This is a genomic window from Variovorax atrisoli, from assembly GCF_014195185.1.
Classification (GTDB): domain Bacteria; phylum Pseudomonadota; class Gammaproteobacteria; order Burkholderiales; family Burkholderiaceae_C; genus Variovorax; species Variovorax atrisoli.
The window spans coordinates 275,697-333,367 of record NZ_JACIBG010000009.1; the positions used below are offsets into that span (position 1 = coordinate 275,697).

Annotated in this window: 48 protein-coding genes and 1 tRNA gene (2 of these 49 cut by a window edge); 32 read left to right on the plus strand and 17 right to left on the minus strand. The window is 68.1% G+C overall.

Translation table 11 applies throughout. From position 1 onward, the window contains the following. Both FHY06_RS28545 and FHY06_RS28550 read right to left on the minus strand, forming a co-directional pair. Positions 1-225: the 5' portion of a hypothetical protein gene (locus tag FHY06_RS28545; RefSeq protein WP_184607103.1), read on the minus strand. Its footprint begins 108 nt before the window's first position; only the first 225 of its 333 coding nucleotides appear in the window; it begins with the start codon at positions 223-225; its stop codon lies beyond the left edge, outside the window. A 426-nt stretch (positions 226-651) separates the two neighbouring features. After that, complete coding sequence (locus FHY06_RS28550) at positions 652-903, minus strand: hypothetical protein (RefSeq protein ID WP_184607104.1); 252 nt, start codon at positions 901-903, stop codon at positions 652-654. 273 nt (positions 904-1,176) lie between these two features. Here FHY06_RS28550 and FHY06_RS28555 point away from each other — a divergent pair, with 273 nt between their 5' ends. Continuing rightward, the gene (locus FHY06_RS28555) at positions 1,177-1,395 is read left to right on the plus strand and encodes a hypothetical protein (RefSeq protein WP_184607105.1); all 219 of its coding nucleotides are present in this window, start codon (positions 1,177-1,179) and stop codon (positions 1,393-1,395) included. A 73-nt stretch (positions 1,396-1,468) separates the two neighbouring features. Here the strand turns inward: FHY06_RS28555 and FHY06_RS28560 are convergent, their stop codons facing one another. Continuing rightward, complete coding sequence (locus FHY06_RS28560) at positions 1,469-1,789, minus strand: hypothetical protein (RefSeq protein ID WP_184607106.1); 321 nt, start codon at positions 1,787-1,789, stop codon at positions 1,469-1,471. A gap of 213 nt (positions 1,790-2,002) precedes the next feature. Then, positions 2,003-2,077, minus strand: a tRNA-Arg gene (locus FHY06_RS28565). A gap of 252 nt (positions 2,078-2,329) precedes the next feature. Here FHY06_RS28565 and FHY06_RS28570 point away from each other — a divergent pair. The 4 genes from FHY06_RS28570 (at position 2,330) to FHY06_RS28585 (ending at position 6,412) form a co-directional block, all read left to right on the plus strand. Continuing rightward, positions 2,330-3,361 carry a Bug family tripartite tricarboxylate transporter substrate binding protein gene (locus tag FHY06_RS28570; RefSeq protein ID WP_184607107.1) on the plus strand — a complete coding sequence of 344 codons (1,032 nt, stop codon included), beginning with the start codon at positions 2,330-2,332 and terminating at the stop codon, positions 3,359-3,361. A gap of 115 nt (positions 3,362-3,476) precedes the next feature. Then, a complete protein-coding gene (locus FHY06_RS28575; RefSeq protein WP_184607108.1) occupies positions 3,477-3,998 on the plus strand; it encodes a tripartite tricarboxylate transporter TctB family protein in 522 nt (173 codons plus the stop codon). 25 nt (positions 3,999-4,023) lie between these two features. Continuing rightward, positions 4,024-5,556 (plus strand): tripartite tricarboxylate transporter permease, encoded by a 1,533-nt coding sequence (locus FHY06_RS28580; protein WP_019656246.1) that lies wholly within the window; start codon positions 4,024-4,026, stop codon positions 5,554-5,556. Positions 5,557-5,575: 19 nt separating this feature from the next. Continuing rightward, entirely contained in the window at positions 5,576-6,412 is an 837-nt protein-coding gene (locus tag FHY06_RS28585; RefSeq protein ID WP_184607109.1) for a cytidylate kinase family protein, read from the plus strand. A gap of 225 nt (positions 6,413-6,637) precedes the next feature. Here the strand turns inward: FHY06_RS28585 and FHY06_RS28590 are convergent, their stop codons facing one another. Continuing rightward, positions 6,638-7,246, minus strand: a complete 609-nt coding sequence (locus FHY06_RS28590) for a Crp/Fnr family transcriptional regulator (protein ID WP_019656244.1) — start codon at positions 7,244-7,246, stop codon at positions 6,638-6,640. Positions 7,247-7,397: 151 nt separating this feature from the next. Between FHY06_RS28590 and oxc the strand changes: the two genes are divergently transcribed. From oxc to FHY06_RS28645, 11 genes are all read left to right on the plus strand, one after another. Further along, complete coding sequence (oxc, locus tag FHY06_RS28595) at positions 7,398-9,227, plus strand: oxalyl-CoA decarboxylase (RefSeq protein WP_019656243.1); 1,830 nt, start codon at positions 7,398-7,400, stop codon at positions 9,225-9,227. 33 nt (positions 9,228-9,260) lie between these two features. Further along, the gene (gene frc / locus FHY06_RS28600) at positions 9,261-10,532 is read left to right on the plus strand and encodes a formyl-CoA transferase (RefSeq protein WP_019656242.1); all 1,272 of its coding nucleotides are present in this window, start codon (positions 9,261-9,263) and stop codon (positions 10,530-10,532) included. Between the two features lie 154 nt (positions 10,533-10,686). After that, positions 10,687-11,133, plus strand: coding sequence for a PAS domain-containing protein (locus FHY06_RS28605; RefSeq protein WP_126184826.1), 447 nt, complete (start codon positions 10,687-10,689; stop codon positions 11,131-11,133). Continuing rightward, positions 11,130-12,377 (plus strand): formyl-CoA transferase, encoded by a 1,248-nt coding sequence (frc, locus tag FHY06_RS28610; RefSeq protein WP_019656240.1) that lies wholly within the window; start codon positions 11,130-11,132, stop codon positions 12,375-12,377. Before FHY06_RS28605 ends, frc (FHY06_RS28610) begins: the two co-directional genes overlap by 4 nt. Positions 12,378-12,614: 237 nt before the next feature. Then, positions 12,615-12,932, plus strand: a complete 318-nt coding sequence (locus tag FHY06_RS28615; protein WP_184607110.1) for an HAD family hydrolase — start codon at positions 12,615-12,617, stop codon at positions 12,930-12,932. Positions 12,933-12,967: 35 nt separating this feature from the next. After that, entirely contained in the window at positions 12,968-14,146 is a 1,179-nt protein-coding gene (gene sucC / locus FHY06_RS28620; RefSeq protein ID WP_184607111.1) for an ADP-forming succinate--CoA ligase subunit beta, read from the plus strand. Between the two features lie 34 nt (positions 14,147-14,180). Continuing rightward, entirely contained in the window at positions 14,181-15,080 is a 900-nt protein-coding gene (gene sucD, locus FHY06_RS28625; protein ID WP_019656237.1) for a succinate--CoA ligase subunit alpha, read from the plus strand. Between the two features lie 45 nt (positions 15,081-15,125). Then, positions 15,126-15,911, plus strand: coding sequence for a fumarylacetoacetate hydrolase family protein (locus FHY06_RS28630; protein ID WP_184607112.1), 786 nt, complete (start codon positions 15,126-15,128; stop codon positions 15,909-15,911). A gap of 49 nt (positions 15,912-15,960) precedes the next feature. Then, positions 15,961-16,974: a 2-dehydropantoate 2-reductase gene (locus FHY06_RS28635; protein ID WP_184607113.1), complete on the plus strand. Its 1,014-nt coding sequence runs from the start codon at positions 15,961-15,963 to the stop codon at positions 16,972-16,974. A 154-nt stretch (positions 16,975-17,128) separates the two neighbouring features. Next, positions 17,129-18,547, plus strand: a complete 1,419-nt coding sequence (gene pyk, locus FHY06_RS28640; RefSeq protein ID WP_184607114.1) for a pyruvate kinase — start codon at positions 17,129-17,131, stop codon at positions 18,545-18,547. A gap of 21 nt (positions 18,548-18,568) precedes the next feature. Further along, positions 18,569-19,516 (plus strand): LysR family transcriptional regulator, encoded by a 948-nt coding sequence (locus tag FHY06_RS28645; protein WP_019656233.1) that lies wholly within the window; start codon positions 18,569-18,571, stop codon positions 19,514-19,516. 49 nt (positions 19,517-19,565) lie between these two features. Here the strand turns inward: FHY06_RS28645 and FHY06_RS28650 are convergent, their stop codons facing one another. Beyond that, positions 19,566-19,730: a hypothetical protein gene (locus FHY06_RS28650; RefSeq protein ID WP_019656232.1), complete on the minus strand. Its 165-nt coding sequence runs from the start codon at positions 19,728-19,730 to the stop codon at positions 19,566-19,568. A 699-nt stretch (positions 19,731-20,429) separates the two neighbouring features. On the opposite strand from FHY06_RS28650, the gene oxlT reads away from it, so the two are divergent. The 7 genes from oxlT to FHY06_RS28685 all read left to right on the plus strand — a co-directional run bounded on the left by oxlT (position 20,430) and on the right by FHY06_RS28685 (position 28,844). Further along, positions 20,430-21,710, plus strand: coding sequence for an oxalate/formate MFS antiporter (gene oxlT, locus FHY06_RS28655; protein WP_409327474.1), 1,281 nt, complete (start codon positions 20,430-20,432; stop codon positions 21,708-21,710). A 127-nt stretch (positions 21,711-21,837) separates the two neighbouring features. After that, on the plus strand, positions 21,838-22,326 hold the full coding sequence (locus FHY06_RS35105; protein WP_132800851.1) for a gamma carbonic anhydrase family protein: 489 nt from the start codon (positions 21,838-21,840) through the stop codon (positions 22,324-22,326). 262 nt (positions 22,327-22,588) lie between these two features. Then, complete coding sequence (locus FHY06_RS28665) at positions 22,589-23,089, plus strand: formate dehydrogenase subunit gamma (RefSeq protein WP_126184640.1); 501 nt, start codon at positions 22,589-22,591, stop codon at positions 23,087-23,089. Further along, entirely contained in the window at positions 23,086-24,645 is a 1,560-nt protein-coding gene (locus FHY06_RS28670; RefSeq protein WP_184607116.1) for a formate dehydrogenase beta subunit, read from the plus strand. The genes FHY06_RS28665 and FHY06_RS28670 overlap by 4 nt, the downstream gene beginning before the upstream one ends. Before the next feature lie 188 nt (positions 24,646-24,833). Beyond that, positions 24,834-27,704: a formate dehydrogenase subunit alpha gene (gene fdhF / locus FHY06_RS28675; protein WP_019656227.1), complete on the plus strand. Its 2,871-nt coding sequence runs from the start codon at positions 24,834-24,836 to the stop codon at positions 27,702-27,704. A gap of 19 nt (positions 27,705-27,723) precedes the next feature. After that, positions 27,724-28,548, plus strand: a complete 825-nt coding sequence (gene fdhD / locus FHY06_RS28680; RefSeq protein WP_184607141.1) for a formate dehydrogenase accessory sulfurtransferase FdhD — start codon at positions 27,724-27,726, stop codon at positions 28,546-28,548. Positions 28,549-28,595: 47 nt separating this feature from the next. After that, positions 28,596-28,844 (plus strand): formate dehydrogenase subunit delta, encoded by a 249-nt coding sequence (locus FHY06_RS28685; protein ID WP_019656225.1) that lies wholly within the window; start codon positions 28,596-28,598, stop codon positions 28,842-28,844. Here FHY06_RS28685 and FHY06_RS28690 read toward each other — a convergent pair. The 7 genes from FHY06_RS28690 to FHY06_RS28720 form a co-directional block, all read right to left on the minus strand. Beyond that, positions 28,789-29,103: a hypothetical protein gene (locus FHY06_RS28690; RefSeq protein WP_019656224.1), complete on the minus strand. Its 315-nt coding sequence runs from the start codon at positions 29,101-29,103 to the stop codon at positions 28,789-28,791. The two genes, FHY06_RS28685 and FHY06_RS28690, sit on opposite strands and share 56 nt — an antisense overlap. A gap of 227 nt (positions 29,104-29,330) precedes the next feature. After that, entirely contained in the window at positions 29,331-33,395 is a 4,065-nt protein-coding gene (locus tag FHY06_RS28695) for a translocation/assembly module TamB domain-containing protein (protein WP_184607117.1), read from the minus strand. A 15-nt stretch (positions 33,396-33,410) separates the two neighbouring features. After that, positions 33,411-35,363, minus strand: a complete 1,953-nt coding sequence (locus FHY06_RS28700; RefSeq protein ID WP_184607118.1) for an autotransporter assembly complex protein TamA — start codon at positions 35,361-35,363, stop codon at positions 33,411-33,413. Between the two features lie 63 nt (positions 35,364-35,426). Further along, complete coding sequence (locus FHY06_RS28705; RefSeq protein ID WP_019656221.1) at positions 35,427-36,614, minus strand: vWA domain-containing protein; 1,188 nt, start codon at positions 36,612-36,614, stop codon at positions 35,427-35,429. Positions 36,615-36,658: 44 nt separating this feature from the next. Then, positions 36,659-37,246: a GNAT family N-acetyltransferase gene (locus FHY06_RS28710; protein ID WP_184607119.1), complete on the minus strand. Its 588-nt coding sequence runs from the start codon at positions 37,244-37,246 to the stop codon at positions 36,659-36,661. Between the two features lie 28 nt (positions 37,247-37,274). Continuing rightward, positions 37,275-37,520 carry a hypothetical protein gene (locus tag FHY06_RS28715; RefSeq protein WP_019656219.1) on the minus strand — a complete coding sequence of 82 codons (246 nt, stop codon included), beginning with the start codon at positions 37,518-37,520 and terminating at the stop codon, positions 37,275-37,277. 3 nt (positions 37,521-37,523) lie between these two features. Continuing rightward, positions 37,524-38,378, minus strand: a complete 855-nt coding sequence (locus tag FHY06_RS28720) for an AAA family ATPase (RefSeq protein ID WP_019656218.1) — start codon at positions 38,376-38,378, stop codon at positions 37,524-37,526. A 169-nt stretch (positions 38,379-38,547) separates the two neighbouring features. Between FHY06_RS28720 and FHY06_RS28725 the strand changes: the two genes are divergently transcribed. Further along, positions 38,548-39,240, plus strand: coding sequence for a c-type cytochrome (locus FHY06_RS28725; RefSeq protein WP_184607120.1), 693 nt, complete (start codon positions 38,548-38,550; stop codon positions 39,238-39,240). Positions 39,241-39,325: 85 nt separating this feature from the next. On the opposite strand, the gene pcaG is transcribed toward FHY06_RS28725, so the two are convergent. Beyond that, complete coding sequence (gene pcaG / locus FHY06_RS28730) at positions 39,326-39,934, minus strand: protocatechuate 3,4-dioxygenase subunit alpha (protein WP_184607121.1); 609 nt, start codon at positions 39,932-39,934, stop codon at positions 39,326-39,328. 17 nt (positions 39,935-39,951) lie between these two features. Then, complete coding sequence (gene pcaH, locus FHY06_RS28735; RefSeq protein ID WP_019656215.1) at positions 39,952-40,677, minus strand: protocatechuate 3,4-dioxygenase subunit beta; 726 nt, start codon at positions 40,675-40,677, stop codon at positions 39,952-39,954. A 103-nt stretch (positions 40,678-40,780) separates the two neighbouring features. On the opposite strand from pcaH, the gene FHY06_RS28740 reads away from it, so the two are divergent. Then, positions 40,781-41,773 carry a LysR substrate-binding domain-containing protein gene (locus FHY06_RS28740; protein WP_145761528.1) on the plus strand — a complete coding sequence of 331 codons (993 nt, stop codon included), beginning with the start codon at positions 40,781-40,783 and terminating at the stop codon, positions 41,771-41,773. Positions 41,774-41,822: 49 nt separating this feature from the next. Here the strand turns inward: FHY06_RS28740 and FHY06_RS28745 are convergent, their stop codons facing one another. Beyond that, positions 41,823-42,257 (minus strand): DUF1841 family protein, encoded by a 435-nt coding sequence (locus tag FHY06_RS28745; protein ID WP_019656213.1) that lies wholly within the window; start codon positions 42,255-42,257, stop codon positions 41,823-41,825. 300 nt (positions 42,258-42,557) lie between these two features. Here FHY06_RS28745 and FHY06_RS28750 point away from each other — a divergent pair, with 300 nt between their 5' ends. The 7 genes from FHY06_RS28750 to FHY06_RS28780 all read left to right on the plus strand — a co-directional run bounded on the left by FHY06_RS28750 (position 42,558) and on the right by FHY06_RS28780 (position 56,803). After that, the gene (locus FHY06_RS28750; protein ID WP_260310744.1) at positions 42,558-47,795 is read left to right on the plus strand and encodes a hypothetical protein; all 5,238 of its coding nucleotides are present in this window, start codon (positions 42,558-42,560) and stop codon (positions 47,793-47,795) included. 108 nt (positions 47,796-47,903) lie between these two features. Next, a complete protein-coding gene (gene pal / locus FHY06_RS28755) occupies positions 47,904-48,407 on the plus strand; it encodes a peptidoglycan-associated lipoprotein Pal (RefSeq protein ID WP_019656211.1) in 504 nt (167 codons plus the stop codon). A gap of 109 nt (positions 48,408-48,516) precedes the next feature. Further along, complete coding sequence (locus tag FHY06_RS28760) at positions 48,517-51,597, plus strand: glutamate ligase domain-containing protein (RefSeq protein ID WP_019656210.1); 3,081 nt, start codon at positions 48,517-48,519, stop codon at positions 51,595-51,597. Then, positions 51,594-51,887 (plus strand): hypothetical protein, encoded by a 294-nt coding sequence (locus FHY06_RS28765; protein ID WP_184607122.1) that lies wholly within the window; start codon positions 51,594-51,596, stop codon positions 51,885-51,887. Before FHY06_RS28760 ends, FHY06_RS28765 begins: the two co-directional genes overlap by 4 nt. Before the next feature lie 102 nt (positions 51,888-51,989). Beyond that, positions 51,990-53,816 carry a peptidase domain-containing ABC transporter gene (locus FHY06_RS28770; RefSeq protein ID WP_126184631.1) on the plus strand — a complete coding sequence of 609 codons (1,827 nt, stop codon included), beginning with the start codon at positions 51,990-51,992 and terminating at the stop codon, positions 53,814-53,816. A 63-nt stretch (positions 53,817-53,879) separates the two neighbouring features. Then, complete coding sequence (locus tag FHY06_RS28775; RefSeq protein WP_019656207.1) at positions 53,880-55,196, plus strand: HlyD family type I secretion periplasmic adaptor subunit; 1,317 nt, start codon at positions 53,880-53,882, stop codon at positions 55,194-55,196. After that, positions 55,193-56,803, plus strand: coding sequence for a TolC family protein (locus FHY06_RS28780; protein WP_184607123.1), 1,611 nt, complete (start codon positions 55,193-55,195; stop codon positions 56,801-56,803). The genes FHY06_RS28775 and FHY06_RS28780 overlap by 4 nt, the downstream gene beginning before the upstream one ends. 254 nt (positions 56,804-57,057) lie before the next feature. Here FHY06_RS28780 and FHY06_RS28785 read toward each other — a convergent pair whose 3' ends face one another. Continuing rightward, positions 57,058-57,671, minus strand: partial view of a sigma 54-interacting transcriptional regulator gene (locus FHY06_RS28785; RefSeq protein ID WP_126184629.1) — the final stretch only. It continues 820 nt past the right edge of the window; only the last 614 of its 1,434 coding nucleotides appear in the window; the start codon falls outside the window, past its right edge; its stop codon occupies positions 57,058-57,060.

Below are 57,671 nucleotides of genomic sequence, written 5' to 3' on the forward strand. Positions count from 1 at the left end.
ACTGCGCACAAGGCTCAGCTCCGCTCGTGAGAGCCGCTTCCCTCCGTGTTGCAACTCCTTCTCGTACGCGGCGTAACTATCGACCATCGCGTCCACGCTGACGAAGAATCGTTCAAGGGTCGTAAGGTAAAGATGCGCCGAAAACATCATGTCTTTCACTGTCGGAGGTGCCCCGGCCACTCTCACCGAGAGCAACTGGCCGGCTGAAGTCGTCAGGCCATTCATAGCAAAAAGTATCGAGCGGCCCTGAGGCAGCCTGGTCGGACATCGCCGCAAAAGACGTGAAGCAGGGAGAGCGCTTGTGCAGCGAGGACAGTGAACTCGCGCAAGCTCACTGACGCGAGATGCCGCGTCTGTACTGCATCTTGAAATTAGAATTAAAGCATTAAACGGGGGTGGCAGTCTGCCTTCTGAAAGGCTCGGATGAATCGAACAGAGTTTTTGGCAGCTACGGTCAGCATGGCACGCGCCGGCATCGGGTTTAATCCGGCCGCCGCGCTGGATTGCCTTGCGGCGATGGTTGCTGAGGAAGATCCAACCAACCCTCTTTACGAATCTCGTGCGGAGAGGTTGTTGCGTGTGGCGGCTTGCATCTGGTCATTGAGACACGACAAATATCTGGGGTCCTCGTCGCATGCAGCCCCTGGCGAGCTAAGTTGATCTCCTAGCGTCGAGTTGCTGCTTGGAAGGTAGATGCCCAATCTCGTTGGCAAACCATCGATAGATGTTGGTTTGATTCTTCCCTGCGTAACTCGTCCGAACGAACAGGAAGCCTTGCTGAACATTGCCCAGGGCATCGACAGGTATTCCGGCCTTTCGTAGCGCAACGAATTCGGCGCCCGGCTCGATGCCAGCTGGCAGCTTCAGAGTCAAGGTTGCGCTATGGACGATCCTTTTGGCCATGAGAGGTCTCCCCTTCCTACAAGGCGCAGTGGACTTGCTGTGCCCGATTTCCGGAATCCCCTATTCATAGGAGGCTGGACCTCGGTGCTGTCTGTCGCGACGGGCTTTGCGCTGAGGCTACTCTGAATTGGCTGTGCGGACAAAACCCCGATATGCAGAAGGTCGGCCTCGCTCAATCGTGCCTGTAGGTCGTTGCCTACGATCAACGGGCAGTGCTTGCCCGAAAATCAATCACGGGAGCGCACGCACCAACAACGATTCCGAGGAACTGCAATGCCCATGGATTTTCTGCGTCGCATCAAGGATGCATCTTTTCCGTTGGCTGTTCGTGAGCAAGCCGACATCGATTGCGCGGCCGTTCTGGTCGCTGCCGATCTCATCGAAGCGAATCTCCCAGAGCCAGGAGACCGCCCGAACCGGCAAGCCGTGATTTTGCGCATCACGCCGCAGGGGCGAGTAGCGCTCGCTAGATTGCTGCGCCAGCGTGCGTGAAACGGCCGCCCGAAGAAGGACGGCATGCGATCTGCGCGGACACGGCTTCATAGCCGCTGCACATGATGGAGCCTCAGTCGGGCATGTCGTCGTCGTTCACATCGAACCCCGACGATGACTGCGGGTTGTGGCGGGCGAGGGCGGCGTAGGCCTCCTCCTCGTGGATCACGCACCACCAAGTTTGCCGCACGTGGTTCGGCTTGCTCTTGAGGGCGCGAAACGTAATCTCAAAGCCAGTGAGCATGATGCCGCCGTCCTTGATTGCCAAGATGCGCGCGTAGTGCAGAGGTTCGAGCCACTCTTTCTCTCGATCCTTCAGGCTCAACAGGCGTGCGTCCCACGACCGGCCATAGTGCGCAGGATCGGCCTTCCTGAAGTCGAGCCAGCCCAGCACTCCGGCCTCACCTTCGACGTGTGAGCGAGGGAGCCAATTGCCATTGAGACGAAGGCGGACGACATGAGAGAGCACTGTATAAGCATACAGTAGTTGGGTCGAAAATCTACGTCCGAAAACGGCTGAAATGCAGCGACTTCATCGTCCGAAAGCCACTGTTTGTCCCGCGATTGTCCCGGTCAAAAAAAAAGCCATTGAATATCAATGGCTTGCTGGTGCCTTCGACAGGAATCGAACCTGTATCTGAGTCTTAGGAGGACCCCGTTCTATCCATTGAACTACGAAGACCGGATGGGGATGCACGAGGCGAAAGCCGTGGTGCGCCCGCGATTTTATAGGGTTCGCGATGCCGGTTCCCGCCGACCCCGCGCGCGACCCCGCCCGCATCGCCATCGCGGGCTAACCCCGATACGAAATCTTCGAAAAGTTGACCGCGATCAAGCCGGCTCGAATCGGCGGCGCGCACCATCGTGCCCGTTCGCATCTCTGCTCAGATTCAAGAACAAAAAAGAGCGAAATCACTACACAGGAGACAACCTGATGAAGAAGATCGCCTCGAATGTTCTGAGCCGCGCGACTGCCGTTCTTGCCACCACTGCCGCCGCGGCGGCGCTGGCCACCGGTGCCGCGCCCGCCTTCGCATGGGAACCCACCAAGCCGGTGGAGTTCGTGATTCCCGCCGGCACCGGCGGGGGCGCCGACCAGATGGGCCGGCTGCTGCAGGGCATCATCATCAAGTACAAGCTGATGAAGGAGCCGCTGATCGTCGTCAACAAGTCCGGCGGCGCGGGCGCCGAGGGCTTCCTCGCGGTCAAGGAGGCGAAGGGCGATCCGCACAAGATCGTGATCTCGCTGTCGAACCTGTTCACCACGCCCATGGCCACGGGCGTGCCCTTCAACTGGAAGGACATGACGCCGGTCGCGATGCTGGCGCTCGACCAGTTCGTGCTGTGGACCAACGCCTCCGACCCCTACAAGAGCGCGGGCGAGTACATCACCGCGGTGAAGGCCGCGGGGCCGAACAAGTTCAAGATGGCCGGCACCGGCTCGAAGCAGGAAGACCAGATCATCACCGTGGCGCTGGAGAAGGCCACCGGCACCAAGTTCATCTACGTGCCCTTCAAGGGCGGCGGCGAGGTGGCGGTGCAGCTGGTGGGCGGGCACGTGCAGTCGACGGTGAACAACCCGATCGAGGCGGTGGCGCAATGGCGCGCGGGCAAGCTGCGCGCGCTGTGCGTGTTCGACGACGAGCGCATGCCCTTCAAGGCCAAGGTCACCGACACGCAGTCGTGGAACGACATCCCCACCTGCAAGGAAGCGGGCGTGCCCACCAGGTACACGATGCTGCGCGGCATCTTCATGCCGCCCGGCGTCACGCCCGACCAGCTCGCCTTCTACAAGGAGCTGATGACCAAGGTCGCGGCCACGCCGGACTGGAAGGAATACATGGAGAAGGGCGCCTTCAACCCGACCTTCATGACCGGCGATGCCTTCGCGAAGTGGCTCACCGAGGCCGAGGCCGCGCACCGCACGCTGATGTCCGACGCGGGCTTCCTCGCGAGCAACAAGTAGGTCGGCGCGGGCCGGCGACGACTGCCGCGCACGGCGGCATCGGGCCCGTGCGCCGGGAGTGCGCGCCGATTTCCTTCCTTTCTTTCTTCTTCCACACAACCACGATGGGGGCTCCATGGAGCACGAACAATCATCCGAGGGCCCGGCTCGCACGGGCATCTCCACCCACCTCGTAGAAGCGGCGGTGGCCGTCGCGCTGCTGGCCGTCGGCCTGGTGGTGGTGTTCGAGGCGCGCAAGCTAGGCGCCGGCTGGACCACCGACGGCCCGGGCGCCGGCTACTTCCCGTTCTTCATCGGCGTGATCATCACGATCTCGGGCGCGGGCATCCTCTACCAGTCGCTGCTGGGCAAGAGCCGCAACACCGCGGTCTTCGTCGACTCCGTACAGCTCAGGCGCGTGCTCTCGGTGCTGGTGCCGGCGACGGTCTACGTGCTGGCGATCGCCATCGTCGGCATCTACGTGGCGTCGGCGATCTACATCGCGCTTTTCATGATGGTGCTGGGCAAGTACGCGTGGTTCAAGAGCGTGTTCGCCGCGCTGGGCGTGAACACGCTCTTCTTCTGCATGTTCGAGGTCTGGTTCAAGGTGCCGCTCTTCAAGGGCGCGCTCGATCCGCTTCGATTCCTCGGCTACTGAACCCGACCCAAGGAGCACAAGCGAAATGGAAGAACTCAGTGCCCTGATGCAGGGCTTCTATGTGATCCTCTCGCCGATGAACATCGGCCTGATGTTCCTCGGCATCATCCTCGGCGTGCTGATCGGCGTGCTGCCGGGGCTCGGCGGCGCCAACGGCGTGGCGATCCTCCTGCCGCTCACCTTCACGATGTCGCCGACCTCGGCCATCATCATGCTGTCGTGCATCTACTGGGGTGCGCTCTTCGGCGGGGCCATCACCTCCATCCTGTTCAACATCCCGGGCGAGCCGTGGTCGGTGGCCACCACCTTCGACGGCTATCCGATGGCGCAGAACGGGCACGCCGGCGCCGCGCTCACCACCGCCTTCACATCGTCCTTCGTGGGCGCCTTCCTCGCGGTGGTGATGATCACCTTCCTCGCGCCGCTGGTCGCGAAGTTCGCGCTCAAGTTCGGCTCGCCCGAGTTCTTCGCGGTGTACCTGCTGACCTTCTGCAGCTTCGTGGGCATGGGCAAGGGCTCGCCCTTCAAGATCCTCGCGTCGATGGCGCTGGGCTTCGCGCTCGCCAGCGTGGGCATGGACACGGTCACGGGCCAGCTGCGCCTGACCTTCGGCCAGCCCGAGCTGATGCGCGGCTTCGACTTCCTGATCGCGGTGATCGGCCTCTTCGGCATCGGCGAGATCCTGCTGTCGATGGAAGAGGGCCTGAAGTTCTCGGGCAAGAGCGCGAAGATCGATCCCAAGGTGGTGTGGCAGACATGGAAGCAGCTGCCCAAGTACTGGCTGACCTCGATCCGCAGCTCGCTCATCGGCATCTGGATGGGCATCACGCCCGGCGGCGCCACGCCGGCCTCGTTCATGGCCTACGGCCTGGCCAAGAAGATGTCGAAGAAGGGTGCGAAGTTCGGCACCGGCGAGGCCGAAGGCGTGGTCGCGCCCGAGACCGCCGCGCATGCGGCCGGCACCAGCGCGCTGCTGCCGATGCTCGCGCTGGGCATTCCGGGCTCGCCCACCGCTGCGGTGCTGCTGGGCGGCCTGCTGATCTGGGGCCTGCAGCCCGGGCCGCTGCTGTTCGTCGAGCAGAAGGACTTCGTCTGGGGCCTCATCGCGAGCATGTACCTCGGCAACATCGTCGGGCTGATCGTGGTGCTGAGCACCGTGCCGCTGTTCGCATCGATCCTGCGCATTCCGTTCTCGATCATCGCGCCGGTGATCATCGTGATCTGCGCGATCGGCGCCTACACCGTGCACAACGCGATGCTCGACATCTGGTTCATGCTTGGCTTCGGCGTGCTGGGCTACCTGTTCAAGAAGCTCGACTTTCCGCTGGCGCCCCTGGTGCTGGCGCTCGTGCTCGGGGACAAGGCCGAAGACTCCTTCCGCCAGGCCATGCTGGTGTCGCAGGGCGACGTGATGGTGATGTTCTCGAACCCGCTGGTGGGCACCATCACCACGCTCGCGCTGGTGCTGCTGTTCTGGCCGCTGATCTCCAGGGCGCTCGCCTTCGTGAAGAAGCCGAAGAAGCCCGACGAGTTCGCGGTCGAGCGGCCGGTGGATTGATGACCAAGGAGGCCAGCACATGCCAGTGATCGCACTGACCCAGGAGATGGGCTCCCTCGCGAAGGATGTTTCGCTTCAGCTCGCCGAGACGCTGGGCCTCGCCGTGATGCGCCACGAGGTCATCGAGCACGTGGCGGAACGGATGCAGGTTTCCACCAGCCTCATCGGCAGGCTGCGCAGCGGCAAGGCTGGGTTGGTGGAGCGCCTGACCACCGACAGGCGCAGCGTGGCGCTCTACACCGCGCAGGAGCTCTTCGCGCTGGCCGAGCGCGGCAACGTGGTGCTGCGCGGCTGGGGCGCCACCTGCCTGCTGCGGCCGGTGCCGCACGTGGTGTGCGTGCGCATCACGCGCTCGATGAAGAATCGCGTCGAGTGGCTGATGGCCGATCTCGAGACCGACGACGCCGAGTTCGCCGAAGCCGAGATCCGCCGCAGCGACCAGGCGCACGCCGCGCGAATGCACGCGCAGTTCGGCGTGACCTGGGGCGACCCGGTGCTCTACGACCTGGTGCTCAACACCGACCGGCTCTCGGTGGAGAGCTGCGTGGAACAGATCAGGCTGATGGCGAGCCGTCCCGAGTTCGCCGAAACGCCGGCCTCGCGCACGAAGCTCTCCAACATGGCGCTCGAGGCCCGCGTGCGCGCCGCGCTCAAGGAGCATGAGGCCACGCGCGACATCAACGTGACCATCACCGCGAACCAGGGCGAGCTGCTGCTGCGCGGGATCGTGCTGGACTCCGAGGAGCGATCGCAGGCCGAGGCTGTGGCGGCGGAGGTCCGGGGCGTGAGCGGCGTGCACAACCAGCTGAGGCTGATGGCGAGTACGCGGCGGTTTGCGTCGGCGAAGCAGACCTGAGCTCCGGGCTCCGGATTCGGTCTTGCTCCCTCTCCCGCAAGCGGGAGAGGGGACCAATACCGATCGACAGCGCGATGCTTCGGCGCACCGGACCTGGGCTTTGCTCCTTCCCCCTCTGGGGGAAGGTCGGGATGGGGGCACTGGGCGGTAGATACGCCGACAGCCCTTGAAGCGCCCCGTGCCCCCACCCCAGCCCTCCCCCAGAGGGGGAGGGAGCAAGACGGCTCAGATCTTCCCGCGCTTCCTCAACCGGCTGAGCGTCTCCGCCGACAGGTTCAGATAGGAAGCCAGCTCCTTGCTGGGAATCCGATCCACCAGTTCCGGATGCTTGCGCAGGAACCGGTGCACGCGCCCCGCCGCATCGAGCAGGTGCAGCGTGATCGTGTGGGCCATGATCTCGCTCATGCCGCGCATCACGAGGAACTCGAACAGTTCCTTCGTCTGCGGGTGCTTGTTCAGGAAGGCGATCCACTCCTTCAGCGGCAGGCTCGCCACGCGCGCCTTGGTCACGCAGACGATGCCGTAGGGCGTGGGCGTGCCCAGGCGCAGCGCGGCGTAGCTCGTCTCCATGTCGTTCTCGTCGGCGAAGCGAAGGATCATCTCCTTGCCCTCCGGGTTGCTCACCACCCGCTTGAGGATGCCGTCGAGGATGAAGTACTGCTCCATCTCCCGCACGCCCTGGTGCAGCAGGAACTCGCCCTTGTTGCCGTCGACGATGACCAGGTGCGCCTCGAGTTCGGTGCGGTCGGCTTCGTTCAGGTCCTTGAGAAGCACGTTCTGCCGCAGCTGGGCGCGAATGATGTTCTTCTCCGGATGGTTTTCCAACGTCGTCATGGTCACCGTCTTGCTCGAGTTCGCTGCCGGCGCCGCTCATCGGGGGCTGCGCCGTTTTCGGGAAAGTTGACCGAGGTCAACGGCCGAAAGTTTGGCCCGAATCATAGTCGCGGCTCGGACCTCGGCCATTCACCCATGCAGAAGGAGAGACATGTCTTCAGTCAGAACAGAGAAAGAGGCGACCACCACGCTGAGCGAAGCCCTCAAGCCCGCGAAAACCCGTGAAGCCGACGGCGACGCGGTGGTGCGCGCGCTCAAGAGCGTGACGGAAGACAGCGCGCCCGCGGGCGAGACCATCGACGGCTTCCACCTGGTCATCGATGCCCTCAAGCTCAACGGAATCGACACCATCTTCGGCCTGCCCGGCATCCCGATCACCGACCTCACGCGCATGGCCCAGGCCGAAGGCCTGCGCGTGATCTCCTTCCGCCACGAGCAGCACGCCGGCAACGCCGCCGCAGCAGCCGGCTTCCTCACGCAGAAGCCCGGCATCTGCCTGACGGTGTCGGCGCCCGGCTTCCTCAACGGCTTGACCGCGCTGGCGAACGCCACCACCAACTGCTTCCCGATGATCCTCATCAGCGGCTCCAGCGAGCGCGAGATCGTCGACCTGCAGCAGGGCGACTACGAGGAGATGGACCAGCTGGCCATCGCCAAGCCGCTGTGCAAGGCCGCCTTCCGCGTGCTGCATGCTCAGGACATCGGCGTGGGCATCGCGCGCGCCATCCGCGCCGCGCTGTCGGGCCGCCCGGGCGGCGTGTACCTCGACCTGCCGGCCAAGCTGTTCGCGCAGACCATGGACGCGGCTGCCGGCAAGGCCTCGCTCATCAAGGTGGTCGATGCCGCGCCGCGCCAGATCCCGGCGGCCGACGCGGTGCAGCGCGCGCTCGACATCCTCAAGGGCGCCAGGCGCCCGCTGATCCTGCTGGGCAAGGGCGCCGCCTACGCGCAGGCCGACGCCGACATCCGCGCGCTCGTCGAGAAGACGGGTATTCCCTACCTGCCGATGTCCATGGCCAAGGGCCTGCTGCCCGACACGCACGCGCAGTCGGCAGCCGCCGCGCGCTCCTACGTGCTGCAGGAGGCCGACGTGGTGGTGCTGATCGGTGCGCGCCTGAACTGGCTGCTCTCGCACGGCAAGGGCAAGACCTGGGCGCAGGAGAAGGGCGCAAAGCGCTTCATCCAGATCGACATCGCGCCGACCGAGATCGACAGCAACGTCGCCATCGAGGCGCCGGTGATCGGCGACATCGGCTCCTGCGTGGCCGCGCTGCTGGCCGGCATCGACGCCAAGTGGGCCAGGCCGCCGGCCGAGTGGACCGGCGCCATCGCCGAGCGCAAGGACAAGAACCTGTCGAAGATGGCCGCCACGCTGGCCGCGCGGCCCTCGCCGATGAACTTCCACAGCGCGCTGAGCGTGATCCGCGACCAGGTGAAGGCGCGGCCCGACGCCATCGTCGTCAACGAGGGCGCCAACACGCTCGACTTCGCGCGCAGCATCGTCGACATGTACGAGCCGCGCAAGCGCCTGGACGTGGGCACCTGGGGGATCATGGGCATCGGCATGGGCTTCTCCGTGGCCGCTGCCGTGGTCACGGGCAAGCCGGTGATCGCCATCGAGGGCGACAGCGCCTTCGGCTTCAGCGGCATGGAGGTGGAGACCATCTGCCGCTACAACCTGCCGGTCTGCGTGATCGTCTTCAACAACAACGGCGTCTACCGCGGCACCGACGTGAACCCCAGCGGCACGCCCGACGTGGCGCCCACGGTGTTCGTCAAGAACGCGCGCTACGACAAGCTGATGGAAGCCTTCGGCGGCGTCGGCGTGCACGCCACCACCGCCGACGAGCTGCAGAAGGCCCTGGCCGAGGCCGTCGCCTCGGGCCGCCCGACCCTCATCAACGCCGTGATCGACGAGACGGCGGGCACCGAGAGCGGCCGCATCACCAGCCTGAACCCCGCCACGGCGAAGAAGAAGTAACCCGCGTTCCGTTTCATTCAAGGAGATATCCCAATGAGCAACAAGCCCCTCAACGGCATCAAGATCATCGACTTCACGCACGTGCAGGCCGGTCCCGCGTGCACCCAGCTGCTGGCCTGGTTCGGCGCCGACGTGATCAAGGTGGAGCGTCCGGGCGCGGGCGACGTCACGCGCTCGCAGCTGCGCGACATCCCGGAGGTCGACGCGCTGTACTTCACCATGCTCAACAGCAACAAGCGCTCGATCACGCTGGACACCAAGAAGCCCGAGGGCAAGGCCGTGCTGGAGAAGCTGATCCGTGAATCCGACGTGCTAGTGGAGAACTTCGGCCCCGGTGCGCTCGACCGCATGGGCTTCACCTGGGAACGCATCCAGGAGTTGAACCCCAAGATGATCGTCGCCTCGGTCAAGGGCTTCAGCGAAGGCCACCATTACGAGGACCTGAAGGTGTACGAGAACGTGGCGCAGTGCGCCGGCGGCGCCGCGTCCACCACCGGCTGGTGGAAGGGCGGCAACTCCGTGCCGACGATCTCGGCCGCGGCGCTGGGCGACTCCAACACCGGCATGCACCTGGCCATCGGCATCCTGACGGCGATCATCGGGCGCGAGCAGACCGGCAAGGGCCAGAAGGTGGCCTGCTCGATGCAGGACGCGGTGCTCAACCTGTGCCGCGTGAAGATGCGCGACCAGCAGCGCCTGGACAACGTGGGCTACCTCGAGGAGTACCCGCAGTACCCGCACGAGATGAGCGCGTTCGAGGACAAGGTCGTGCCGCGCGGGGGCAACGCCGGCGGCGGCGGCCAGCCGGGCTGGATCCTGAAGTGCAAGGGCTGGCAGACCGACCCCAACGCCTACATCTACTTCACGGTGCAGGGCCACGCCTGGGAGCCGATCTGCGAGGCGCTGGGCAAGCCCGAGTGGAAGACCGACCCCGACTACATGACGGCCAAGGCCCGCCAGCCGCACATCGAGCAGATATTCGCCACCATCGAGGACTTCATCAAGGACAAGACCAAGTTCGAGGCGGTGGACATCTTCCGCAAGTACGACATTCCCTGCGCCCCGGTGCTGTCGATGAAGGAACTGCTGCACGACGAGTCGCTGCGCAGGAGCGGCTCGATCGTCGAAGTGCCGCACAAGGAGCGCGGCAGCTACTGGACCATCGGCAGCCCGATCAAGTTCTCCGATCTCAAGCCCGAGGTCACCGCCTCGCCCCTGCTGGGCGAGCACACCGACGAGGTGCTGGCGGAACTGGGCTACAGCAAGGACCAGATCGAAAACCTGCACGCGGCCAAGGCAGTGTAGGAGGCTCACCCCCAGGCTTGCCCACTTCGTGTGGCAGCGCCAACCCCCTTGCAGGGGGCGACACCTGCGGCCCGGCCAAGCCGGTTCCGCGGTGTCCCTGGAAGGGATGCGACTGCGGTGGAGCCTGGATTTGAACGAAGCGCCGGAGGCACTCATGCAAGCGAATGTCGATTTCAAGCAGCTCGTCGAAGGCGCCGGCGATGCGATCATGGTGTGCGACGCGATGGGCGCGATCACGCTGTGGAACCGCGCGGCCGAACGCATCTTCGGCTTCGGCGAGGCCGAGGCCCTCGGCCAGTCGCTCGACCTGATCATTCCCCAGAGGCAGCGCCAGAGGCACTGGGAGGGCTATCACAAGACGATGGAAACCGGCGTCACCAGATACGGCGCCGACCTGCTGCGCGTGCCGGCCCTGCACAAGGACGGGCGCACGCTGTCGATCGCCTTCACGGTGTCGATGCTGTTCTCCGCCGATCGCGAGGTCACCGGCATCGTCGCCATCGTGCGCGACGAGACCGCCCGCTTCGCCGAGGAGCGCAAACTTCGCGCACGTCTGGTAGAAGTCGAAGCCACCACGATCAGAGAAGGAGACAGTCGATGAGCCAAGCACTCGAGGGCGTCCGTATCCTCGATTTCACCCACGTCCAGTCCGGTCCCACCTGCACGCAGCTGCTGGCCTGGTTCGGCGCCGACGTGATCAAGGTCGAGCGGGCCGGGGAAGGCGACGCCACGCGCAGCCAGCTGCGCGACATTCCGGGCGCGGACAGCCTCTACTTCACGATGCTGAACCACAACAAGCGCTCGATCACGCTGGACACCAAGAACCCCAAGGGCAAGGAGGTTCTCGACAGCCTGATCAAGACCTGCGACGTGCTGGTCGAGAACTTCGCGCCCGGCGCGCTCGACCGCATGGGCATCACCTGGGCCCACATCCAGAAGCTCAACCCGCGCATGATCGTGGCTTCGGTCAAGGGCTTCGGCCCCGGCAAGTACGAGCACTGCAAGGTCTACGAGAACGTGGCCCAGTGCGCGGGCGGCGCGGCCTCCACCACCGGCTTCGAGGACGGCCCGCCGCTGGTCACCGGCGCGCAGATCGGCGACAGCGGAACCGGCCTGCACCTGGCGCTCGGCATCCTGGCGGCGCTCTTCCAGCGCAACAGCACCGGGCGCGGCCAGCAGGTGCTCGCGCCGATGCAGGACGCGGTGCTCAACCTGTGCCGCGTGAAGATGCGCGACCAGCAGCGGCTGGAGCGCACCGGCACCATGCACGAGTACCCGCAGTACCCCGACGGCAAGTTCGGCGACGCCGTGCCGCGCGCAGGCAACGCATCGGGCGGCGGCCAGCCGGGCTCCATCCTGAAGTGCAAGGGCTGGGAGACCGACCCGAACGCCTACATCTACTTCATCACGCAGGCGGCCGTGTGGCCCGCGGTGTGCAAGGTCATCGGCGAGGAAAGCTGGATCACCGACGAGGCCTACGCCACGCCGGCGGCCAGACTGCTGCACCTGAAGCCGATCTTCGCGCGCATCGAGCAGTGGACCATGACCAAGACCAAGTTCGAGGCCATGGACATCCTCAACGAGTACGACATCCCGTGCGGGCCGATCCTCTCGATGAAGGAGATCGCGGCGGACGAATCGCTGCGAGAGACCGGCACCATCGTCGAGGTCGACCACCCGGTGCGCGGGAAGTACCTGACGGTGGGCAATCCCATCAAGATGTCCGACAGCCCGACGGTGGTGAAGCGTTCGCCATTGCTCGGCGAACACACCGAGGAAGTGCTGAGGCAGCTCGGCTACAGCGCGGACGACCTTGAGACCCTGCGGGCCGAGCGCGTGATCTGAGGCGCGGCGCAGGCCCGCCTTCCCTTTCATCTTCGAGTCTTTGCGACAGCGCCGCCCGCGGGCGGCGTGGAGGATTGCTGCGCCTTCCAATTCGCGCGTTCGCCATCCATAACTCATGGCGAATGGTTTTTATAAATTGATTTAATTTTTATTTATCGTCCATCGATCCTACATTTTGAACTCGCCGGAATTTCTCGATCAATTCAACCTGTTCGGCATTCATTCAAGGAGAAGATCATGGAAAACCATTCGCCCGCCCAATACTGGCGCGACGAAATCGAGCGCAATGCCTACAACGCCGCATTCTTCGAGCTGGGGCTGCGCTGGCACTGGGACGGCGAGACCTACGACCGCCTGATGGGCCTGGGCCAGGACGCGAACGAGCGCATCGGCCATTACCTGAAGACCCACCAGCCGCACCTGCTGAAGGCCTACGACGCCGAATTCCTGGCGCTCGCCATCGAGCAGAAGAAGGAAATTCACAAGAAGCGGGAAATGGCTTCGTCGAGCTATTTCAATTGGGCCGAAAGCCACGGCGTCGAGCTCGGCGCCTGAATTTCTCCAATTCAGCTGAATAACGCCTTCCGACCATGAACATTCACGAATTCCAGGGCAAGGAAGTGCTGCGCCAATACGGCGTGGCGACTCCTCGCGGATTCGTCTGCCGCTCGCCCGACGAGGCGGCCGATGCCGCCGCCCGCATCGGCGGGCGCGCCTGGGTGGTCAAGGCCCAGATCCATGCGGGCGGCCGCGGCAAGGGCGGCGGCGTGAAGCCGGCCTGGTCGGTGGACGAGGTGCGGCGCCATGCCGGCCAGTTGCTGGGCATGACGCTGAGGACGCCGCAGACCGGCCCCGAGGGCCGCGTCGTGAAGCAGCTGCTGGTGGAGGAAAGCGTGGAGATCGACAAGGAGCTGTATCTCGGCTTCGTGGTCGACCGCAATTCGCAGCGCGTGGCGCTCATGGCCTCCAGCGAAGGCTGCATGGACATCGAGGAGGTGGCCGCGCGCTCGCCCGAGAAGATCCACCGGCTCTTCATCGACCCCCTCGCCGGCCTTGGCGTGGCCGATGCCGATGGCATCGCGCGGCGCATCGGCATCGCCGACCGCTCGGTGGCGCAGGCGCGCATGCTGATGCAGAAGCTCTGGCAGGCCTTCGACGGCAGCGACGCATCGCTGGCGGAAATCAACCCGCTGGTGCTCACCCGCGACGGCCGCGTGATCGCGCTGGACGCCAGGTTCGACTTCGACGACAACGCGCTCTTCCGCCAGCCCGGCATCGCCGCGATGCGCGACCTCGACGAGGAAGACCCGGTAGAGATCGAGGCGTCGAGTGCCGGCCTCTCGTACATCGCGCTCGACGGCGACATCGGCTGCCTCGTCAACGGCGCCGGCCTGGCGATGGCGACCATGGACGCGATCAAGCTCTACGGCGGCGAGCCCGCCAACTTTCTCGACGTGGGCGGCTGCGCGACGGCCGACAAGGTGGCCGACGCCGTGCGGCTGATGCTGCGCAACCCCAGGCTCAAGGCCGTGCTGGTCAACATCTTCGGCGGCATCATGAAGTGCGACGTGATCGCGCACGGCGTGGTCGACGCGGTGCGCGAGACCGGTCTCAGGGTGCCGCTGGTCGTGCGCATGAAGGGCACCAACGAGGACCTGGGCCGGACCATCCTCGCGCAGTCGGGGCTGTCGATCATCAACGCCGACGACATGGCCGAGGCTGCGCAGCGCGCCGTCGGCGCGGCCGGCAACTGGGAGCGCCGGCGGTGAAGCGCCCATTCCCCAAACCGATGGAGGCCGCGCCATGTCCATCCTGATCGACAGGCACACCCGCGTCATCACGCAGGGCATCACCGGCAGGACGGGCCAGTTCCACACGCAGGCCTGCCTCGAATACGGCAACGGCAGGCACTGTTTCGTGGCCGGGGTCAATCCGCTGAAGGGCGGCCAGTCGATGGCCGGCATCCCGATCTTCGGTACGGTGAAGGAGGCCAAGGCGCAGACCGGCGCGACCGTCTCCGTGATCTACGTGCCGCCGGCCTTCGCCGCAGCCGCCATCGACGAGGCGGTGGATGCGGAGCTCGACCTCGTCATCTGCATCACCGAAGGCATCCCGGTGCGCGACATGATCCGCACGCGCCACCGCATGCAGGGCCGCAAGACGCTGCTGCTGGGGCCCAACTGCCCGGGGCTCATCACGCCCGGCGAGATCAAGATCGGCATCATGCCCGGCCACATCCACCAGCGCGGGCGCATCGGCGTGGTCTCGCGCTCGGGCACGCTGACCTACGAGGCCGCGAGCCAGCTCGCGAGCTTCGGCATCGGGCAGTCGACGGTGGTGGGCATCGGCGGCGATCCGGTGGGCGGGCTGCGGCACATCGACGTGCTGAAGATGTTCAACGACGACCCGCGCACCGACGCCGTGATCATGGTCGGCGAGATCGGCGGCGATGCCGAGGAGCAGTGCGCCCGCTGGATCCGCGACCACATGACCAAGCCCGTGGTCGGCTTCATCGCGGGCGCCAGCGCACCGCCCGGCAAACGCATGGGCCATGCGGGCGCCATCGTCTCGGGCGGCCGCGGCACCGCGCAGGAGAAGCTCGCGGTGATGAAGGAATGCGGCATCCACGTCACGCGCAATCCGGCGGAGATGGGAAAGCTGCTCGCCTCGCTCGTGGTGCCCGACTACCTGCCGTTCGACTGACCGCGGCGAACCCGAATCCTCGACATCCAGAAAGACGACAACAACATGGAACAGCAGCAGCAACAGACGAAGAAATGGGTCCGCTTCGAGCACGCCGGCGGCATCGCCTTCGGCACGCTCGAAGGCGATGCGGTGCACGAGCGGCAGGGCGACATGTTCGCCAGCTCCGAGCCCACGGGCCGCGTGTTCGCGCTTGCGGGGCTGCAGCTGCTCACGCCCACCGAACCCACCAAGGTGATCGCGCTGTGGAACAACTTCCATGCGCTCGGCGCCAAGCTGAACCTGCCGGTGCCTGCCGAGCCGCTGTACCTGCTGAAGACGCCCAACTCCTACCTTGCGCCCGGCAGGCCCATCCGCAAGCCGCTGTGCGACGGCAAGGTGGTGTTCGAGGGCGAACTCGGCATCGTCATCGGCAAGACCGCCACCGCCGTTTCGGAAGCCGATGCGCTCGACCATGTGTTCGGCTACACCTGTGCCAACGACGTGACGGTGGCCGACATCCTCCATCGAGACGCCTCCTTCGTGCAGTGGGTGCGCGCCAAGGGCTTCGACACCTTCTGCCCCATGGGCCCGGTGGTGGCCACCGGGCTCGACCCCGCCACGCTCACCGTGACCACGCTGCTCAACGGCGAGGTGCGCCAGGACTACCCCATCAGCGACATGCGCTTCTCCGTGCAGCAGCTCGTGAGCCTCATCTCGCAGGACATGACGCTGCACCGCGGCGACGTGATCCTCTGCGGCACCTCGGTCGGCGTCGGCTCCATGAAGCCCGGCAGCCTCGTGGAGATCGAGATCGGCGGCATCGGAAAGCTCGGCAACCGCTTCGGCTGAACGCAGCCGAAGGGTCGCGCAAGAAATTCAACTCTTGGGGATCGACGATATGAAGATTGCAATCATCGGCGCAGGCGCCATCGGCGGGCTGGTTGGCGCGAAGCTCGCGCTGGCCGGCGAGGACCTCACGTTCATCGTGCGCGGCGCCAACCTCGACGCCATATCGCGCAACGGCATCAAGCTGGTCTCGGCCGAGGGCGAGGAGCAGGTGGCGCGCAACGTGAAGGCTACCGACCGCTACGACGAGGCGGGCCCGCAGGACATCGTCGTGCTCGCGATGAAGGCCCACCAGGTCGAGGCCGTGGCGAACGACGTACCCAGGCTCTTCGGGCCCGACACCGTGGTCGTGACCATGCAGAACGGCATTCCGTACTGGTACTTCCACAAGCACGGCGGCACGCTCGAAGGCACGCCGGTGCGCAGCGTCGATCCTTCTGGCACCGTCGCGGCGAAGATCCCGGCCCAGCGCGTGATCGGCTGCGTGGTCTACCCCGCGTCGGAGCTCGTCGCGCCGGGCGTGGTGCGGCACATCGAGGGCGACCGCTTCCCGGTGGGCGAGCTCGACGGCTCGGCGAGCGAGCGCGTGAATCGCGTCTCGGCCTGCTTCACCGGTGCGGGCTTCAAGGCGCCGGTACTCGACAACATCCGCGCCGAGATCTGGCTCAAGCTGTGGGGCAACCTGACCTTCAACCCGATCAGCAGCCTCTCGCATTCCACGCTCGTCGACATCTGCCAGTACCCGCCTTCGCGCGAGCTGGCCGCCGCGATGATGCGCGAGGCCCAGGCCGTCGCGCACAAGCTCGGCATCGAGTTCCGCGTGACGCTCGAAAAGCGCATCGCCGGCGCGGAGAAGGTCGGCAAGCACAAGACCTCGATGCTGCAGGACGTGGAAGCGGGCCGCGCGCCAGAGATCGACGCGCTGGTCGGCGCGGTGGTCGAACTGGCCCGGCTCACCGAGACGCCGACGCCGCACATCGACACCGTCTACAGCCTCGTGAAGCTGCTCGCGCGCACGATGGAAGACCAGCGCGGTCGCGTCAAGCTGCACGAGCTGGCGGCATGAGCGCCAGGTCTTTCTCCCTCTCCCCTCGGGGAGGGGGCAGGGGTGAGGGGGAGGGCCTTCGCATCGGCCCTGTCTCGACCACTGTCGCCGGTCCTCACCCCAGTCCTCTCCGCAGCGGAAGAGGGAGCAAGGCCCCAGGTTCCGAGGTGGTTCGATGAGACGCACGCGCAGCGCGAAGATCGTCGCCACCCTCGGTCCTGCCACCAGCGACGAGCAGGCCATCCGTGCGCTGTTCGGCCGGGGCGTGGACGTGTTCCGGCTCAACCTGAGCCACGGCACGCAGCACGACCATGCACGGCGCATCGAGACCATCCGCCGCCTCGAGAAAGAACACGGCAGGCCCATCGGCATTCTGCTCGACCTGCAGGGGCCCAAGCTGAGGCTGGGCAGCTTCGAGGGCGGGCGGGCGCACCTCGATGCGGGCACGCGCTTCCGGCTCGACATGGACGAGGCCGCAGGCAACGCACGCCGCGCGCCGCTGCCGCATCCGGAAATCTTCGCGGCGCTGCAGGACGGCACCGAGCTGCTGCTCGACGACGGCAAGCTGCGCCTGCGCGTGGACAGCCACGGCAACGACTTCGCCGAGACCACGGTGCTGGTCGGAGGACCCGTCTCCGACCGCAAGGGGGTCAACGTACCGAGCGTGCTGCTGCCGATCTCGCCGCTCACGCCGAAGGACCGCGAAGACCTGGCCTTCGGCCTGTCGATGGGCGTGGACTGGGTCGCGCTCTCCTTCGTGCAGCGGCCCGAGGACATCGAGGAGGCGCGCGCCATCGTCGGCGCGCGTGCCTGGATCATGGCCAAGCTGGAGAAGCCCGCCGCCATCGAGCACCTGGATGCGATCGTGTCGTTGTGCGACGGCATCATGGTGGCGCGCGGCGACCTCGGCGTGGAGCTGCCGCCCGAGCAGGTGCCGGAGCTCCAGCGGCTGATCGTGCGCGCCTGCCGCAGGCGCGGAAAGCCGGTGGTGGTGGCCACGCAGATGCTCGAATCGATGATCGCCTCGCCGGTGCCCACGCGTGCGGAGGTGTCGGACGTGGCGACCGCCGTGTACGACGGCGTCGACGCGGTGATGCTCTCGGCCGAGTCGGCCTCGGGCAGGTACCCGCTGGAGGCGGTGGCGATGATGGACCGCATCGTCGAGCGGGTGGAGGCCGATCCGTCCTACCGCGCGGGCATCGACGCCACGCACGACGCGGCGCTGTCGACCACGGCCGATGCCGTGTGCGCATCGATGCGCCAGGTGGCGTCGCTGCTCGCGCCGGCCGCCACCGTGACCTATACCTCGTCGGGCTTCACGAGCCTGCGCGCGGCGCGCGAGCGCCCGGCCGTGCCCATCCTGAGCCTCACGCCCGACCTGGCCGCCGCGCGGCGCATGGCGATGGTGTGGGGTGTGCATGCGGTGCTCGTCGACGACGTGCGCGACGTGGCGGAGATGATCGAGTGCGCCTGCCGAACGGCACGCGCCGAGGGATTCGCGAAGGAAGGCGACGACGTGGTGGTGGTGGCGGGCCTTCCCTTCGGGCAATCGGGCACCACCAACCTGCTGCACGTGGCCCGGATACCGCGCTGAGCGCTGTTGCTGGCAGTTGCGATGAAGCATGCGACCTTGCGCCAGCTGAAGGTCTTCGAGGCGGTGGCGCGGCTGCTGAGCTTCTCGCGCGCGGCCGAGGAGCTTCACCTCACGCAGCCTGCGGTCTCCACGCAGGTGCGCAAGCTCGAGGAGCATGCGGACAACGCGCTCTTCGAGCAGTTCGGCAAGAAGATCTACCTCACGCCCGCGGGCAATGAGCTGCTGCAGATCAGCCGATCGATCATCCAGCAGTTCGAGGCGGCCGAGAACGCGATGATGCAGTTCAAGGGCGTCTCCGGCGGCAAGCTCAACGTGGGCGTGATCAGCGCGGGCGACTACTTCTTCCCGCGCCTGCTGGTGGAGTTCGCGAGCCGCCATCAGGGCGTGACGCTGAACTTCACCGTGCACAACCGCGCGGGGCTCCTGACCCATATCGCCGAGAACCTCACGGACCTCGCGATCATGGTGCGCCCGCCCACCGACCTCGACACCGTCAACCAGCCCTTCGCGCCGCACCCCTACGTGATCGTCGCGGCGCCCGGCCATCCGCTGGCACGAGAGAGAAACATCCCGCGGGCGCGGCTGATGCGCGAGCCCTTCGTGGTGCGCGAGAAGGCGTCCGACACCTGGCACTCGATGGAGGACGGCTTCGGCGGCGACCTGAGCGGCATCAACGTCGCGATGGAGATACGCAGCACCGAGACCATCAAGCAGGCGGTGATCGCAGGCATGGGCGTGAGCTTCGTGTCGGCCCACACCGTGAGCCAGGAACTGCGCACGGGCAGCCTCTGCGTGCTCGACGTGGAAGGCTTTCCGCTGATGCTCAACTGGTACGTGGTGCATCGCCGCAGCAAGCGGCTGCCGCCGGTGGCGCAGGCCTTCAAGGACTTCCTGCTGAGCGACGGGCCCGCGTTGATCTCGCAGATCGTTCCCTTCGAGTGCCCCAATGAAAAAGAGCGCGGCGAGTGACTCGCGCGCGCTCCTTGCGGGGGCTTGATGTGCTGCGGCGTGCGGCTGTTCAGCGCTGCACGAACGACGAGCGGCGCTGCATCAGCGCGGCGCGTGCGGCCTTGTAGAAGATCACGATGGGCATCACGGCGAACAGCTCGCGCATGACGTTGCCGGCGGTCGACGAAGAGGCGGGGGCGCGCAGCGCGTTGGAATCGAGGGTGGTGTGGCTCATTTGCTTGCTCCAAAAAAGAATCTGAAACTGAATCGGAAAGACCGAAGGGATTACCCTGAATTTTAGGGTTTACCCTAGACGAGGGCAAACGCGATTTTTGCGTTTCTTGACCCAGGTCAATTTTTTCGGTGTCGGACAGATTCCCTTCCTGCGTGCGAACTTCGGCTGCCAGAGCCATTCGCACGCACGCGCGCAGATCGCACGACGCGCGCCAAAGCCATCGTCGAGGCCGCTGAAGAACATCGCGAGATCGATCGGCAGCACATGCCATGCATCACGCATGGATCATCGAAATCGCATCATCGATTCCTCATCCGTCATGCACCGCGCATCGTGCGATGCGTGCCGATGCCACTGCTCATTGCACCTGCGTTCATCGGCGTGATCGCGCGTCGTGCAAGCAGCGATTCGATGCACTGCCTGTGCTAGGGATATCACGGGGGTTTCGAGAGAGCGCGATTCGTGTGAACTTGACTGAGGTCAAGAGTTTTTGACTCGCTCGGTCCGACAGTCATCCACGCGCAGACAACTGGTGATTCCCATGCCGTGTATCGATGTCAACGAAGCCTCGTCGCCCGTCGATGCGCACAGATCGCTCGACTGATTGCTCAGCTTTGCAGCCTGTCGGATTTCAACGAAAACACCAAGGACAACTCCATGACTCGGCCCACCTCAACGATCGCAGGTTCCAACCCCGCGATGTACCCTCCGTCCGAAACCTATGGCGCCAGCGCGACCCGATCCGAGGCGTATCGATGGGGTCAGCTGCTCATCGGCATCGTCTGCATGGCGATGATCGCGAACCTGCAGTACGGCTGGACGCTCTTCGTCAATCCGATCGCCGACAAGCACGGCTGGAGCCGCGCCGCGATCCAGGTCGCGTTCACCATCTTCGTCCTTACCGAAACCTGGCTCGTGCCCATCGAGGGCTATCTCGTCGACCGCTTCGGTCCGCGTCCTGTGGTGCTGGTGGGCGGCGTGCTGTGCGGCGTGGGCTGGGTGCTCAACTCGTTCGCCGATTCGCTCGCGATGCTGTACGTCGCTGCGGCCATCGGCGGCATCGGCGCGGGTGCGGTCTACGGCACCTGCGTGGGCAATGCGCTCAAGTGGTTCCCCGACCGGCGCGGCCTCGCGGCAGGCATGACCGCGGCGGGCTTCGGTGCCGGCTCCGCGCTCACGATCATCCCGATCTCTGCGATGATCAAGTCCAGCGGCTACGAGGCGGCCTTCCTGTACTTCGGGATCGGGCAGGGGCTGATCGTGTTCCTGCTCGCATGGCTGCTGACCCGCGCACCGGACCATGCGAAGTCGTCCGGCACCCGCAACGTGCAGCAGTCGCGCCGCGACTACGCGCCCTCCGAGGTGCTGCGCTCGCCGGTGTTCTGGGTGATGTACGCGATGTTCGTGATGGTGGCGGCCGGCGGCCTGATGGCCACCGCGCAGCTCGCGCCCATCGCGAAGGACTTCAAGATCATCGACGTGCCGGTCAACATCATGGGCCTGGTGCTGCCCGCGCTGACCTTCGCGCTGGCCATCGACCGCGTGCTCAACGGCCTCACGCGGCCCTTCTTCGGATGGGTGTCGGACAAGATCGGCCGCGAGCAGACCATGTTCATCGCCTTCGCGATCGAGTCGGTCGGCATCCTGATGCTCTACCACTACGGCCAGAACCCGCTGCTGTTCGTGATCCTCACGGGCATCGTGTTCTTCGCCTGGGGCGAGATCTACAGCCTGTTCCCCTCGACCTGCGCCGACACCTTCGGATCGAAGTACGCGGCCTCCAACGCCGGCATGCTCTACACCGCCAAGGGCACGGCCTCGCTGCTGGTGCCCTTGTCGAGCGTGCTGGCTGCCTCCACCGGCAGCTGGCAGGCCGTCTTCATCGCGGCCAGCGCGGTCAACGCGCTCGCGGCGCTGATGGCCTGGTTCGTGCTGCGGCCGATGCGCCGCAGGCAAATCGAGGCTAGCCGCGCCGACTAGGTCGGAGAACACCTGGACACCACGCGAAGCGCCTGCACCGGTACCATCCGCACAAGCCGTCTTCCCTCACACACGGCCCCGCCATGAAGATGGCGGGGCCTTTTGCCGATGAACAGGAGCCTTTGCAGTGACGATCTACCGACTTGATGCGCATGAACCGGCCATCGACGCCAGCGCCCGCGTGGCCGAGAGCGCCAGCGTGATCGGCCAGGTCGTGCTCGCGGCCGGCAGCCGAATCGGCGCGCACTCGGTGCTGCGCGGCGACAACGAGCCCATCACCGTCGGCCGCGGCAGCCAGGTGGAGGCGGGAGTGATGCTGCATGCCGACCCCGGCTTCCCGCTCACCATCGGCGCCGACGTGACGGTGGGCCCGCACGTGATGCTGCACGGCTGCACCGTGGGGGACGGCGCCGCCATCGGCGAGAACACCGTCGCGCTCAACGGCTCGGTGGTGGGCCGCGGCTGCATCGTTGAGCCCGGTTCGCTGCTCACCGAAGGCAAGGTCTTTCCCGACCGTTCGCGCATCGCGGGCCGCCCCGCGAAGGTCGCCGGCGAGGTGAGCGACGAAGAGGCGCAAGCGCAGCTGCGCAGGGCGCGCGAAGCCGCCGCCCGCTAGGGTCTTTCCGACAGTTCTTGCGGTCCTTGCGAACCCTGCACGCCCGCAGGGTTTGTGCGCATTGGCACCGTGCCTGTTTCGGCGGAAATTGACTTGTGTCAAGGCCCCCGACGCCCGATTCATCGACATTGGTCCCCAAGCGGACCACCACGGGATTCGCGTCGAATTCGAGACGCCGGGCCCGTGACGGAACCACGATGAAACCAGCTCCGCCTGCAGGCCCCCGAGGCTTCATGCAGCGGCGGAGCAGATCGGACGGACCATGAGACAAGAACAGGTTCAGCAGGCGCAGCAGGGGGACGAGACGCAAGAGCTCGCCACGGTGCGGCGCATCCTGCAGGCGCACGAGAACGAACCCGGCGCGCTGCTGCCGATACTGCACGACGTGCAGGACGCGCTCGGCCACATTCCCGCGAACGCGGTGCCGGTCATCGCCGAGGCGCAGAACCTCTCGCGCGCCGAGGTGCACGGCGTGGTCACCTACTACCACCACTTCCGCAGCGCGCCCGCCGGCCGCCACGTGATCCAGATCTGCCGCGCCGAGGCGTGCCAGTCGATGGGCGCCGATGCGCTGCTGGCCCATGCCGAACTGCGGCTGGGCTGCAGCGCGCACGGCACCACGAAGGACGGCGCCTTCACGCTGGAGCCGGCCTTCTGCCTCGGCCTGTGCGCCTCCTCGCCTGCGATGACGCTGGACGACCAGCCGCACGCGCGCGTGACACCCCGCACGTTCGACGCGCTCCTCGCGCAGGTCGCCCCATGAGCACCATCACCGTCTACGTTCCGCGCGACTCGGCCGCGCTCGCCGTCGGAGCCGACAGCGTGGCCCGGCGCATCGCCAAGGAAGCGGCCGCGCGCGGGCTGATGCTCGAGATCGTGCGCAACGGCTCGCGCGGCATGTTCTGGTTCGAGCCGCTGGTGGAGGTGAACACGCCCGCAGGCCGCATCGCCTACGGGCCGGTGACGCCCGACGACGTGGCGGGCCTGTTCGACGCCGGCTTCCTCACCGGCGGCAGGCATCCGCTCGCGCTCGGTCCGACAGAGGAGATCCCGTACTTGAAGAAGCAGGAGCGCCTGACCTTCTCGCGCATGGGCATCACCGACCCGGTCTCGCTCACCGACTACCAGGCCTACGAAGGCTTCGCCGGCCTGCGCCGTGCGCTGGCGCTCGAGCCCGGCGAGATCGTGCAGCAGGTGCTCGACTCCGGCCTGCGCGGGCGCGGCGGCGCGGCCTTTCCGGCGGGCATCAAGTGGAAGACGGTGCTGGGCACGGCGGCGGCGCAGAAGTACATCGTCTGCAATGCCGACGAGGGCGACTCGGGCACCTTCTCCGACCGCATGACGATGGAGGGCGACCCCTTCATGCTGATCGAGGGCATGACCATCGCGGGCCTGGCCACCGGCGCGACGAAGGGCTACATCTACGTGCGTTCCGAGTACCCGCATGCGATCGCGACGCTGAACGAGGCCATCCGCGTTGCCGAGGCTGCGGGCTTTCTCGGCGACAACATCCTGCGTTCGGGCAAGCGCTTCTCGCTCGAAGTGCGAAAGGGCGCGGGCTCGTACGTGTGCGGAGAAGAGACGGCGCTGCTCGAGAGCCTGGAAGGCAAGCGCGGCATCGTGCGCGCCAAGCCGCCGCTGCCGGCCATCGAGGGGCTGTTCGGGCGGCCGACGCTCATCAACAACGTCATCACGCTGGCGAGCGTGCCGCTGATCCTCGCGCGCGGCGCGGCCTTCTACCGCGACTACGGCGTGGGCCGCTCGCGCGGCACGCTGCCGATGCAGCTGGCCGGCAACATCAGGTACGGCGGCCTGGTCGAGAAGGCATTCGGCGTCACGCTGCGCGAGCTGCTCTACGACTACGGCGGCGGTTCGGCCTCTGGCCGGCCTATCAAGGCGGTGCAGGTCGGCGGCCCGCTGGGCGCGTACCTGCCCGAATCGAAGTGGGACCTGCCGCTCGACTACGAGGCCTACGCGGCCGTCGGCGGCACAGTGGGCCACGGCGGCATCGTGGTGCACGACGACACGGCCGACCTCTCGAAGCTCGCGCGCTACGCCATGGAGTTCTGCGCGCTCGAATCCTGCGGCAAGTGCACGCCCTGCCGCATCGGCTCGACCCGCGGCGTGGAGGTCATCGACAAGATCCGCGGCAACCAGAACCGCCCGCAGCAGGTGATGCTGCTGCGCGACCTGTGCGACACGATGGTCCACGGCTCGTTGTGCGCCATGGGCGGCATGACGCCGTTCCCGGTGCTTTCGGCACTCGACCATTTCCCGCAGGACTTCGGCATCGAAACGCCCGATCGCAAGGCTGCGTGACATGCCCGCCCCCGTCGCCTGCTCACTTCGTGTAGCTGCCTCCCCCTCGAGAGGGCAACACCGGTGGCCCGGCAAAGCCGGTTCCACGGTGTTCCGCGACCCAGGGGCGGGCGCCGCAGGTGTGAGGGAGCCGGTTCGCGCTTCGCACGGCCGTGGTGAATTGCCAGATCAGAGAGAAAGCTAAAGACATGTTGGACCATCTCAAGGACATCGACTACGGCACCCCCAGGCGCGAATCGGAGCGCGAGGTGACGCTGGAGATCGACGGCAACGAAGTCACGGTGCCCGCGGGCACATCGCTGATGCGCGCGGCGGTGGATGCGGGCATCCAGGTGCCCAAGCTCTGCGCCACCGACAGCCTGGAGCCCTTCGGCTCGTGCCGGTTGTGCCTGGTCGAGATCGAGGGGCGGCGGGGCTTCCCGGCCTCGTGCACCACGCCCGCCGAGGCCGGCATGAAGGTGCGCACGCAGACGCCGAAGCTGCAGGAGCTGCGCAAGGGCGTGATGGAGCTCTACATCTCCGACCATCCGCTGGACTGCCTCACCTGCTCGGCCAACGGCAACTGCGAGCTGCAGGACATGGCGGGCGTGACCGGCCTGCGCAACGTGCGCTACGGCTTCGACGGCGCCAACCACCTGAAGAGCGAGAAGGACGAGTCGAACCCCTACTTCAGCTACGACCCGTCGAAGTGCATCGTATGCAACCGCTGCGTGCGCGCCTGCGAGGAAACGCAGGGCACCTTCGCGCTGACCATCAGCGGCCGCGGCTTCGAGTCGCGCGTGTCGCCGGGCCAGGACGAGGCCTTCATGGACTCGGAATGCGTGAGCTGCGGCGCCTGCGTCGAGGCCTGCCCCACCGCCACGCTGCAGGAGAAGTCGGTGATCTGGCTCGGCCAGCCCGAGCACAGCGTGATCACCACCTGCGCCTACTGCGGCGTGGGCTGCGCCTTCAAGGCCGAGATGAAGGGCAATGAAGTGGTGCGCATGGTGCCGTGGAAGGACGGCAAGGCCAACGAGGGCCACTCCTGCGTCAAGGGCCGCTTCGCCTGGGGCTACGCCACGCACCAGGACCGCATGCTCAAGCCGATGATCCGCAAGAACATCAGCGACCCGTGGCAGGAGGTGAGCTGGGAGACCGCGCTCAACTACGCCGCGAGCGAGTTCAAGCGCCTGCAGGCCAAGTACGGCCGCGATTCCATCGGCGGCATCACCTCCTCGCGCTGCACCAACGAGGAGACCTACCTCGTGCAGAAGCTGGTGCGCGCCGCCTTCGGCAACAACAACGTCGACACCTGCGCGCGCGTGTGCCATTCGCCCACTGGCTACGGCCTGAAGCAGACGCTGGGCGAATCGGCGGGTACGCAGACCTTCGCCTCGGTGGACAAGGCCGACGTGATCATGGTGATCGGTGCCAACCCGACCGACGGCCACCCGGTGTTCGCCTCGCGCATGAAGAAGCGGCTGCGCCAGGGCGCGAAGCTGATCGTGGTCGACCCGCGCCGCATCGACATCGTGAAGTCGCCGCACATCGAGGCGGCGCACCACCTGCAGCTGCGCCCCGGCACCAACGTGGCGGTGGTCACGGCGCTGGCGCACGTCATCGTGACCGAGGGGCTGATGGCCGACGAGTTCGTGGCCGAGCGCTGCGACACCGCTTCTTTCAAGGAGTGGAAGTCGTACGTCGAACGCCCCGAGCAGTCGCCCGAGGCCACCGAGGCGGTGACCGGCGTGCCGGCCGCCGAGATGCGCGCGGCCGCGCGGCTCTTCGCCACCGGCGGCAATGCCGCCATCTACTACGGCCTGGGCGTGACCGAGCACAGCCAGGGCTCGACGACGGTGATGGGCATCGCGAACCTCGCGATGGTCACCGGCAACGTCGGCCGCGAGGGCGTGGGCGTGAACCCGCTGCGCGGCCAGAACAACGTGCAGGGCTCCTGCGACATGGGCTCCTTCCCGCACGAGCTGCCGGGCTACCGGCATGTGTCGGACAGCACCACGCGCTCTTCGTTCGAGGCCGCCTGGGGCGTGCCGATCGACCCCGAGCCGGGGCTGCGCATTCCCAACATGTTCGACGCCGCGATCGGCGGCAGCTTCAAGGGCCTCTACTGCGAAGGCGAGGACATCGTGCAGTCCGACCCCAACACGCAGCACGTGGCCGCCGCGATGATGGCCATGGAATGCGTGGTGGTGCAGGACATCTTCCTCAACGAGACCGCCAAGTACGCGCATGTGTTCCTGCCGGGCTCCTCCTTCCTCGAGAAGGACGGCACCTTCACCAACGCCGAGCGCCGCATCTCGCGCGTGCGCAAGGTGATGCCGCCCAAGGCCGGCCTCGCCGACTGGGAGGTGACGGTGAAGCTCGCGCAGGCCCTCGGCTACCCGATGGACTACGAGAGCCCCGAGGAGATCATGGACGAGATCGCCGCACTCACGCCCACCTTCCGCGGGGTGAGCTACAAGCGCCTCGACGAGCTCGGCAGCATCCAGTGGCCCTGCAACGAGAACGCGCCCGAAGGCACGCCCACCATGCACATCGACCGCTTCGTTCGCGGCAAGGGCAAGTTCATCGTCACGCAGTACGTGGCGACCGACGAGAAGGTGACGCGCCGGTTCCCGCTGCTGTTGACCACCGGGCGCATCCTCTCGCAGTACAACGTGGGCGCGCAGACGCGGCGCACCGAGAACAACCAGTGGCACAGCGAGGATCGCCTGGAAATCCATCCTCATGACGCCGAGGAGCGCGGCGTGAAGGAAGGCGACTGGGTCGGCATCCAGAGCCGCGCGGGCGAGACGGTGCTGCGCGCCACGGTGTCCGAGCGCATGCAGCCGGGCGTGGTCTACACCACCTTCCACTTCCCCGAGTCGGGCGCGAACGTGATCACCACCGACAACTCCGACTGGGCCACCAACTGCCCCGAGTACAAGGTCACCGCGGTGCAGGTGACGCCGGTGATGCAGCCCTCGGCCTGGCAGCAGGAGTACAGCCGCTTCAACCGGAAGCAGCACGACCTGCTCGCCGCCGCCTCGCAGCACGGCAACGAGACGGTGCCGGCCAAGTGAGGATGCACCGCGCATGACCATGCAGGCCGCCGACACCGTCCGCTTCTGCGAAGGCGCGCAGCTGCTGCCCGTGCGCGGCGTACGCGGTGGCCGGCCCTTCGACGTGCAGGACTGGGTGGCCGAGGAAGTGCCGGTGGCGCTCGAATACAACGGCATCTCGCACGCGGTGATGCTCGCTACACCGCTCGACCTGGAAGACTTCGCGCTCGGCTTCTCGCTGGGCGAGGGCATCCTCGATGCGGCGCACGAGCTCTATGCGGTGGAAGCCGAGCAGTCGGCGCTGGGCTTCACGGTGCACATGCAGGTGTCGGGCGCGGCCTTCGCGCGCCTGAAGCAGCGCCGCCGCTCGATGGCCGGACGCACCGGCTGCGGCCTGTGCGGCACCGAGAGCCTGACGCAGGTGTCGCGCGAGATCCCCGTGCTGCGGGACGACGTGGCCGTACGCTTCGAGCGCGAGGCCATCGCCCGCGCGATGTTGCAGCTGCCCTCGCAGCAGACCTTGCAGGAGGCCACCGGCGCGGTACACGCCGCGGCATGGTGCTCGGCCGACGGCGAGGTGATGTGGCTGCGCGAGGACGTGGGCCGCCACAACGCGCTCGACAAGCTGGTGGGTGCGCTCGCGGCCAACGACGTCGATGCATCGGCCGGCTTCATCGCCGTTACCAGCCGCGCGAGCTTCGAGATGGTCCAGAAGGCCGCGATGGCCGGCGCGCCGCTGCTCGCCGCGGTGTCGGCGCCGACGTCGTTCGCGGTGGCCACCGCGCAGCGCGCGGGCCTCACGCTGGTGGGCTTCGTGCGGCAGCAGGACCTCGGCGTGTACAGCCACGCTCAGCGGCTGCGCTGAGCCTCTTTTTCCTCTTTCAACGCCACCCACAACTTTCCGGAAGCCACATGGAGCACGATCAATCGGCGCAACTCGTGAAGATGGCCAACCAGATCGGCAGCTTCTTCCAGGCGCAATCGCCCAGCGACGCGGGCGCGGCCACGCAGGCCATCGCGGCGCACCTGAAGTCGTTCTGGGCGCCGAGCATGCGCATCCAGCTGCTGCGCGATTTCGATGCGGGCAGGACGCCGCAGCTGATGCCTATCGTGGCATCGGCGCTTCGCAGCCATCGGGCGACGCTGCTGCCTGCGCCATGAGCAGCGACTCGTAGTAGAGGCACAGCGGCATCGCGACGAACACCATGCCTGCGACGTAGATCACGAGGCTGGTGACGGGGAAGTGCATGCCGCCCCAGTAGGGAATGGACGCCACGAGCGCGAGGCCCGCGATCAGCGCGATCGTGCCGCGCAGCGCACCGCGCGTGAGGGCGATGCGCGAGAGCCCCGGCGGGGCGGATGTCCGAGAGCTTTCTGGAAATTCCCGAAGGCTCTCGCCCTTGTCTCCAACTCTTTTCATCGTGGTCGCTCCTCGGTGAAGGCGAGGGACGGTTCTTATCACGCGCGCAAGACGCGGGTCAAGGCCGAAGTCTTGGAGCGGGAGCGGACAGCGGATGCAGAGGGCGCGAAGGTTGCGCGAAGGTCGCGAAAGAAAAACCAAAAAGTGTTTTGGGTTTCTCTTGCGACCTCTGCGCAGCTTTTGTATTTCTTCTGCGCTCGCTGTCCTCGCCCGCTCCCGACCCCGCTTCAGTCGTACTTGACGGTGTAGATCAGGTCGAGGCCGCTGGTCTGGCCGGCCTGGCCGCGCAGGGTGAGGCGCGTTGTCAGGTCGTAGAAGATGAAGAGCGTGCCGAAGGTGCCGCCGATGCTGCGTTCGTAGGTGATGTAGAAGTCCTTCGAGAGGCGCTTGCCCAGGGTCACTGCCGACTCGCGCAGATCGCCGCCGTCGCCCGGGCCCTTGAAGCCCAGTTCGTCGAGGCCGAAGCGGCTGGCGAGGCTGCCGCCGGTGGAGGCGCCGCCGATCTTGCCCAGCAGCGACAGCGCCGCCTGCTGCAGCAGCGCCGACTCGCCGCCGCTGGTGGCCGAGGCGCGGCCCAGGACGACCCATGAGAGCGTCTCGGCATCCGACAGCGCCGGCTCCGAATACAGCTTCACGCGCGGCGACTGCGCGGTGCCGGTGATCTGCACGCCCGCGCGCTGCGAGAGGTTGGGGCGGATGGCGAGGATGTCGAGCGCCGGGTTGTCGAAGGGGCCGTTGAAGCGCGCGATGCCGGTCTCCACGTCGAGCTGCTGGCCGTAGGCGCGGTACTGGCCCTTCACCGTCTTCACCTCGCCGGTGATGCGCGGCGGCGCGTCGAGCCGGGTGCTGCGGATCTCCAGGTTGCCTTCGAGGCGCGTGGTGATGCCGCGGCCCTGCACCGCGAAGTCGTCGCCCAGGTCGAACTCGACGGTGATGTCCGGCGGCCTGGCGGTCTGCGGCTTTGCGGCCTGCGCGTCGGCGCGGGCGGCTTCGCGCTTCGCCGCCTCGGCGGCCTCGCGGTCCTTGGCGGCGGAGCGCACGACGACGTCGCTGCCCAGGCTGGGCGCGGTCTCGTCGGGCAGGATGATGACGGCGCGGTCGGTCCTGAGCTTGCCGCGCACGGTGAACTGGCCGTTGTCCAGCCACGCCTGCAGGTCGCCCGAGAGCGTGACCTGCCGGTCGGTGCGCACCAGCACGCGCAGCGCGCGCAGCTGGCCCTGTACCGCCATGCGGATGCCGGTTGCGCCGCCGACGGCGGGGCCCCAGCTGAGGTCGCCGCTGGCCGAGAGCGTGCCGCCATCGGTGCGGGCCTCGCTCGCTGCGGTGCTGCGGTTGCCGCTCTGGCCGCCAATGCGTGCGGAGCTGCCGGCGCCGCCCTTGAGCGTGAATTCGGTGATCTCCACGCGCTCGCCCGTGAGCGTGGCGCGCAGACGGCCGTCGCGCAGGTCCAGCCCTTCGACGGGCGCGCGCAGCGCGAGCTTGTCGGCGCCCAGCGTGCCGTTCCAGCGCGGCGCGGCGCGGTTGCCCGAGAGCGTGGCGTTGGCGTCCAGCGTGCCGGCGATGCGCCAGCCCGGCGGCGCGAGCATCGACCACACGCCCAGGTTCGGCAGCGTGGCCTTGATGTTGCCGCCCAGCGGTGCGTCGGGCGCCCACTGCCAGCCGCCGGCGCGCTGCTGCACGCGGGTGTTGATGTCGGCGTCGATCTTGCCGGCGCGTTCGCTGTCCCAGGCGAGAACGGCGCGCACCGCGTCGCCGTCGGCATCCAGGCGCAGCTCGGCCTGGCGCAGGCCGGCCGGCGTGCTGGGCGCGTCGCCGCTGGCCGAGGCGGAATTCATCGTGCGCTCGCTCGCGGTGCCCGTGCCGGTGCTGGTGATGCGCGTGACCAGCGCGGCCTCGCCGGCCTGCACGCGGATGTCGCCGCTCTGGCGCGCGAGGCGGGCCTTGGCGTGCAGCGTGTCGCCGGCATCGATGTCCCAGTCGCCGTTGAACATCAGGTCGCCGCTGATGCCGTATTCGCCGAGCGTCGTGTTGGCGCCGAAGGCGCCGGCCCAGGCCATCGGCAGGCCCTGCAGCTGGCCCTTGGACTGCACGCGGAACACGCGGTTGGGCGCGGCGCCGCTCTGGCTGAAGCGCAGCGGCTGCCAGTCGATGCGCACCGTGCCGGACACGGGGCCGCGCAGCGTGGCCGAGGCGGCGGAGGCTTCCACGTCGAGGCGCGGCGCGTTGCCGCTCGCGGTCCGGATGGTCGCGGTGACTTCGCGGCCCAGCTCCAGCACCCATGGTGCGCCGGGGCGGGCGCTGTCCTGCGCCTGCAGCTTCAGGCTGGCCAGCGCCGCGCGCCACTGGCCGGCACCGGCGATGCCGCCGCTGGCGCGGGTATCGATGTCGAACTTCTGCGTGCCGGTGGCGGCCTCGCCCTTCAGCGCGAGCGTGGCCTGCGCGAGGCTGCCCGCAAGGTCGGCTTGCAGGTTGCGCACCTGGACATCGGTGCCCGTTCCGCCGGGCTGCTCGGAGGGCAGGGTGAGTTCGAGGCGCGGCACGGCGAGCGCGGCCTTGATGCTGGGCTCGGCGACGCCTCGCGGAGCGGGTGCGTTGGGGTTCTCGAGCCGGCGCTGGATGGTGCGCCAGCCGCCCTGCCAGCTGGCATCGAGCTTCGCGGAACCCTTGGCGCCCGCATTGCCGAACACGCCGGACAGCCCCGGCAGGCCCTGCACCCAGCGCTGCACGGTGCCGGCGTCGTCGATGGCGGCCCAGACCTCGCCGCTGCCCGCATCGGGCGCGATGCGGCCTTCGACCTGCGCGCTGCCGCCGGGCAGGGCGAGGGCCAGCTTGCCGCTCGCCGCCTGATCGGCCACGCGCACCTGTACGCGGCCGTCGATGCTGGCGCGTTGCGCATCGATGCGCAGCGTGCGCAGGTCGAGCACCTGGTCCTTCCACTGGCCCTGTGCCAGCGCGCGGTCGAGCGCGAAGCCGGGCAGGGCCTTGCTGCCCGCGCCGCCGCCTTCGGCGCGCAGGCTGGCGTCGAAGGCGATGGTGCTGTCCTTCTGCTCGGCCTTGAGCTGGCCGCTGACCGGCGCGCCCGAAAGCTCGCTGTAGAGCGCCGCGGGCCGCACGCCGCGCACGGTGGCCTGCGCCTGCCAGGGCGAGGGCGCCGGGCTCCATTTGCCGGCCGCGTCGATGCGCCCGCCGCCTGCGCGCACGGTGGCTTCGGAGAGGGTCCAGTTGGTGCCGTCGAAGCCGACCCTGGCCAGCAGCTGTTCCAGCGGCAGCTTCTGCTTGTCCCATGGGCCGGGCAGGGCGTTGCGGATGTCGGCCGAGGCCTTCCATGCGGCGGGACCGGTGTCGGCATCAGGCTGCAGTTCGACGGTGCCGGTGAGCCGGGTCTCGGGTGCGCCGGGCCACAGGCTCGACGCGTCGACGTTGCGCAGGTCGGCCTTCGCGTCGATCACCGGCTGGGGCAGCCAGGGCGCGATCTGCGCCTGCAGGCTCGCCGCCATGGGCGCGTCGGCGTTCTCCTCGGCAGGCTTCAGCTCTGCCGCCACCTGCAGGCGCGCACCGGCGCCGGCGAGCGTGCCCTTGACGGTGGCGGTGGCCATCACGTCGATGTCGTGGTCCTCGGCCACGGGCGCCTTCACGCGGCCGTCGAGTGCGGCGTCGATCGCCATCGGCGCAGGGCCCTGCAGCTTCACGCGGGCGCTGTAGTGGCCGCTGGCGATGTCCACGCCCTTGACCTCGAGCGCATGCTCGGCCGCCTTGTAGCTGTAGCTGCCCGAGAGATTGAGCGCCTGCAGCACGGGCGGGCCGGCCCAGCGCAGTTCGTCGATGCGGAAGGGCAGCTCGACCTCTATCGGCAGGGCGAGCTGTTCGAGCGGCTCGGTGGGCTTGTCGCTCGGCGGGCCGCGCTTCTCGATCAGCACCTGCTTCGCATGCACCTCGCCAAGCTGCACCCTGCGCTTCAGCAGCGGCGCGAGCTGCCAGCCGATGGTGGCGTCGTTCACCTCCACGGCGATGCTCTCGCTCTGGTACTTGAGCCAGCCGATGCGGCCGCCGGTGCGCAGCGAGCCGCTCACGTCGCGGCTTTCGAGCGTCTGGCCGGCCGGCAGGCGTTGCGCCGCCTGGGCGAGCGCGAAGGCGAGCGAGGTGTTCGAGCCCAGCCACCACCATGCGCTGGCGACCAGCAGCACCACTGCCAGCAGCAGGCCGGCGACCGTCCAGGCAAGGGCGCGCATCGCACGCCGCGCGCGCGAGCGGCGGGGAGGCGATGGCGGTGTGGACTGGTCGTCGGTCTGCATCTGGCGGTGCCTGCGTCAGAAGGTGAAGCCGAGGCGGAAGTGCAGGCGGAACTTCTTCGAGTCCACGCCGTAGGCCAGGTCGGCCTGCACCGGCCCGACCGGGCTGCGCCAGCGCGCGCCCACGCCCACGCCGACCTTGGGCTTGAGCTCGCCGGGCTTGTCTGCCACGGCGCCCGCGTCGACGAACACCACGCTCTCCCATTCGGTGAGCTTGTTGTTGTAGACGAAGGGACGCTGCCACTCCACGCTGGCCACGCCGAGGTAGCGGCCGGCCACGGTGGTGCCGTCGGCGCGCACGGTGCCGATCTGCTTGTAGCTGTAGCCGCGCACGGTGGTGTCGCCGCCGGTCAGGAACATCAGCGTGGAGGGGATCTGCGCGCTGTCCTTCGCCGACACGGCGCCGGCCTCCACGCGCAGCTGCAGGCGGCTGCGGCGCGCGCGCAGTTCCTTGTCCTCGGCCGAGCCCAGCGGCAGCACGCCGAGCCAGCGCGCGTAGGTACGGGTGAAGGGCACCTGCTCGCCGGTGAGCGTGTAGCCGGCCGCCACCTCGAGCGCGAGGCCGTAGCCGCGCGAGGGTGCGGAGTTGTCGTCGAAGTAGCGTCCGGTCCAGCCCCAGTTGGCCGTCACGGCCGAGGCCGAGGGCGGGGCGTTGATGCCGCGGTTCTGGGCGTAGTCGTACTGCAGGAAGTAGCTGCGGTCGATGTGGTCGCCCGACTTGCTGCGCCCGCCGCGCAACCGCCCGCTGTCGACCACGTAGCTGCCCGACTGCTCGCTCTTGAGCTCGGCGCCGGCGAACCAGCGCCAGCCGTGGTCGTCGGGAATGGCCTTCAGCTCGGTGGACAGCGACTTGATGTCGTTGTCCACCGACAGCCGCGAGACGGCGCGCCAGCCCAGCAGCGGCACCTGGTTGTGGATGTGGTCGATCGACAGCCGCGGCCCGTTGTCGGTGGTGAAGCCCACGCCCAGCACCACCTTCTGCAGCGGCGCCTCGCGCAGCTGCGCGATGACGGGCGCGGCCAGCGGGTTGCCGCTGTCGGTGTCGAGCGTGAGGAACACCGAGTCGTAGTAGCCGCTGCTGGCCAGGCGCTGCTGGGCGTCGAGCAGCTTCTGCTGGTCGTAGTCCTGGCCGCTGGGCAGGCGCGCGATGCGGCGCGCGCCGTCGGGGTCGTAGCGCTGGATGCCGCGCAGCACCAGTGGCCCGAACTTGTAGGCCGGGCCCGACTGGTAGGTGACGCTCAGTCGCGCCTCGCTGCGGTCGGCATCCACCTCGGCGCGGCTGATCGCGATGCTGCCGGTCGGAAAGCGCCTGGCGGTGAGGCTGCGCAGCGCCGTGGTCTTGGCGTCGTCCCAGGCCTGCTGGGTGAACGGCTGGCCGGCGCGCAGGGCCCAGGCGGTGCGGATGGTGTCGCGCTGCGACTCGGCGGCCGGGTCGTCGGCGATGGGGCCGCCATAGCTGATCTGCACGTTGCTCACCTTGGTGAGCTCGCCGGGCGAGACGTTGATGACGATCTCGCGCGGCGCCTTCTCGCCCTGCGGCGTCTCGTTGAGTTCGAGCGTCAGCGTGGGCGTGAAGTAGCCGAGCGTGGCGAGCAGCTCGCGCGCGTTGGCCTCGGCGGCCACCATGAGGCGGGAGATCTCGGTGGCGCCCAGGTCGTCGAGCTCGCGGTAGCGCTGGAGCTCGAGATGCAGCCGGAGGTAGTCGCGCACGGCCTCGGGGCCGCGGACGTCGACGGTGAAGGCGTCGCGCTTGTCGCCGGGCTTCCTTTCGCCTTCCTTGCCGTCCCTGTCTGCGTCGGTGGTGCCGGCGCCGGCGCCGGCTGCGCCGCTGCGCACGAGGCCCGACACGGGTTTGTTTTCTTCGGCGGATTCCTTCTTCGGCAGCAGGCTGCAGCCTTGCAGAAGCAGGACGCCGCACAAAAGCAAAGCCGGCCACCACGCCGGCGAAGAAACAGGAACCGCCCTGACCATGGGCGGATTCTGACAGCAAGCCCGGCCGCTTCCTGAAGGCCGGGCCGGATCGACGGCATCGTCCTACTTGGACAGCATGCGCATCGCTTCCTCAAGGCCCCGCAGCGTGAGGGGATACATGCGGTTGGACATCAGCTGCTGCATCACCGCGATGCTCTGGCGGTACTGCCACACGCCCTGCGGCTCGGGGTTGATCCACGCGAACTTCGGGAAGGTGTGCGTCAGGCGCTGGATCCACTCGGCGCCGGCCTCTTCGTTGTTGTATTCGACGCTGCCGCCGGGCTGCAGGATCTCGTAGGGGCTCATGGTCGCGTCGCCGACGAAGATGAGCTTGTAGTCCTTGTTGTACTTGCGCAGGATGTCCCAGGTGGCGAACTTCTCGGAGAAGCGGCGCTTGTTGTTCTTCCACATGAAGTCGTACACGCAGTTGTGGAAGTAGAAGAACTCCAGGTGCTTGAACTCGGTCTTCACGGCCGAGAACAGCTCCTCCACGCGCTGGATGTGCTCGTCCATCGTGCCGCCCACGTCCATCAGCAGCAGCACCTTGACGTTGTTGTGGCGCTCCGGCCGCATCTTGATGTCGAGGAAGCCGGCGTTGGCGGCGGTCGAGTGGATGGTGTCGTCGAGGTCCAGCTCCTCGTCATGGCCCTCGCGCGCGAACTTGCGCAGCCGGCGCAGCGCGACCTTGATGTTGCGCGTGCCCAGTTCCTGCGTGTCGTCGTAGTCCTTGTAGGCGCGCTGGTCCCACACCTTCACGGCGCTCCTGTTCTTGCCCGCGCCGCCGATGCGGATGCCCTGCGGGTTGTAGCCGCCGTTGCCGAAGGGCGAGGTGCCGCCGGTGCCGATCCACTTGCTGCCGCCCTCGTGGCGCTCCTTCTGCTCCTCGAAGCGTTTCTTGAGCGTCTCCATGAGCTCGTCCCAGCCCATCTTCTCGATCTTGGCTTTTTCTTCCGCCGTGAACTCGCGCTCCAGCGTCTTGCGCAGCCAGTCGAGCGGCACTTCCTTGGTGAAGTCGGTCAGCATCTCCACGCCCTTGAAGTAGGCGGCGAAGGCGCGGTCGAACTTGTCGTAGTGCTTCTCGTCCTTCACGAGGGCGGTGCGCGAGAGGTAGTAGAAGTCGTCGATGCCGTAGGCGCCGTCGGAGTTCGGCCCCACCACGTCGGCCTGCAGGGCCTCCAGCAGCGTGAGGTATTCCTTGACCGACACCGGCAGCTTGGCCGAGCGCAGGGTGTAGAAGAAGTCGATGAGCATGGGGCGCTCCTTCGTTGTTTCTCGTGTGTGGCCGTCGTCGCGCGTCAGCCGCGCGGCTTGTCGAGCAGATACAGCAGCTGCTCCTTCACCTCGGGCCATTCGCCCGAACGCAGGCTGTACATGACGGTGTCGCGGATGGTGCCGTCGCGGCGCATCGCATGGCCGCGGATCACGCCGTCCTTCTTCGCGCCAAGCCGCTCGATGGCGCGCTGCGAGGCGAAGTTGAAGTTGTCGGTGCGCCAGCCCACCACGTTGCAGCCCAGCGCGTCGAAGGCATGCCCGAGCAGCAGCAGCTTGCAGGTGGTGTTGACGTGGGTGCGCTGGCAGCGCGCGGCGTACCACGTGTAGCCGATCTCCACGCGCTTCACTGCGGGCAAGATGTCGTGGAAGCTCGTCGTGCCGAGCACCGCGCCGGTGGCCTCGTCGGTCACGGCGAAGGCGAAGCGGTCGGCGGTCTTGAGTGCGGTCTCGATGTAGGCGCGGGTGTTCTCCGGCTCGGGCACGGAGGTGACGCGCAGCTTCCACAGCTCGCCGTCGGCGGCCGCGGCGCGCAGGCCTTCCTCATGCGCGAGCGCAAGCGGCACCAGTGCGATGCCGCGGGCCTTCAGCGTGACGGGTTCGACGAATGCCATTTGTCCCTTTCCTCCGGGCTCGCAGGGCTCAGCCGCGCGGGTCGCCGTACTTGCCCGTGTACCAGACGCGCGCGGCCTGTGCGCCGGCGCCGCCGCCCAGGCCGATCAGCGCGATGCCGATGAGCTCGCGCTTGTTGTACTCGCCGCTGCCGAAGGCGTCGAGGCCCAGCAGCAGCCCGAGCCCGCGGCCCAGCAGCGCGCCCACCATGAACATCACGGCCTGGGCGATGCCCAGCTTCATGAGTTGTCTGGTGGAGTGTTTCTGGCTGCTCATGGCTCAGCGGTTGTTGCGCTGCATGAAGACGAGCTTCTCGAAGAGCGTCACGTCCTGCTCGTTCTTGAGCAGCGCGCCCACCAGCGGCGGCACGGCGACCTTGTCGTCCTTGCTCTGCAGGGCTTCGAGAGGGATGTCCTCGGCCACCAGCAGCTTGAGCCAGTCGAGCAGCTCGGAGGTGGAGGGCTTCTTCTTCAGGCCCGGCAGGTTGCGCACGTCGTAGAAGGTCTTCATCGCGGCCGCGAGCAGCTCCTGCTTGAGGCCGGGGAAGTGCACGCCGACGATGTGCTTCATCGTCTCGGCATCGGGGAACTTGATGTAGTGGAAGAAGCAGCGGCGCAGGAAGGCGTCGGGCAGTTCCTTCTCGTTGTTGGAGGTGATGAACACCACCGGGCGGTGCTTGGCGCGGATGAGCTCGCGCGTCTCGTAGCAGTAGAACTCCATGCGGTCGATCTCGCGCAGCAGGTCGTTCGGGAATTCGATGTCGGCCTTGTCGATCTCGTCGATCAGCAGCGCCACCGGCTGGTCGGCAGTGAAGGCCTGCCAGAGCACGCCCTTGACGATGTAGTTGTTGATGTCGCTCACGCGCTCGCCGCCGTCGAGGTCCTTGAGTTGCGAGTCGCGCAGGCGGCTCACCGCGTCGTATTCATAGAGGCCCTGCTGCGCCTTGGTGGTCGACTTGATGTGCCACTGCAGCAGCGGCAGGCCCAGCGACTGGGCCACTTCCTCCGCAAGCATGGTCTTGCCGGTGCCGGGTTCGCCCTTGACGAGCAGCGGGCGCTTGAGCGTGATTGCCGCGTTGACCGCGAGCATCAGGTCCTGCGTGGCGACGTAGTTGTCTGAGCCCTGGAATTTCATGAGTGCGATGAATGGAACGGATGGAACGAGGACGGGGGTGGAGAAAAGAACACACCCGATGTGCGTCGTGCAGCCTCAGGGTTGGCCTGCACAGGGTTCCAGGGGACCCCTGCATATAATCGAATGTTGATCCGAAAAACTGTACTCTCCACGAGATTGTGCGCGCAAAATGAACAAGTTGTTGACCACGATGTTTGCCCTTGCTGTCGCTTCCGTGACGGTCTCGGCTGAAGCCCAACAAGTCACTGGCAAGGCCCAGGACGGAGCAAAGAAGGTGCAGATGTGCGTGGGCTGCCACGGCATCATCGGCTACCAGGCCAGTTTTCCGGAGATCCACAAGGTGCCGATGATCGCTGGCCAGAGCGCCACCTACATCACGGCAGCGCTCACCGCGTACAAGGGCGGCGACCGCAAGCATCCCACCATGCGCGCCATTGCGGACACGCTCACCGAGCAGGACATCGCAGACATCGCCGCCTACTACAGCCAGCTCGGCCTGAAGGACGGCGGCGCACCTCCCGCCACGCTGGCCAAGGCCACGCCGGCCAACGTCGAGGCACTCATCACCCGCAACGCCGACAACAGCTGCACCAAGTGCCACGGCGCCAACTTCAACACGCCGAACGACGGCACCGTGCCCAAGCTGGCCGGCCAGCATGCCGACTATCTCTTCGTCGCGCTCAAGTCGTACCGCGTGAAGAACAACTCGCACCTGGGCCGTTCGAATGCGGTGATGGGCCAGCAGGTCGAGGAGAAGAAGTTCACCAACGCCGAACTCAAGACGCTGGCCAGCTACATCAGCTCGCTGCCGGGCGAGCTGAAGACGGTGCCCGAATCGCGCATCCACCACGGCGCTGAATAAGCGAGCCGAGCGTTTCCAAAAAACAAAAAAAGCCCGCTGATGCGGGCTTTTTCATGTCCGGGATTTCCCTGAGAGATCAGATGGATCAGACGTCGAAGAACGCCGTCTCGTCGGCACCCTGCATGTGGATGTCGAAGCGGTAGGTGACGGCGCCGCCTTGCTCCACGCGCTCGGCAATCAGCGTGTGGCGGCGCTCGGCGGGCACGCTCTGCAGCACCGCGTCCTTCGCGTTGGCTTCGACCTCGTCGCTGAAGTAGATGCGCGTGAAGGCATGCAGCAGCAGGCCGCGCATCAGCACGATCGCGTTGATGTGCGGTGCCTCGCCGGGCGACTCGGCGCCGGGCTTGACGGTGTGGAACACGAAGCGGTTGCCTTCGTGCGTGCCGGTGCCGACACGGCCGAAGGCGCGGAAGCCCATGGCGCGTGCCTCTTCGGGCGTCTGCGGATAGCGGCCTTCGCCGTCGGGCTGGCTGATCTCGACCATCGCGTCGTTGATCGGGTTGCCGTCGCCATCGAGCACGCGGCCTTCGAGGCGGATGCGCTGGCCCTTGGCGCCGTCGAGCGCGAGCACCGCGTCGAAGGGCTGGTCGAAGTCGTAGCCGTATTGCGTGGCGGTGAGGCCGTAGGCGAAGTAGGGGCCCACGGTCTGCGAGGGGGTCTGGCCGAAGTCGGCTTCCAGTGCGGTCATCAACATGGTTTGCGTCTCCTGGCTCATCGATTTTCGAAAGGCGTCTCGTCTGCGCCGCGCAGCACGATGTCGAACTGGTAGCCCAGTGCGTAGCCGTCCTCGGTGATGTCGAGGCTGAAGTCGGCGATGAGGCGGTTGCGGTAGCGCTCGGGCGTGCCGGTGATCATCGGGTCGTACTGGTGCAGCGGGTCGCCGGGGAAGTACATCTGCGTGACCAGGCGGCTCGCGAAGCTCTGGCCGAACAGCGACAGGTGGATGTGCTGCGGACGCCATGCGTTCGGGTGGTTGCCCCAGGGGTATGCGCCGGGCTTGATGGTGAGGAAGCGGTAGCGGCCTTCGCTGTCGGTCAGGCAGCGGCCGGCGCCGAGGAAGTTGGGGTCCAGCGGCGCGTCGTGCTGGTCGACCTTGTGCACGTAGCGGCCGGCGGCGTTGGCCTGCCACAGCTCGACCAGCGTGTTGGCCACCGGGCGGCGGCGGTCGTCGAGCACGCGGCCGGTGAGGATCATGCGCTCGCCCAGCGGCTCGCCGTTCTTGCGGGCGTTGCGCGTGAGGTCGTGGTCGAACTCGCCGATGCTGTCGTGGCCGTACACCGGCTGCTGCAGCTCGCCGAGCGAGGCCTTCAGCGGGATGAGCGGCTTCTGCGGGCCGCGCTTCACGGTGGACTTGTAGCCGGGGTAGATGTAGCTGGGGTGGGCATCCCAGTCGCGCGGCGTGAGGATGGGCGAGTCGCCCTTGGTATGGGTCGGCATGAACGTTGTCTCCTGTCGTGGGACGCTTCGGAAGCCGCCACTGTAGAAGCGGCATCCGATGATGTAAATTGAAGATTGCTACGTTTTCAATAACCGGCAGGAATTGAAAGACCAACTCACCGATCTTCGCCAGGACTTCGTGCGCAACGTGCAGCTGCGGCACCTGCGCTGCTTCGTCACGGTGGCGCAGGAGCGACACCTCGCGCGCGCCGCCGAGCGGCTGGCGCTGAGCCAGCCGGCGGTGTCGAAGACGCTCTCCGAGCTCGAGGCCATCGCGGGCACGCGGCTTGTCGAGCGCAGCAACGCCGGGCGGCGCGGCGTGCAGGGCCTCACGGCCGCCGGCGAGCAGCTGCTGGCGCATGCGCTGCGCGTGCTGGAGGCGCTCGACGCCAGCGCGCAGGCCGTGGCGCCCGCGGCAGGCGAGCGCATCGAGCGGCTGCGCATCGGCGCGCTGCCCAGCGTGGCGCCGGCCCTGCTGCCGCAGGCGCTGGCGCGGCTGCGCGACAGCAGGCCATCGGTGCAGATCGTGGTGAAGAGCGCGGCCAACGCCGCTTTGCTCGACGAGCTGCGCGCCGGCGAACTCGACCTGGTGGTGGGCCGCATGAGCGATCCGCGCCTGATGGGCGGCCTGAGCTTCGAGCTGCTGCACACCGAGGCGCTGGTGTTCGCGGTGCGCGCGGGCCATCCGCTGGCGCACAAGGCGGCGTCGGTGCAGGCGGTGCTGGCCTATCCGCTGGTGGTGTACGGCGAGGGCACCAGCCCGCGCCACAACACCGAGAGCTTCCTGTCGGCGCGCGGCCTCGTGCTGCCGGCCAACGCGCTGCAGACGCTCGACGTGGCGGTGGCTCGTGCGCTGGCGGCAGTATCCGATGCGGTGTGGATCACGCCGCTGGGTGCCGCGCGCGGCGAGCTGGACGATGGGCGCCTCGTGCGGCTGCGCATCGAGACGGCCGGCACGGAAGAGCCCGTCGGTCTGCTGCAGCGCAGCGACGCCGAGCCCTCGGCGCTGCGAGCCGCCATGGCCGTGCTGCTGCGAGAGGCCGCCAGGGAGCAGGGCGCGGTGCCCCCCACAGCCAGGCGCAAGCGCAAGGGCTAACGCGTTTTCGCCAGGTGGCGCAGCGACACGAAGTGCGCGAAGCCTGGGGTCAGTCTTTCGTTGCCCTGCGCTGCACGCAGGCCACGTAGCCTTCGCCATCGGGTGGGCGGCCCGCGCGCTGGCTCTCCCACATCATCTGGCCGAGGCACTCCATCGCCTCGTGATGCGCATGCAGCAGCGAGCCGCGCCGCGCAGCGAGCAGCTCGACCGCCTGGCGGATGCCGCGCGGCTGGTCGATGGAGCACTGCTCGCTGATCGACAGGTGCATCGACAGATGGAGGAACGGGTTCTCGCGTCCGTTCGATCCGTCGTACACCCGCGCCACCGCGGCGTCGGCGTCTGCAAGGTCCTCGTGGTACTCGGGGTGCTGGTCGATCCAGCCTGCTGCGATGGTCTCGAGCGCTTCCATCGGCAGGCCCTGCCGGTGCTTGGCGTAGACGTCGCAGAAGAAGCGGCGCACGTCTTCCTGGGAAGGGTTGAACATATCTATATAGAGGTGGCGAAAAGATGAAAGGGAGAGGCCGGCGAGAACAGTTTTTTCGGCGGCTTCGCGGCGCTTCGGATGTGTCGGACGTTCCGGGTACGCGGCGTTACTTCGTAACGTAACGAATCGCCAATTGACCTCCTTACGAGCTGTTTCCACACCCCGTCGAAGGTCCTGCAAAAAGAAAATTTTCCATACGAATCAACGAGTTGCGGTGTCCGAGGCAGCTTCGGAATGGAGCCCGGCAAAAGCGGCACGCTAGTTGCCCCTGAGTAGGCATCTTTTGTCACAGAGGCTGCCATGACCGCTCAACAAGCATCGACCAATTCGACCGAGGGACTTGCCGCCGCTGGCGCTGCCCCTGTGGTTCTTGCCCAGGCCACCGTCACTCCGCTGGGTACCCCCGGCGTGGTGAGCCCGGCCGCTCCTGCCGCAGCTGCCGCCCCGGCCAGCATCGGCACATTATCGAACGCCACGCCCGGCGTCACCGTCATGCGCGACGGTGTCAGCATTCCCGTCGATGGCAATCAGACGCTGATGGCCGGCGACCGCGTGATCGTTCCGCAGGACGGCCACGCCAACGTTCTCTTCCCCGGATCGGCCACCAACAAGGCCCCGCTCGCAGGTGTGTTCACCGGCGGCACCGACGCCACCATCGGCTCGACCAAGCTGCCGGGCGGCCTCGAACAGGTGAATGTCGATGTCGCCTCGGGCGACCTGCAGGTGACCCCGCCCGACAGCGACGCCGACGCCGCTGCCCTGGCCGTCACCAAGAAGCTCGCTGCCGGCAGCGGCATCGGCCTCGGCGAATTCGCGCTGGGCGCCCTCGGCGCCGCGGCGCTGGGTGCTGCACTGAGCGGCGGTGGCGGCGGCAGCGACAGCGCATTTCCGCTGCTCGTCGGCTCGGGCAATCCGACCAATCCTGGCGACTCCGATGCAGACGCCGACTCCGATGCGGACGCCGATGCTGATGCGGATGCGGACGGTGATGCAGATGCAGACGCAGACGCAGACGCAGACGCCGATGCCGACGCAGACGCAGACGCCGATGCCGACGCAGATGCCGACGCAGACGCCGACGCAGACGCCGATGCCGACGCCGACGCCGACGCCGATGCCGACGCCGATGCCGATGCCGACGCCGATGCCGATGCCGATGCCGATGCCGATGCCGATGCCGATGCCGATGCCGATGCCGATGCGGACGCCGATGCCGACGCCGATGCCGACGCCGATGCGGACGCCGATGCGGACGCCGATGCCGATGCCGATGCCGATGCCGATGCCGATGCCGATGCCGATGCCGATGCCGACGCCGACGCCGACGCCGACGCCGATGCCGATGCAGACGCAGACGCAGACGCAGACGCAGACCACCTCCTCGACCCGGGCGACGGCCTCGTCGGCCACGTCACCGACAGCCTGGGCAACGCGCTCGGCCTGGGCGACTCGCTCACTCCGGTCACCCATGCGGTCGACGGCCTCACCGACACGCTCGACGACGTGCTGGCGCCGGTTCTCGGCAGCGAGTTCACGCCGAACGATCCCAACCAGTTCGACCCGATCGACAACACCGTGGGCAGCGTCGCCGGCCTGCTGGGCGACTCGCTGAGCCCCACGCTCGACAACCTGCTGGGCGCCGGCGCCACCACCGCCATCCTCGGCACGGTGGTGGGCCAGGTCGACTACCTGACCGACGCGCTGAACAACGGCCTGAACAACCTCGTCGGCGATCACGGCATCGTCAGCGGCCTCACCGATGCGCTGGGCCTCGGCGGCGTCACCGACCAGCTGCTGGGCAACGACGGCGTCGTCGGTGGCCTGCTCGACAACGTGCTGGGCAATGGCAGCGTGGTCTCCGGCCTGCTGGCCGAAGACGGCGTCGTGGGCGGCCTGCTCGGACCCGATGGCGTGGTCGGCGGCCTGCTGGGCTCCGACGGTGCCGTGGGCGGCCTGCTGGGCAACGTGCTGGGCAGCGACGGCATCGTGGGCGGCCTGCTCGGCGACGGCGCCGTGGGCAGCCTGACCGGCGGCCTGCTGGGCGAAGACGGCCTGCTGGGCGGCCTGCTCGGCGACGGCAGCGCACTGGGCGGCGTCCTGGGTGACGACGGCCTCGTGGGCGGCCTGCTCGGCGGCGACGGCACCCTGGCCAACGTGCTCGGCAGCGGCGGCCTCACCGGCGAGCTGCTGGGCCACGGCGGCCTGGTCGACAGCCTGCTCGGCGAGCATGGCGCGATCTCCGGGATCATCGCCGACAGCCCGCTGGGCGGCCTGCTCGGCGGCGAAGGCGGCCTGCTGGGCGGTGCCGTCGGCGGCCTGCTCGGCAACGACGGACTGGTCGGCGGCCTGCTGGGTGACGACGGCCTCGTGGGTGGCCTGCTCGGCAACGACGGTCTCCTCGGGGGCGTGGTGGGCAATGACGGCCTGCTGGGCGGTGTGCTCGGCAACGATGGCCTGCTTGGCGGCGTGCTGGGCGATGACGGCATCGTCGGTGGCCTGCTCGGCAACGACGGTCTGCTGGGCGGCGTGCTCGGTGACGATGGCATCGTCGGCGGCCTGCTGGGCAGCGACGGTGTGGTGGGCGGCCTGCTCGGCGACAACGGCCTGGTCGGCGGTCTCCTGGGCAGCGACGGCCTGGGCGGCGTCCTCGGCGGCGACGGCCTTGCCGGCGGCCTGCTCGGACCCGACGGCGTGGTCGGCGGCCTGCTGGGCGACGACGGCATCGTGGGTGGCGTGCTGGGCAATGACGGCCTCCTCGGCGGCCTGCTGGGCGGCATCGGCAACGGCGGCACCCCCGGCACCGGCGACGCCCTGCTCGACCCGCTCGACAGCGTGGTCGGCGGCGTGGCCTCCGGCCTGAACAACGGCCTGCTGGGCGACCTGGGCCTGGGCGACGTGCTGGCCCCGGTGACCAGCATCACCGACAGCGTGACCGACACCGTCGACGGCCTGCTGGCTCCGGTGCTCGGCTCCACCTTCACGCCCAACGACCCCAACGTGCTCGACCCGGTCGACGGCGTCGTCGACCAGGTGACCGACGGCGTGGGCGGCCTGCTGAGCCCGGTGACCGACCAGCTGCTCGGCACCGGCACGACCAGCGCGCTGCTGAATGCGGTCGACACGCAAGTCGACTACCTGACCGACGGCGTGGCCAACCTCATCGGCGGCGATGGCCTGCTGGGCGGAGTCCTCGGCGGCGACGGCGGTCTCCTGGGGGGTGTGCTCGGTGGCGACGGCGGTCTGCTCGGCGGCGTGCTGGGTGACGACGGCCTGCTGGGTGGCGTGCTCGGTGGCGACGGCGGTCTGCTCGGCGGTGTGCTGGGTGATGACGGCCTGCTGGGCGGCGTGCTCGGCGGCGACGGCGGTCTGCTCGGCGGTGTCCTGGGCGACGACGGCCTGCTGGGTGGCGTGCTCGGTGGCGACGGTGGCCTGCTCGGCGGTGTGCTGGGCGATGACGGCCTGCTGGGTGGCGTGCTCGGCGGCGATGGTGGCCTGCTCGGCGGTGTTCTGGGCGACGACGGCCTGCTGGGTGGCGTGCTCGGCGGCGACGGTGGCCTCCTCGGCGGTGTTCTGGGTGAAGACGGCCTGCTGGGCGGCCTGCTCGGCGGCCTCGGCGGCGGCACTTCTCCCGGCACCGGCGCCCAAGCCCTGCTGGATCCGGTCGACAACGTGGTCGGCGGCCTGGCGAACAGCCTGAACAACGGCGTGCTCGGCGGCCTGGGCCTGGGCGACGCCCTGACTCCGGTGGTCGGCCTGACCGACGGCTTGACCGACACGGTCGACGGCCTGTTGGGCCCCGTGCTCGGTACCGGCTTCGTGCCGAACGATCCCAACGTGCTGGACCCGGTCGACAACGTGGTCGGCCAGGTGACCGATGGCGTGGGTGGCCTGCTGAGCCCGGTGACCGACCAGGTGCTCGGCGCGGGCGCCACGGGCGCCCTGCTGGATCAGGTCGCCACGCAGGTCGACTACCTGACCGACGGCGTTGCCAACCTCGTGGGTGGCGACAACGGCCTGCTGGGCGGCGTGCTCGGCGGTGACGGCGGCCTGCTCGGTGGCGTGCTCGGCGACAACGGCGTGGTCGGCGGCCTGCTGGGTGGTCTGAATGGCGGCGACGCTGGTGGTCTGCTTGACGGCATCCTGGGCGACAACGGCGTGGTCGGCGGTCTCCTGGGTGGTCTGACCGGCGGCGACGCTGGTGGTCTGCTCGACGGCATCCTCGGCGACAACGGCGTGGTCGGTGGTCTGCTGGGTGGTCTGACTGGCGGCGACGCTGGTGGCCTGCTTGATGGCGTCCTGGGCGACAACGGCGTGGTCGGTGGTCTGCTGGGTGGTCTGACCGGCGGCGACGCTGGCGGTCTGCTCGATGGCGTCCTCGGTGACAACGGTGTGGTCGGTGGCCTGCTGGGTGGTCTGACCGGCGGCGACGCTGGTGGTCTGCTCGACGGCGTCCTTGGCGACAACGGCGTGGTCGGCGGGCTGCTGGGTGGTCTGACCGGCGGCGACGCTGGTGGTCTGCTTGACGGCATCCTGGGCGACAACGGCGTGGTCGGCGGTCTCTTGGGTGGTCTGACCGGCGGCGACGCTGGTGGTCTGCTCGACGGCATCCTCGGCGACAACGGCGTGGTCGGTGGTCTGCTGGGTGGTCTGACTGGCGGCGATGCCGGTGGTCTGCTCGACGGCGTGCTCGGCAGCGATGGCCTGGTCGGTGGCGTTCTCGGCACCGTGACTGGTGGCGACACTGGCGGCCTGCTGAATGGCGTGCTCGGTAGCGATGGCCTGGTCGGCGGTGTCCTCGGTACCGTGACCGGCGGCGATGCCGGTGGTCTGCTCGACGGCGTGCTCGGCAGCGATGGCCTGGTCGGTGGCGTTCTCGGCACCGTGACCGGCGGCGACGCTGGCGGCCTGCTGGGCGGCGTGCTCGGTAGCGATGGCCTGGTTGGCGGCGTCCTCGGCACCGTGACCGGTGGCGACGCTGGCGGTCTGCTCGACGGCGTGCTCGGCAGCGATGGCCTGGTCGGCGGTGTCCTCGGCGCCGTGACTGGTGGCGACGCCGGCGGTCTGCTCGACGGCGTGCTCGGCAGCGATGGCCTGGTCGGCGGTGTCCTCGGCACCGTGACCGGCGGCGACGCTGGCGGCCTGCTGAACGGCGTGCTCGGCAACGACGGCCTCGTCGGCAGCCTCCTGGGCCAGGACGGCCTGGTGGGCAGCCTGCTTGGCGGCCTGACCGGCGGCAACAGCCCGGTGGCCAACATCCTGGAGCCGGTGAGCGAGGTCGCCAGCAGCGTGACTGCCGCCGCGACGCCGATCGTCTCGACCGCGACCAGCGCCGTGCACGACGTGACGGCACCGGTGACCGACATCCTGGCCGGCACCACCTCGGCGGCCGCGCCGGTGGCGGAGGCAGTGAGCACCACGGTGAGCAGCGTCGACCACGCCGTCACCCCGCTGGTGACGGAAGTCGTGACGCCGATCACCAGCCTGGTCGAGCACGCGGTTTCGCCGGTGACGAACGTCCTGCACGGCCTGCTGGGCTGATCGGCCGGCGGACACCGGTAGAGAGAACACAAGAAGGAAGAGGGGCGAGGGAGCTTGCCGCAGCACCAGGGACAGGCCGCCACCGGCCTGTCCCGCGAAAGGACCGATATGAAGAAGAATTTCCAGACAGTGGCCATCGTCGCGCTCGGCGCAGTCCTGGTGGGCTGCGCGGCCCCCAAGACCGGCCGCGACGATGCGACCTACTACTACTCGAACAAGGCTGCGACCGCGGTGCCGAAGGTGGAGCCGGCACCGCCGCCGCCGGTGCAGAACGGCCCGGCCGGCGTACCGAAGATCGTCTATTTCGACTTCGACAAATACAACATCAGGCCCGGCGACCGGAACATCGTGGAAGCTCACGCGAGCTACCTGCGCAACCGGCCGCAGAGCAAGGTCGTGATCGAGGGCCACACCGACCAGCGCGGCGGCCGCGAATACAACCTCGCGCTGGGCCAGCGCCGTGCCGACTCGGTCCAGCGCGCGCTCACGCAGCTCGGCGTGCCCGCCGAGCGCATCGAGGCCATCAGCTGGGGCCTGGAGAAACCTGCATCGCTCGAAACCACCGAGGAGGGCTATCAGCTCAATCGCCGGGCCGAATTCAGCTATCGCTGAAGCCGGGTCACCGCGATGACTTCGGTGGTGGCAGTCCCCGGACCGCGCACACGTCAGAGCGAAAGCAGATGACGGGCGTGGCCGGTTTCCCGCATTCGAACGGGGCCGAATGATGTCCTTCACAGACCAGCTCCACGCCTGCCACGAACGCCTTGCGTCGGTGTGCGCGGCGCTGCCTGCGCCCTATCCGGCATTCACGCTGTTCTTCTCGGTCAGCGACGGCTCGCAGCGCGCACACGTCGTGCACGCGCGGGCCGCCGACTTCGAGACTGCGTGGCGCGAAGGCGCGGGCCACGTCGAGCGCTGGGTGCACGAGCGCGGCATCGTCTCGCCGTGGCTGCGCATCGACTGGGTGGAGGGCGCGAGCCCGATGGACTGGGCCCAGTTCAAGACGCAGCTCACGGCCGTCAAGCGCAACTACTTCCGCCTCGGCCTGGCCTTCGACAAGGACTTCACGCTCGCCTTCACCGAGCAGGAACTCAATGCCAACGCCATGCTGTGCGGCGACTCGACCATCGCGCACTCGGTGGTCAACGCGCGCAACTTCGAGGTCTACGGCCAGGCGCGCTTCCAATGCTCGCCGCCGCTGGACATGCCCTCCGACCAGCCGGTCTACCTGCTGGCGACCGTGGGCGTGTTCTGCCAGCCCGACGGCGTGGTGCACAAGCTGGTGGGCACGGGGCTCGACGCGGGCCGCCGGCAGCTGCCTGCGCTCAACCCGCAGTCGGTGCTCGAACTCGTGCGCAGCGGCTCGTCGTACCTCGCGCGCCAGGTGCAGGGCGACGGCCTCTTCGTGTACGGCTACTTCCCGTGCTTCGACCGCCGCATCCCGACCTACGACGCGATGCGCCATGCGAGCGCGATCTACGCGATGCTCGAGTCGTGGGAGCTCACGCGCGACGAGACGCTGCGCGCGGCCATCGACCGGGCGCTGGAGCATCTCACCGGCTCGCTGATCCGCGACTACATCCTGCTCGACGGGCGCGCGGTGGCCTTCCTGGTCGACACCGGCGGCGAGATCAAGCTCGGCGGCAACGCGGCCTGCGTGCTCGCGCTGGTGAAGTACTGCGAGCTGATGGACACGCGCCGCTGGCTGCCGCTGCTGGAGAAGCTCGCGCTGGGCATCGCCTCGATGCAGGATGCGGCCACCGGCCGCTTCAACCACGTGCTGCATGCCGCTGACCTCACGGTCAAGCAGGCCTCGCGCATCATCTACTACGACGGCGAGGCCGCCTACGCGCTCATGCGCCTCTACTCGCTCACGCGCGAGCCGCAATGGCTGGCGGTGGTGGAGAAGGCCTTCGACCACTTCATCGCCAGCCAGCACTGGCAGGCGCACGACCACTGGCTCAGCTGCTGCGTGTGCGAACTCACGCACTGGAGCCCGCAGGAGAAGTACTTCCGCTTCGGCCTGCAGAACGTGGCGGGGTACCTCGACTTCGTGCTCGACCGGAAGACCACCTTCCCGACGCTGCTCGAACTCATGCTGGCCGCGCAGCAGATGCTGCAGCGGCTCGAAGGCATGCCCGCGATGCGGCACCTTCTGGACGAACTCGACACCGAGAAGTTCTACCGCGCGCTCGACTACCGCGCGCACTACCTGCTCAACGGTTTCTTCTGGCCCGAGATGGCGATGTACTTCCGCCGGCCGTCGACCGTGGTGGGCTCGTTCTTCATCCGCCACCACTCGTTCCGCGTGCGCATCGACGACGTCGAGCAGTACCTCTCGGGCTTCGCCGCCTACCACCGCTACCTGGTGGAGCGGCGCGCCGTGCCGGGTGGCGCGGGCTCCGGGGGCGGGCGTGACGACGGCGCGGTGTGGACCGCCAGCGAGATGGCGCGCGTGACCGGCGGCGAGTGGGTGGTCAAGCCCGAGGACGGCTGGCGCGCCGCGGGCGTGGCGCAGCGCTCCTTCATGCGCAAGGGCCGCGTGGTGTTCGACCACCAGACGCGGCCTTCCAAGACGCCGCTGGCCGCCGTCACGCTCAAGGGCGTGCTGCAGCCGGCCGCGGCCGTGCTGTGCTCCGACCCCAAGCCGCACCTCGACAAGCGCGTGCCCGTGCTCAAGGTGCAGAACGTGCTGCAGGCGGTGCTGGAGCTCGGCGACCATGCGCGCGCCGAGTTCACCGGCCGCGTGTGCGGCGTGCTCGGCAGCGGCGCCGGAAGCAGCACCGTGGCGGCGATGCTGGCCGGTGCGCTCACCGTGTGGGGCGAGGTCGGCCAGCCCGAGGGCAACGTGAGCCTGCCGTCGGGCATCGCCTGGAACATGACCTGCATGCCCAGGCACGCGGCCTACTGGGTGCTGGAGATGGGCACCTCGCACATGCCGGCATCGGCGCAGCTGGTGCGGCCTTCGCTGATGGTCGTGACGGGGCTTTCCGCCGCCTCGCAGAAGCACCGCGGCCCGAGCGAGGCTGCCGCGCGCATGGACAGCCGGATCTTCCAGGCCATGGCGCCGGGCGATTCGGTGGTGCTCAACCGCGACATTCCCGAGTTCGCCACCTTCGCCGAAGCGGCGATGGCGCAGCAGCTGCAGATCGTGACCTACGGCGAGCACAGGGACGCCGACGTGCGCCTGCTCGCCTTCGATCACGGCGAGGTGCAGGCGATGGTGGCGGGCGAGCCCTTCCAGCTGCGGCTGAACGCGCCGGGCCGGCACATGGGCGCGAGCGCCATCGCCGCGCTCGCCGCGCTGCAGGCCATGCGGCTGCCGCTGGCCGCCGCGGTCGAGCCCTTCGCGCACTTCGAGCCGCCGGGCGGCCGCGGTGCGCTGCACACCATCCACATCGGCGGCGGCAGCTTCAAGCTGATCGACGAGACCTACGACGCCAACCCCAGCTCGATGCGCGCCGCGCTGGAGCTGCTCTCGCAGGCGCCCTGCGAGCCGGCGCGGCGCGTGGCGATCCTCGGCGACATGCAGGAGCTCGGCCCCGCCGCCCAGCGCCACCACCTCGACCTGGAGGCCGAGCTGCTCGCATCGCAGCCCGACCGCGTGCTGCTGTGCGGCCCGCTGATGCGCGCGCTGCATGCGCGCATCCGCACCAAGGTGCGCTCGCACTGGTTCGTCGATGTGTCCGATTTGTCGACAGCGCTCGGCGGGCTGCTGCAGCCCGGCGACTGGGTGCTGGCGAAGAGTTCCGCGGGTGTCGGCCTTTCGCGGCTGGCCCGGGTTTTGAAAGCACTGCCATGAGATTCAACGCACTCCTGCACTCGGCCTTCGGATACGAGGCCCCCGCCACGCGACAGCAGCCCGCCCGCCGCTGGTGGCTGGGCTGGCTGCAGCTGCTGTGCGCATGGGTGCTGTGCATGCTGCTGTGCGCCAACATCGCGCTGGTGTTCGCGCAGGATTTGTCAGGGCGAAAGGGGGAGGTCAGCGCAGGGAGGCAGGCCGGTTGCGCGGTAACGGGAAGCGCCGCGCAACCGGTGCCGGTTAACGGGATCAGGGCCGATGTGGCGAAGGGGCAAAGGCTGCCGTGCTGATGTGTGTTTGAAGCGCACCGCGAGTGAATATTTGCCTTGTAACAGCTGGGTAACAGTTGATAATGAGGCAGGCGTCACTGCACGACGGACCGGCTCTTTCCAATGATCAAGTTCCTCCTGCCAAGCCAACTGGTTGCCGAGACCCCGGACGAGCCCGGAGCCAGTCCCTACGCGGGTGCGCTGAACGCCGCATTCCGCGCTGCCTATCCGCTGGTGAAGAGTGCGGCATGGCGCTCGCTGCCCATCAGCCTGTTCGGGCTGCTGCCTTCCATCTTCCTGCTGCAGGTGTATGACCGGGTGCTGTCGCGCAGCGGTACCTCGACGCTGGCCGCGCTGGTCAGCGGCATCCTGTTCTTCCTGTGCATCGAGTTCTGGCTGCGCACGCGCCGCTCGCGCCTGCTGCGCAACGCCGGCGCCATCGTCGACCACGGCGTCTCGGGCGCGCTGCTGAACTCGATGCTGGGCCGTCCGCTGCGCGCGCTGGAGGCGCGGCCGGCGTCGGTGTGGCACCTGTACTTCCGCGACGTGGCCTCTGTGCGCGGCACCATCACGGGTGGACTGGCCCAATCCATCTTCGACCTGCCCATGGCCGTCTTCGCCCTGGTTGTCATCGGCATCGTCGCGCTGCCGGTGCTGCCGGTGGTGGTGCTGTTCCTCGGGATCATGTCGTTCCTGGCGTGGTGGTGGGCCGACGAGGTGCGCTCCGGCCGCGTGGAGGAAGTGCAGCGCGGGCGCGGCCTCGAGCGCGTGACCGCCGAGATCTGCAACGCACGCGAGACGCTCAAGGCCCAGGCCAACGACGGCCCCACCATCGAGATGTGGCGCCAGACCTACAACGCCTGGCTCGCCGAGAGCTTCAGCAAGAACGGCCAGATCGAGACCGCGCGCGACGGCACCACCGTGCTGCTCACCGTCTTCTCCGTCGTCGTCGTGACCGTTGGCGCCGTCTCGGTGATGGAGCAGTGGATGACGGTGGGCGGCCTGGTCGCATCGAACATGCTGGCCTTGAAGGCGCTGCAGCCGGTGGCCGGGCTGGTGTCGAACTGGCGCTCGCTGGCCACCGCCAAGGAGGCCGCCAAGCGGCTGGAGACCGTGTTGCGCGAGCCGGTGGAGAAGCCGCCCACGGGCATGACGCTGCCCCAGCCGCTGGGCCGCATCACGCTGAAGGACGTGAGCTTCAGCTTCACCGAGACCGCGCAGCAGCCGGTGCTGGAGAACGTCGACCTCGACATCGGCCCGGGCGGCCTGCACGTGATCGTGGGGCGCAACGGCGCGGGCAAGTCGACGCTGGTCAAGCTGCTGTCGGGCCTGTACACGCCCACGCGCGGCGTGGTGAGCATCGGCGAGTACGACCTCTCGCAGTTCGGCCGCGAGGAGCTGTCGCGCTGGATCAGCTATCTCTCGCAGGAGGTCTACTGGTTCGGCGGTTCGCTGATCGACGTGATGCGGCGCAACGCGCCGGGCCAGAGCGACGAGCAGATCGTCGCGGCCTGCAAGCTCTCGGGCGCGCACGACTTCATCTCGCGGCTGCCCGACGGCTATCGCACCATGGTGGGCGAAGGCGGCACCGGCGTGTCGGTGGGCGAACGGCGCAAGCTCGCGCTGGCCATGAGCTTTCTGCGCAAGCCCTCGGTGCTGGTGCTCGACGAGCCCAGCAACGACCTCGACTTCCAGAGCGAGCGCAACCTGCTCGCCACGCTGCTCGCGGTGGCCAAGGTGCGCACCGTGGTGGTCGTCACGCACTCGCTGCGCATCGTCTCCGCCGCCAACGTGGTCTACCACGTCACCGGCCAGGGCAACGTGGAGCAGGGCACGGCCGCGGTGATGGTGCCGAAGCTGTTCGGCGTGAAGAAGCCGCTGGTGGCGCTGGGCGACGCGGAAGAAGGCGCGGCCGGCGGTGCCTCGCCGGCCTCGCGCTCGATGGCCTGAGGCACGGGCGGCGACCGACGAGCAACGAACGACTGACGAACGAAGAGTGACCGGGGACGCGATTTGAAAATAGACCTGCCGCAGATTCTTCAGGAAGAGAACGAGAAGCGCGAGGCCCAGGCCTCGCCGCAGGGGCGGCGGCGGCAGTGGATCATCGGCGGCGCGATCGCCGTGCTCGCGCTGGTCGGCCTCGGCTTTCCGATGGAGACGGTGGTGGTCGCCCCGGGCCGCGTGATCCCGTCGGACCGCGTCAAGTCCATCCAGCATTTGGAGGGCGGCATCGTCAGCAACGTGCTGGTGAAGGAAGGCGAGAAGGTCAAGCAGGGGCAGCCACTGGTCGAGATCGATCTGGGCGGCAGCGGCCTCAACCTCGAAGAGCTCACTGCCCGCTACGCCGCCACGCAGGCCACGCGCGTGCGGCTGATGGCCGAGAGCCGCGGCCAGCCGCTCACGCGCCAGTCCTTCGCCGCCGACATCGACGAGGGCGTGTTCGAGGGCGAGACCGGCGCCTACCAGGCGCGCGCGCTCGAGCAGCGCGGCGTGATGGCCGGCGCGGTGTCGGGCCTTGAGCAGGCGCGCAGCAAGAAGCTGGAGCAGGAGGCCAAGGTCAAGGGCCTGAGCGACCGGCTGGCGCTGATGCAGAAGGAACTCGAAATCTCCGAACAGCTGCTCAGCGAGAAGCTGGTGGGTCAGGTCGAAGTGCTCGAGAAGCGCCGCCAGGCCGAGAGCGTGCGCAGCGAACTCGCCGTGGCGCGCCAGGGCGTGGTTTCGGCCAACGCCTCCATCACTGAGGCGCAGGCCAAGATGGCGGAAGCCGAGGGGCGCTTCCGCCGCCGCGCTTCGGACGAGCTGGCCACGGTCGAGCGCCAGTTCGCGAGCCTGAGCGAAGACCTGGCGCGTGCGCGCACCCAGCGTTCGCGCACCGTGGTGAAGGCGCCGTCGGACGGCATCGTGAAGGGCCTGCGCAACTCCAGCCCCGGCTGGGTGGTGAAGCCCGGCGAATCGATCCTCGAAGTGGTGCCCGACGAGGACGAGATCATGGTCGAGGCGCGGCTCAACCCCAACGACCGCGGCTTCATCGAAGTGGGCCAGGAGGCGCGCGTGAAGATCACCGCCTACGACTATCTGCGCTACGGCGCGGTCGACGGCAAGGTGAGGCTGGTTGCGGCCGACGCCGACCGAGACCCCGCCATCTCCAGCGGCGCGCCCTACTACCGGCTGCTCATCAGCATGTCGCAGTCGCACGTGGGCCGCGTCGAGAACCGCATCACCGCCGGCATGGAGTCCGAAGTGGACCTGCGCGTGGGCACCGACCCGTTCATCTGGTACATCCTGCGACCCGTGCTCAAGCTTCGCCGCGAAGCTTTCCGCGAACCATGAAGTACCGCAAACCGGTCGATCTGCGCCGCGTGGGCACCGGCGCCGTCTGCGCAGCACTGTGCGCAGGCTTTGCGCTGCCGCCAGCCTACGCGCAGGAGCAACAGCAGCAGCCCCAGCCGCTGCCCGACTACCTGCTGCAGCAGCAGGAGATGGAAAGCGCCGCGAGGCTCACCGTTGCGCGCAGGCTCTCGGCGCCTTCGCTCGGCGCGGCGAGCTACGCCCAGCAGGTGAAGCAGGCGCTGGTCGTGCTCTCGCAGGACTACCCCGAAGTGCAGACCATGCAGGCGGCCGCCAATACCAGCAGCTACGGCGTGGATGCGGCGAGACAGGCGCGCTATCCGAAGTTCAGGCTCGGCACCTCCTCGGGCAACTACAACAGCGGGGCGGCCAACGCCAAGACGCAGAGCTACACCGTGCTGACCGCCGAGGCACGCGTGAGCCTGCTGGACGGCGGCGCGATGAACGCCGCGCAGCGCGCCGCGGAAGCCGGCAACCAGGCCGACGACGAGGCCGTCGTCACCACCTCGCAGAAGGTGGTGCTGGACGCGCTCACTGCGTATTTGCAGGTGCAGCGCTTCGACCTCAAGAAGCAGATCGCGCACAAGGCCTCCGAGGTGGTGGCCGAACTCTCGAAGGCCGAGGCCCGCCGCGTGGCGCTGGGCGTGAGCGGCGACAACGACCTCAACATGGCGGCCTCGCGCCGTGCGCTGGTGGCCGCGCGCGAGTCCGACTTCGAGGCGCAGCGCGACGAGGCGCTCGCCAAGTTCCGCAACTACTTCAAGTTCTCGCCCAACCCCGAGTCGCTGCCGGTGCTCGCGGCGCCCGTGCAGTGGCGCATCGCCACGCAGGAGGAAGCGCTGCGCCGGGCCGAATCGCGCAGCACCGAGATCGCCGAGGCGCTGGGCCGCATCGAGCGGGCGAGGGCGCTGGCCGACCAGCAGGACGCGAGCCTCTACCCCACGCTCGACGCCGTGCTCGTGAAGAGCAAGGACCCGCGCGGCGTCTCGCCGCAGGACCCGACGCGCGCTGCGTTCGAGCTCAACTGGAACTTCGGCAACGGCTTCGACCGCCAGCTGCGCCTGAAGTCGGCGCTGGCCGAAGTCGCCAACCAGGAAGCCAAGCTCGAAGGCGTGAAGCTCAACCTCTTCGAGCTCACCGCAGCCTCGTGGTCGCGCACCGTCTCCGGCCGCGAGCGCGAGAAGCAGCTGATGGAAGCCGTCAGCACCGCCGGCCAGGCCTTCCGCGGCCGTCGCCGCCTGATGGAGTTCGGCCGCGAGACCCTGCCCAAGGTGCTCGACGCGCAGCTCGACTACTACACGCTGCTGTTCGACTACGTCGATGGCGTCTTCGACCTGCGCATCTCCGAGCTGCGCCTGGCGCGCACCACCGGCGAACTGCGCATCGACCCCGCCGGCCCCAACAACTGGATCGACCGCCTCTTCGGCGCCCCCAGCCGCCAGGTGCTCACCGAGGACGGCCTGCTCGCGAAGCTCTGCATATCGAGCAACACCGCCTGCACAAGCGAGCCGGTAGTGACCGAACGCGCCACCGGCGCAGCCGGCGCCCCGCCGGCCCTGCGCAGAGCCCAACGCCTCTCGATCCCATAAGCAAGCGGGCAAGCGGCAAGCGAAGCGAGCCAATTCGCGAACACCGCGGAACCGGCTCTGCCGGGCCGCAGGTGTTGCCCCCGGAAGGGGGTTGGCGAAGCGACACGAAGTGCGCGAAGCCTGGGGGAGAGCCTGGTGCCACCGAGGAACCGGCTCCGCCGGGCCGCAGGTGTTGCCCCCGGAAGGGGGTTGGCGAAGCGGACACGAAGTGCCGCGCAGCCTGGGGGGGAGCCAAGCCTTGCCTGGGGGCGAACTTATTGCTCTTCGGGAATGCCCGGTTCGCCGTCGAGGATCTGGTACTTGCGCATCTTCTCCCACAGCACCTTGCGGCTGATGCCCAGGTGCTGCGCGGTGTCCTGGCGCTTCCAGTCGTTGATCTCCAGCGCCGCGATGATGCGGTTGCGCTCGCTGCTGTTCCAGCCCTTGCGGTCGGCGCTGCCGTCGATCGCGCCCAGCCCGCCCGAGCTGCCGTTCAGGCCGTTGCCGCCCGCCGATGCCGCCGGCGCGGGCGTGCCGCGCGTGAGCGCGATGGCGCGCTGGATCAGGTTCTGGTCCCAGCTGTGCAGCTGGCGCGCGATCACGCCCACGCGCTCGGCGAGGTTGCGCAGCTGCCGCACGTTGCCGGGGAAGTAGGTCTCGGCCACCGCGTCGCTGAGCCAGTGCGGCGTCTCGCCCAAGGCTTCCAGCTCGTCGCCGAGCACGTTGCTCAGCAGCGCCTTGAAGATCGCGATCTTGTCGATCTCGCCGCGCTCCTCGAGGCTGGGTACGTGCAGCTCGATCACCGCGAGCCGGTAGAACAGGTCGGCGCGGAATTCGCCGCTGGCCACCATCTCGCGCAGGTTGCGGTTGGTGGCCGCCACGAGCCGGA

Bases quoted from the DNA above. Each gene is read 5' to 3' on its own strand.
- FHY06_RS28550 (WP_184607104.1), bottom strand. From the start codon at position 903: ATGGCCAAAAGGATCGTCCATAGCGCAACCTTGACTCTGAAGCTGCCA.
- FHY06_RS28555 (WP_184607105.1), top strand. From the start codon at position 1,177: ATGCCCATGGATTTTCTGCGTCGCATCAAGGATGCATCTTTTCCGTTG.
- FHY06_RS28570 (WP_184607107.1), top strand. From the start codon at position 2,330: ATGAAGAAGATCGCCTCGAATGTTCTGAGCCGCGCGACTGCCGTTCTT.
- FHY06_RS28575 (WP_184607108.1), top strand. From the start codon at position 3,477: ATGGAGCACGAACAATCATCCGAGGGCCCGGCTCGCACGGGCATCTCC.
- FHY06_RS28580 (WP_019656246.1), top strand. From the start codon at position 4,024: ATGGAAGAACTCAGTGCCCTGATGCAGGGCTTCTATGTGATCCTCTCG.
- FHY06_RS28585 (WP_184607109.1), top strand. From the start codon at position 5,576: ATGCCAGTGATCGCACTGACCCAGGAGATGGGCTCCCTCGCGAAGGAT.
- FHY06_RS28590 (WP_019656244.1), bottom strand. From the start codon at position 7,246: ATGACGACGTTGGAAAACCATCCGGAGAAGAACATCATTCGCGCCCAG.
- oxc (WP_019656243.1), top strand. From the start codon at position 7,398: ATGTCTTCAGTCAGAACAGAGAAAGAGGCGACCACCACGCTGAGCGAA.
- frc (WP_019656242.1), top strand. From the start codon at position 9,261: ATGAGCAACAAGCCCCTCAACGGCATCAAGATCATCGACTTCACGCAC.
- FHY06_RS28605 (WP_126184826.1), top strand. From the start codon at position 10,687: ATGCAAGCGAATGTCGATTTCAAGCAGCTCGTCGAAGGCGCCGGCGAT.
- frc (WP_019656240.1), top strand. From the start codon at position 11,130: ATGAGCCAAGCACTCGAGGGCGTCCGTATCCTCGATTTCACCCACGTC.
- FHY06_RS28615 (WP_184607110.1), top strand. From the start codon at position 12,615: ATGGAAAACCATTCGCCCGCCCAATACTGGCGCGACGAAATCGAGCGC.
- sucC (WP_184607111.1), top strand. From the start codon at position 12,968: ATGAACATTCACGAATTCCAGGGCAAGGAAGTGCTGCGCCAATACGGC.
- sucD (WP_019656237.1), top strand. From the start codon at position 14,181: ATGTCCATCCTGATCGACAGGCACACCCGCGTCATCACGCAGGGCATC.
- FHY06_RS28630 (WP_184607112.1), top strand. From the start codon at position 15,126: ATGGAACAGCAGCAGCAACAGACGAAGAAATGGGTCCGCTTCGAGCAC.
- FHY06_RS28635 (WP_184607113.1), top strand. From the start codon at position 15,961: ATGAAGATTGCAATCATCGGCGCAGGCGCCATCGGCGGGCTGGTTGGC.
- pyk (WP_184607114.1), top strand. From the start codon at position 17,129: ATGAGACGCACGCGCAGCGCGAAGATCGTCGCCACCCTCGGTCCTGCC.
- FHY06_RS28645 (WP_019656233.1), top strand. From the start codon at position 18,569: ATGAAGCATGCGACCTTGCGCCAGCTGAAGGTCTTCGAGGCGGTGGCG.
- FHY06_RS28650 (WP_019656232.1), bottom strand. From the start codon at position 19,730: ATGAGCCACACCACCCTCGATTCCAACGCGCTGCGCGCCCCCGCCTCT.
- oxlT (WP_409327474.1), top strand. From the start codon at position 20,430: ATGTACCCTCCGTCCGAAACCTATGGCGCCAGCGCGACCCGATCCGAG.
- FHY06_RS28665 (WP_126184640.1), top strand. From the start codon at position 22,589: ATGAGACAAGAACAGGTTCAGCAGGCGCAGCAGGGGGACGAGACGCAA.
- FHY06_RS28670 (WP_184607116.1), top strand. From the start codon at position 23,086: ATGAGCACCATCACCGTCTACGTTCCGCGCGACTCGGCCGCGCTCGCC.
- fdhF (WP_019656227.1), top strand. From the start codon at position 24,834: ATGTTGGACCATCTCAAGGACATCGACTACGGCACCCCCAGGCGCGAA.
- fdhD (WP_184607141.1), top strand. From the start codon at position 27,724: ATGCAGGCCGCCGACACCGTCCGCTTCTGCGAAGGCGCGCAGCTGCTG.
- FHY06_RS28685 (WP_019656225.1), top strand. From the start codon at position 28,596: ATGGAGCACGATCAATCGGCGCAACTCGTGAAGATGGCCAACCAGATC.
- FHY06_RS28690 (WP_019656224.1), bottom strand. From the start codon at position 29,103: ATGAAAAGAGTTGGAGACAAGGGCGAGAGCCTTCGGGAATTTCCAGAA.
- FHY06_RS28695 (WP_184607117.1), bottom strand. From the start codon at position 33,395: ATGCAGACCGACGACCAGTCCACACCGCCATCGCCTCCCCGCCGCTCG.
- FHY06_RS28700 (WP_184607118.1), bottom strand. From the start codon at position 35,363: ATGGTCAGGGCGGTTCCTGTTTCTTCGCCGGCGTGGTGGCCGGCTTTG.
- FHY06_RS28705 (WP_019656221.1), bottom strand. From the start codon at position 36,614: ATGCTCATCGACTTCTTCTACACCCTGCGCTCGGCCAAGCTGCCGGTG.
- FHY06_RS28710 (WP_184607119.1), bottom strand. From the start codon at position 37,246: ATGGCATTCGTCGAACCCGTCACGCTGAAGGCCCGCGGCATCGCACTG.
- FHY06_RS28715 (WP_019656219.1), bottom strand. From the start codon at position 37,520: ATGAGCAGCCAGAAACACTCCACCAGACAACTCATGAAGCTGGGCATC.
- FHY06_RS28720 (WP_019656218.1), bottom strand. From the start codon at position 38,378: ATGAAATTCCAGGGCTCAGACAACTACGTCGCCACGCAGGACCTGATG.
- FHY06_RS28725 (WP_184607120.1), top strand. From the start codon at position 38,548: ATGAACAAGTTGTTGACCACGATGTTTGCCCTTGCTGTCGCTTCCGTG.
- pcaG (WP_184607121.1), bottom strand. From the start codon at position 39,934: ATGTTGATGACCGCACTGGAAGCCGACTTCGGCCAGACCCCCTCGCAG.
- pcaH (WP_019656215.1), bottom strand. From the start codon at position 40,677: ATGCCGACCCATACCAAGGGCGACTCGCCCATCCTCACGCCGCGCGAC.
- FHY06_RS28745 (WP_019656213.1), bottom strand. From the start codon at position 42,257: ATGTTCAACCCTTCCCAGGAAGACGTGCGCCGCTTCTTCTGCGACGTC.
- FHY06_RS28750 (WP_260310744.1), top strand. From the start codon at position 42,558: ATGACCGCTCAACAAGCATCGACCAATTCGACCGAGGGACTTGCCGCC.
- pal (WP_019656211.1), top strand. From the start codon at position 47,904: ATGAAGAAGAATTTCCAGACAGTGGCCATCGTCGCGCTCGGCGCAGTC.
- FHY06_RS28760 (WP_019656210.1), top strand. From the start codon at position 48,517: ATGATGTCCTTCACAGACCAGCTCCACGCCTGCCACGAACGCCTTGCG.
- FHY06_RS28765 (WP_184607122.1), top strand. From the start codon at position 51,594: ATGAGATTCAACGCACTCCTGCACTCGGCCTTCGGATACGAGGCCCCC.
- FHY06_RS28770 (WP_126184631.1), top strand. From the start codon at position 51,990: ATGATCAAGTTCCTCCTGCCAAGCCAACTGGTTGCCGAGACCCCGGAC.
- FHY06_RS28780 (WP_184607123.1), top strand. From the start codon at position 55,193: ATGAAGTACCGCAAACCGGTCGATCTGCGCCGCGTGGGCACCGGCGCC.